The sequence below is a fragment of the Pontibacter chitinilyticus genome, from assembly GCF_039748935.1.
Taxonomy (GTDB): domain Bacteria; phylum Bacteroidota; class Bacteroidia; order Cytophagales; family Hymenobacteraceae; genus Pontibacter; species Pontibacter chitinilyticus.
In genome coordinates this window covers 57,672-115,342 of the sequence record NZ_JBDIZJ010000003.1, presented here as the reverse complement: position 1 = coordinate 115,342, position 57,671 = coordinate 57,672, and the positions used below count along the sequence as shown (strand labels likewise).

Below are 57,671 nucleotides of genomic sequence, written 5' to 3'. Positions count from 1 at the left end.
GGTACACGGTGGCCATTTCCTTCAGTGATGGGTCCTGGAACAGCACATAAGGCGGCAATGCTTTCTCTTTTGCCAGCTTTTTGCGCAGGTTCTTCAGCAGGTCAAACAGCACTTCGTCGTGCCCGGCAGCTGCCTGTGTCTCTTCCTTTTCTTCATCCTCCTTCACTTCCTGCTCGTAATTATGGTCTTTCGTTAGCTGAATCGGGTGTGGGTGCTGAATAAAGTCCAGCCCTTTCTGTGTCAGTTTTACAACGCCAAAATTCTCAATGTCCTTTTCCAGATACTCCGACAGCAGCACCTGGCGCAGCACCGAGCTCCAGAACTGAGCGTCCTGCTCTTTGCCGGCGGCAAACACCTCCAGTTTATCGTGGTCGTAGCTGGTAACATACTGGTTGCGCAAACCCGTAAGCACAGCGGTGATATGATCAATGCCGAAGCGCTCTCCTGTTTGCTGCACGGTCTTAAGGGCAAGCTGTGCTTCCTGCTGCGCTTCAAAACGCTCTTTCGGGTGCAGACAGTTGTCGCAAAAGCCACAGTCTTTCTCGTAAGCTTCGCCGAAATAGTGCAGCAACTGCTTGCGGCGGCACACAGCCGAATCTGCGTACGCGGCCATTTCCTGCAGCAACAGCTTGGAGTTATCGCGCTCGGTTACCGGTTTGTCTTTGTTAAACTTCTCCAGCTTCACGATGTCATCATAGCTGTAGAACATCAGGCAGTTACCTTCTAATCCGTCACGACCGGCGCGGCCTGTTTCCTGGTAATAGCCTTCAATAGACTTCGGCGTATCGTAGTGGATCACAAAGCGCACGTCCGGCTTATCGATGCCCATGCCAAAAGCAATGGTCGCTACAATTACGTCGCAGTCTTCGTTCAGGAAAGCATCCTGGTTGGCCATGCGCACATTGGCATCCAGTCCGGCATGATAGGGCAGCGCTTTGATATCGTTTACACGCAGCAACTCCGCAATTTCTTCTACTTTTTTGCGGCTCAGGCAATATACCACGCCACTTTTGCCCTTGTGCTTTTTGATGTACTGGATTAGCTGCTTTTTGGTGTTATGTTTAGGGCGCACCTCATAGTATAAATTGGTGCGGTTAAAAGACGATTTAAACACCGAAGCCTCGTCCATCTGCAGGTTACGCTGGATGTCGAGCTGCACCTTCGGGGTAGCGGTTGCCGTAAGGGCAATGATCGGCAGCTCACCGATCTGGTCAATAATGCCACGAATACGGCGGTACTCTGGCCTGAAGTCATGGCCCCACTCCGAGATACAGTGCGCTTCGTCAATAGCTACAAACGTAATATTGGAGGCCTTCAGAAACTCAATCGTTTCATCTTTTGTCAGCGATTCCGGTGCCACGTACAGCAGCTTTACTTCGCCGGCAAGGGTCTCTTTCTTTACCTTATTGATCTCCGACTTAGACAGAGTAGAATTCAGGAACTGGGCATTCACCCCGAAAGCATTGAGCTGGTCTACCTGGTTTTTCATCAGGGCGATCAGCGGCGATATTACAATGGCCGTACCCGGAACCGACAAGGCAGGTAGCTGGTAACACAGCGACTTGCCCGCACCGGTTGGCATAATCACGAAGGTATTCTTCCCGTTGATGATATTGTTGATGATCAACTCCTGATTACCTCTGAACTGACTATAGCCAAAGACTTCTTTTAACTTATTCTTGAGATTGACCTCTTGTTTTACTGACATGTAATCTTACAAAAAAAATATTCTTTTTCTGATGCACCTTCTGTAGAGTGCATTTAATACAAATTTAATTTGAATCTACTTAATAACATCATGCTAACTATAAAAAAGTCTTTCGTCTTATGCAAAAGCAATCGCCAAACCGCCAAACTTTATCGACGAAAGGTTAACAAACTACGCCAAAGCCATACTGCAGCCCTTGGCAAGCTTACCAGTGAGCACATGTTATAACAAAGCCTTGTAAAGCCGGATGGCAGTTCGTGCAAGTATAAGCGGGAACTGCAACCGTATACTGGCAACAGAACAAAAAGAGAAAAGTTGCTGATTAGCTTGTACTTAGGAGCCACAAAAACAACAGGCATACCTTGCCAAGTATACTTATAACAATTGCCCGGCAGCCAATGCGCCAAAGATAACTGCTGCTGCTGGTTACTTCACAGTAGCAATGGAGTGGCGGTTGTAGACTGCAACTGCCGCATGCCGGAAGCGACTTAATGCAGTAAAGAAGCTGCTTAAGCACGAAACAAACACGCTGCTTGGCGGAACCTTAGCTGCAGGATGGGGAGAGCTTTTACAGGTACTTCAGTATCTCTTCTATTGCGGTTTCGCCAATAAAGGAGTTTACCAAGCGCCCATGCTCTGAAAAAACATACATGGAAGGCGTCGGTATAGAACCTACCGTATCAAAAATATCATTTGTCGGGATATGAGCAAAGTAAAAATTGCTACTTTCGGCCAGGCCATAATCCTGGGCAAACTTACGGAGCTGCGGCAGTTCGGCATCTGACACGAAGTATACCTGATAGTCGTTAAACGCATTTATGTGCTCGCGTATCTGCACCGCTTCGCGCTGGCAATGGTCACAATCCGGCTGAAAAAACACGAATGCCACTTTCCCTTTCAGGTCTTTAGACATCAGTTTGGTCCCGTCGAGCTGTGTTAAATGCAACTGCGGAATATCATTAGTGGCGGTGGTTGCCACCGGTGCTGCTACCGTTTCCGCTTTGGGGTTCTTTTTAAGAATTAAGTAAAAAATGGCCGTCATAACCACCAGAATGGCTACCACCGATATGATTATCTTTTTCATGTGCTATACGTTACCGTTGCGGACATTTATATTCCGTACTCAAAGTTAAAAATTATATCAGGTTGAAACCAGTTTTAAATGTTTCCTTGTCCGAAAGCTTGCGCTGCTTTTATGCTTACCTGCTATTGCTAACACGAAAGATGCTGCCATGTGTAGTAAAGCTGCCTTTGTTGGCTGCTACGGCAGCCCCTACACCAGTTCTTTGCACTAGCCGCGGGTAAATTGCTGGCCTGCTTCCTTGAATACAACTAAGTATAAGTTTGGTTTTGAATGGCGTAATCAATATCTTTCTATGTACTATCACTGACTTCGCCGGCTTCTTTTTTCTTCAGAGGAATGCTGGTACTTTCACCTTAAACCACATACGAAACAATGCTAAGCAGAAGAAATTTTTTTAAGACGACAGGCGCTTTGGCGCTGGGAAGCTTGTTACTACCTGCCTGTTCGGGCAGTGCTTCTACTGTTGCTGAAGCTACGAACGAGAATGCCCCGGGCAGCAATTCGACCAAGCAGGATCTAGCCGTTGGGCTGCAGTTGTATACTGTCCGAAACCAGATGGACGAGGATGTGCGGGGCACGTTGCAGAAAATAGCAGCTATCGGTTATAAAAACCTTGAATCTGCCGCAGGAAAGACCGGCCACTACTATGGCATGAAACCAAAAGAATTTGCTTCGATGGTAGAAGATATGGGCATGAAACTGCGCAGCAGCCATGTGCTGCCGGGAACACAACTACCCGAAGAGGCGCCTCTGCCACCTGAGTTGCTGACACTGACCAACGGGCTGCAACAGCTGGTAGACATGGCTGCCGAATCAGGACAAGCTTACCTGACCTGCGCCTACATGTTCCCAAGCGAGCACAAATCGCTGGACCAGTACAAACGCATGATCGAGCTGTTTAACCGTGCGGGGGAAGCCTGCAAAAAAGCAGGTGTAGGATTCGCCTACCACAACCATGACTTTGAGTTTGAGACATTGGAAGGACAGGTACCTTATGACCTGATTCTGGCGCAAACAGACAAGGACCTGGTAGGCATGGAGCTTGACCTGTACTGGGCCACCAAGGCCGGCCATGATCCGGTAGCTTTATTTGAGCAGCACCCGGGCCGGTTCCCGATGTGGCACGTGAAAGACATGGATAACACCGAGAAGAAGTTCTTTACAGAAGTTGGCAATGGCACCATCAACTTTCAACGCATTTTCGATAAAGCCGAGCTGGCAGGTATGAAGTATTACTTTGTAGAGCAGGATCAAACCCCTGGCAACCCGCTGGACAGCATCACCACCAGCTATAAAAACCTGGCTAAAATTCTAAGCTAAGTATAAGTATAAAAAGGATGCAGCAGGCGCTGTAGTAACTAGCGCCTGCTGCATCCTTTTTATACTTATGACAAATGTTACTGACGCCTTGGTGCGTTATTTTCTTTGAAAGTGAATCTGCTAAGTAGGCATTTATTGAAAGTAGTTGTTAAGCAGACTACTTTGCGGCTACCTGCTTGGCAATGGCATCTTTCGGAGGTTGCGGCGCCGGGTTACCCGTTAGTTTAGCCCATACCCATTCGCCCACTTCCTCTCCTTGTGCGGTGCCTTGCAGAGAGCCATCAGGAAAATGGATTCCGCCGTACACTCTGCTCACAGCCGTTTCCACGTACGCCTCTTTTATAGAGTTAAAGGACCGGACGCCATGGCCAAATTCATACTCTGTCGAATCCGTGAAAGCGATGTTATCTCCTACCAAATGCAGGAGTATCTTTCCAGCGGAGGCAGATATGGCACTATGGGCGCTTACATATTCTGGAAATGACGGTGTTTCCAGAAAGGGTTCCCACGTTTCATCCATCTGCTGGTTGATCACTGTAACCGGACGAATGCGGTTGGTACGGTACTTCTCATCCCAGCTGGCAATAAAAGCATCATGCTGGGCGATGGCAACAAACGTATAGGCTTGCAGCGAATGCATCATATCCAGCTTTTTCTTGCGGGCAAGGATACTGATAATAGCTTGCCAGTGCCCCGGAGGTGACATCTTTTTATTCAGGTAAGAAAGATGCCCTTTTATGTTAGTTACAGCGGCATTATCATCCCAAAAGTAAGCAATAGCTTTCTGCTCTGCTGTCGGGTGCTGCACGTAGGCGTATACTTCCTTCACCATTTTATAGAACGGGCTACCCGGCGTTAAATCATAGGGAGCAGGAGGAGCTGGTATAAACTGCGAGCAGGAATCGAGGGTAAAAGGGCGAATGGCGTTCCACTTTGGTTCACAAGCCTCAGCATAATTAGGTGGAGTTGGCTCCCACGACCCTGCAGTATGTGTGAGCACGTGCCGGTAGCTGCGCGTATACTTGTAATTATCTGTTTGGGCATAAGCCAGCACATGCCCGGCTACCTGCTCTCCATAAGCAACAGAGCGGGTATACACATCTTCTGGTATGCCCATCTCCTTATACTTGCGGTCAAGCTCCTTTTCATAGTTATCCCACATGTTAGGAGAAATGGTCAGGCCCTTGCTCACAGCGATAAACGCTTTTATACTAGCCAGCGGGTAGCAGTACTCCTTCCCTTGTTCAGGTGCAGGCACAGGCTTAAAATCCCGGATCTTGCCTGCTAAGGTGTGGAATTCGGACGATTGCGCACGCAGCGTTTCATAAGCAGCCAGGTTAGCATAAGCATAAATGCGACTGGCAACCGGGGGCTTAAAAATGTCATGGATGATAACAGTTGTAAGCTGTTTGGATGTCTGATGCAGCAGTTCCGGGTCAGCAGCAAGCCTGTTGTATGCTTCCGGTGAAGTTCTGGCGCAACTTACTAGGCTAAAGAGCCCAAGTACAAGGCCAAGAGGAGCTAAAAAGCCTTTCATCTTCAAAGTGATGCGCATTTGTATAATTGATTTATGGGACTACGACTGACAAGGCCAAGTATAGCATTTAACCTTTTAAGTATAGAAAAAATTCCGCTTAGCCCCGTTTAACATTCCGCTCCGTTCCGGCTAATATACAACCTTTAGCTTTGATCTTTACTTCTCAGGCATTCATTTAGCAGTTCAGGCTCCCCATGCATTTCTACCTGAACGGTAACGGTTCTGCCCGATGATTCTCAATTGGAATGTAGCAGCGACGTGTTACAGTTGCACTTGCCGGATATGGCCACTAAAGTCTTTTATCTGCACGGATGCCATATCGCTTGTAAGGTTCAGCTTACGGGATGACTGGGACAGGTAAGTCTGCCCATAGTATAGTTCTTTTAGCTGCTTTTTGCCATTCTTATAGGTGATGATAGCCAGGCAGTCGAGTGGCTGCAACGCCAGCACCTTATTTTGACCAGCCTCCTGGGCTGTACTCCTGAAGATGCGCAGGCTATCGTTGTTCTGGGTAACAAGCGTTAGCTTCCGGCCTTTCGCATCAAAAACCTGGGCGATGGCCTTGGCATCTCCGTCTACAAAAAAGCCGCTATTTTTCAGCATTACAGGCGAAAACTCTCCTTTTCCATTTCCCCGCATGTAAAGCCCGGCAAAAGCATCATAGCGGCCTGTAAAAACTTCTGTTCCATAGTCATTGCCGACCAAGAGCAAATCCAGGTTGCCGTCGCCGTCTATATCTTCGGGCTGTATGCCATAAATCGGCGCCAGCTGAGCAGCCTTCGGCAGCACCTTCAATTTAAATTTCCCCTGTCCTATGTTCTCCACATAACTGCTCTGGAAGTGTGTTGCCTGCATCATCAGAGCATCCTTCCGTTCTGCCTTAGGGATCACTTCATCTATCGTAGCTTTGGCGTAAGTAATATATTGCGGAAAAAGGCCACGAGTGCGGGCCATTTGCCCGTTAAGGTCATCGCGCGTATGCATTGGAAAGGGCTTCATGGTTCCATCTTCTGCTTTTAAGTAGCAGGCCAGCACCGGGTCCAGTATTCCATTACCATCGAAGTCTTTTGCTATGATGCTTAAAGGCTGCTTGGCAGAGGCGACATACTCTGTGTTCAGACCCAGGTTACCCGCCACATAGTCTATATCGCCGTCGTTATCGAAGTCTCCAGCGGCCAGGCTGTTCCACCAGCCGGTGTACGGGGCAAGGCCTGTTGCTTTGGTTACATTTCGAAGCTTGCCATTGGTGTTTTGAAAGAAAGTTACCGGCATCCACTCTCCTGTGAGAACCAGGTCTATTTCGCCATCGCCATTAAAATCAGACCACAAGGCATCCGTGATCATGCCCGGGTTTTGTAGCTCCGGGCTAACGGCTGCCGTCACGTCTACAAAGCGGCCACCGTCGTTTCGGAGCAGACAACTTTGCGGAGCTTGCGGGTACTTTCCGGGCACCACGCGGCCTGCCACAAACAGATCCAGGTCGCCATCCTTGTCATAGTCGGCTGCTCTTACGCAGGATGCACTGGCGGTTAACGCAGGGAGTGCATCTTTGCCAAGTATAAAGTTGCCTTTCCCATCGTTCAGGTACAACTGGTCCTGCAACTGCGCTGAGCCTTCCTGAAATTCGTAACTGCCACTGGCAACGTATAGATCCTGATCGCCGTCATTATCTGCGTCAAAAAGCAGAACGCCCATATCTTCTCCTGTTTTGCCCGCCGGAATACTTCCTTTAGCTAAGCGGAAAGTGCCATCGGGCTGCTGTGTAAAAAGGCCTCCTGCTTTCCCAGCAGCTCCACCAACATAAAAGTCATCCAAGCCATCGCCGTTTACATCGCCGGCTGCAATGCCAGGGCCATACTGCGACAGTTTGTGCGGCAAGGTACGCTGCCAGTTAAAATCTATCTCGTCGTCTTCAGAGCTTTTATACCGAACTCCCAACGCTTGGGAAACCTCTGTAAATGCCTCTTTTCCGAGGTGCTCTCCCTCTTGCTTAGGTACAACTTTGTATTGGCCCTGCCGCTGTTCGAGTGTCAGCACCTGATCTGCTTTTATGTTATGGAGTACCTCGTACTTGCCCCCCGGCCACACCACTTTCAGCGAATCCACTTTCTGAATGCCTCCCAGTCCAAAATGAGCAATATTTTCGACGGAAGACAAGTATCCTTTATACACACTGTTTTCATGAAACTGCACCTGGCCCTTGCCATAGTATATGGTAGCTGTCGCTCCTAAGCCAGCCCCGTTCGGAGCATCGCCTTTAAACTTGAGGCGTAAAAAGTGATGTTTCGCCGTACTGCCAGCTTTTGCGGTATACAGGCTGTTGCGGTATACCAGGGCGCTGTCGTTAATATTGTTTACAACAAAGTCAAGGTCGCCATCATTGTCCAGGTCAGCATAAGCTGCCCCGTTCGAAAAAGAAGGACGATCGATTCCCCAGTTCTGTGTTTCGTTGCTGAATGAAAGATCACCCCTGTTTTTAAAAGCATAGTTCGATATTTTAACCACAGGTATCGAGTCGGTCAGGTACTTAAAGCCTCCTACTGAACCGGCGGGTCCGTTGCGGTATACTCTAAAGTCCAGGTCCGTAATGTCTTTCGGAAAACCATTGGTGATGATCACATCCCGCAGGCCGTCGTTATCAAAATCAGCTACCATCGGTGTCCAACTCCAGTCTGTCTGGTACAGGCCGGTTAGCTGCGATACTTCGCTGAAAACCGGGTGCCCCTGCGGCGAACTCCCCTGGTTTAGCTGCAGCGTGTTGCGGACATACTGATATTGGTAGCCGTACCTGTCGTTGTTCAGGTAGGTGGCATAGTTGTTCGCCATCAGCATCATTTTCTTACGCTTGTTGCCTTCGGGCAGCATATCCAGTGCCAGAATATCTACCAGACCATCGTTGTTGATGTCGGTCACGCTGTTACCCATTGCCGAGTAACTGGTATGCTTGATGTAATCCGTTATTTTGTCGGTGAAAGTACCATCATGATTGTTGATGTATAGCAGGTCGTTTGAAAGATAGTCATTGCTCACATAAATGTCCGGCCAGCCATCTAAGTTAATGTCGCTGATTGCTACACCCAGGCCAAAGCCTTCCACCAGAATGCCTGCCTCCCGCGATACATTGGTAAAGGTGCCATCGCCATTGTTACGGTAAAGGCGATCCGTATTCTGGGCAGTCCCGTTTGTTAACTTTTTCCGGTAAGTACTAGGCACGCCTGCATTGATAACACTGACAAGCAAGTATAAATCCAGGTCACCGTCATTATCATAATCAAAAAAGGCTGCATTGGTTGTATAGCTTGTATCGGCAATGCCATACTTAGCCGCCGCTTCGGTAAAGGTTGGCACCCCATCCTTGCCGGGGCCGTTGTTGATGTACAACAGATTGGCCCGACTAGGCGCATCCTTCTTCATGGTGGCGCTTACGTATATGTCCAGCCAGCCATCGTTGTTGATGTCCACCAACGCCACACCAGAGCACCATTTTCCAGCTCCTGTTACGTCGGCCTTTGCCGTTACATCTTCAAACTTGAAATCGCCCTTGTTCAGGTAGAGTTTATTGGATACCATGTTGCCTGTGAAGTAGATATCCGGTAATCCGTCGTTGTTGAAATCTCCTATACCTACGCCGCCGCCATTGTAGACATATTCTGTCTGGAGCACATTCATAGTATCAGATTCTTGGATGCGGTTGGAAAAAGCAACACCTGTCTCGTCTGCCGGCAGGCTTTCGAAAAGATGTGTTTCTTGCTGCTTACATGCCGGCGCTGCAAGCACTACCAGGGTGAGTAGCAAAAGACGTTTGATATTGGAAAGGCGCATAATGTAAAGGGCTAACAGACAAGATACATAGAGCAACAGCTACTGATTTACAAACCAAGTAGCTGGTTTTTAGGTTCTTTTCAACAGGCAATATGCCAAAATTAAGGCAGAAATGTGATCCTATTTTCATGCCTATAAAGAAGGATGCAAAAAGCCTCCAGAGCTGCTGCACTGGAGGCTTTTGTTCTATCCTGTTACTGTATTGCAACCGGAATATAAATTACTACCTGCTAGTATCCAGGGTTTTGCGTCAGTGTTGAAACACCGTCCACCGTTTGAAGGTCGATCTGCCGTTGCGGGATTGGGAAGTACTCGTTTTTGCCTTTAACGAAGTTACCACCTTTCACATCCGGAATTCTACTTCCTTCATAGTCAAAGAACTTGTTCAGAACCTTATCGGCTATTCCCCAGCGTACTAGGTCGAAGAAGCGGTTACCTTCCAGTGCAAGCTCCAGCTTACGTTCGAAGTAGATTGCTTCTAGTGCCTTATCCTGACCTATGCTGCTGAAATAGCCATCCGGATAAGTAGCAATTTTATAGTTAGCAGCTGGATTGTCCGTAAAGCCTTCCAGTGGCTCCTTTGGATTTACGTATGTACGAACAATATTCTCAGGTCGGGCCGCTCTGGTGCGCACCATGTTCACGTATTCTTCGGCCTGTGCCAAGTTACCTAACTGCGCTTCTGCCTCAGCCGCCATCAGCAGCACATCAGCAAAGCGGATAATCAGTACGTTGATAGCGGAGCCTGGTGCCCAGGAGTGCTGATCGGAGTAAGTATCAGCTGTGGCCTGCCAATAGACATGCTTCTCAGAAGAATATGGTCCGGCAGAAGATTGTTCCCGTATCCAGGCAGCACCCGGATGCAGTCCCCAATCCAGGAAAGGAATACCACGGCGGCCTACAGTCCAGTCCAGGCGTGGATCCACAGGACCCTGATCGGGCGTAAACGGTTTATCAGCTTCAATTCCCTGGTCAGTTTTAAGTGCATCGGAGTTGTAAGTATCCGGCTCAGGCAAGCCTGCCGCTGTAGTGCGGAAAGAGTTCGCCAGGTCTAATGTTGGCTGGTAAAAACCACAGCAACGGAAAGGGCTGTTATATGGATAGTTCAGCATCTCACCCATGTTCGCGTTAGAAATGCCGTTAGTACCATCATTAGCTACCATCTGTACAGCAAATACCGATTCTTTATTGTTCTCGGCAGCAGCTGTCCAGTTATCTTTAAACTTATCTACCAAGCCGTACTTCAGGCCGTTTGATGTTACACCCTCAGCAATTACCCGGTCAAAAATAGCTTTCGCCTCGGCGAATTTGTGCTCGAACATATAGGCTTTGCCTAAGTATGCAGCAGCAGCCCATTTGTTAGCCCGGCCAACTTCAGCCTGGATATTCGGCAGGTTATCCATTGCAAACTGGAAGTCTGCTTCAATATTCGGCCAGATATCCACGTTGTTCGGCTGATTGAAGTCTGTGGTATTTTCGTCAATCCAGGGCACCATGTTGAACATCTTCTTCAATTCGAAGTAATAATGCCCGCGAAGGAAACGTGCCTCTGCTTCAATGCGTTGTCTATCACCTTCCGAAATGTCCTCTGCCTGGTTCAGCAGGTTCAGCACAGAGTTGGCGCGGGAGATACCTTCATACATGGCTCTCCACTTCAGGTTAATAAAGCCATTACTTGGGTCAATGCTAAACGTGGCAATAGGGTTGATACCCGGCTGATCCGCTCCGTTACTGCCTTTGTGGGCATCTCCTCCGGCTACACTGCCATACACCCAGTTGGTAGGCGATACTTCCCAGTTACCAATATCAATTCCATCCAGGGCAGCATAAGCTCCGATCAATAGTTTTTCAACACCGGCCTTGTTAGCAAGCACCTGATCACTTAGCGCACCAATGGCGGGTTTGTCCAGAAACTCATCGTCGCATGAGGTAATGAGTGGTAGCGATGCCATCATGGCCGCGCAGACTATATATTTAAACCTTTTCATATGTAAAATATTAAAATACAACACCTAGAAGGAAATATTTACACCAAACAGATACTGACGCATGGTTGGATAATTTCCTTCATCTATACCAAAGCCTGTCGTCGTTGGTGAACCATTATCATTATAGTTGATAATCTCAGGATCAATTCCAGAATAGTTAGTGATCGTAAACAGGTTTGCTGCCTGCACATATACTCTAAATCGCTCTATGCCATACTTGCTGGTCAGGCTTGTTGGCAAAGTATAGCCTAGCTGTGCATTTTTAGCCCGCAGGTACGAACCGTTCTCTACATAGTAGGAGTTAGGAACGTTGGTCGTACTAAAAGAACCTACGTTCTCCTGGATTGGAGCCGTAGCATCGTGGTGCTCGGGCGTCCAGGAATCATTCACAGCTGTTTTGCTTTTTGCACCCAGGAAGTTCGGATAGAAATCTGTCCACCATTTTACCTGGTTCCAGATCTCGTTGCCTTGGCTGCCGTACAGGAACATGCTGAAATCAAAGCTCTTGTATGTTGCGGAGATGTTCAGACCATAGGTAAAGTCTGGGTTCGGGCTACCTAAGATTACTCTGTCATCCGGTGTGATAATGCCATCTCCGTTTGTGTCAGCATAACGGAAGCGACCAATACCAATACCGGATTGATATATAGCAGCCGTATCACCAGAGGCCGCTTTTGCTCCCTCATTCGCAGTATTGATTTCTGCGGCATCATCCCAGAAACCATCGATCTGGTAGCCAAAGAAGGAGCTCATTGGGTCTCCTACCCTATTGCGGATAATGTTGCTGCCGTTAAAGCGGCGTGCCTCCAAATCGAAAGCCTGGGCTCCATTCGATACCTTCAGAATTTTGTTGTTGTACGTAGTGATGGTACCTGTAATGTCCAGTCTGAGGTCAGAAGTAACGCCTATGTGGCCTGTAACAGCGGCATCAAAGCCCTTGTTACGCATCTGGGCAATGTTTACGAACGGCACCGTGGCGCTACCGGCAGTACCTGGAATTTCAGGGTTATACAGCAGGTCCTTGATCTCCTTCACATAGTAATCAGCTGTTATATCTACTGCTCCATTCAGAATTGTTGCATCAATACCAATGTTACTGTTGATATCTGATTCCCACTTGGCATCCGGGTTACCGATGCGTGTTCGTCTGAAGCCTTCTGTTACAGAATTGTTGGTACCGTTGATGTCGTAGTACGTAACGTTTCGGTTAGAACCATACGTGGTAAAAGCATTATTTGGATCTACGTTCAACTGGTTACCCATAACGCCATAGCCTCCTCTAAGCTTTAGGTCCGTGATCCAGGAGACGCCTTGCATAAAGCTTTCCTGCGAAATACGCCAGCCGGCGCTTATGGCCGGGAAAGTGCCGTATTGGTTGGTTTTAAAACGGGAAGAACCATCACGACGCACAACAAATCCCAACAGGTACTTGTCCATGAAGCTATAGTCTAACCTTCCGATAAGGGAGAATAGTGCGTCTTCACCTCTGCCGCTGTAGTTCGTTGGCGTACCAGAACCTGTGCTGAGCGTGGTAAAGTTAGGATCAAACGAGAAGTAGCCTTGCGTTGAGCCGCCGAGATTATTGTAGAAGTTGTTGTAAGCCTCGGTGCCCACCACCACACTCAGGTTGTGCACATCGTTGAAGTTCTTCTTGTAGGTCAGCGTATTGGTCCATGTCCAGTTATAGCCATTGCTAGCATCCTGGTTGAACTGGCTAAAGGTGTTGTTCTCCGCTCCTTCATACTCCGGATAAGTAAAAGAGTGGCTGTTGTTATTATACATCTCACCACCAAAGCTGGAACGAACTGTAAAATCATTAAAGAGGTCAACCTCAGCGAACAAGTTACCAAATAAGCGGTTGTTCAGCACATTGTTGTTACCAATTCTAGTCAACTGCGCTACCGGGTTACGGGCATTTCCTAATCCGCTACCGAACGAACCGGCAAAGTTGCCCATTATGTCATACACAGGAATAATGGTCTGCTCCCGGTATGCCATGTTGATAGGGTTTTCGCCGTTACCAATGCGCGGGTTATCAATGATAGAGTAGGCCAGGTTTTCTCCTACCCGGATGTTCTTCCGCACATTATAAGTACTATTCGCACGAACAGTGTAGCGCTTAAAGTACGTATTGATCAAAGTACCCTCCTGGTCAAAATAGTCTGCAGAGAAGTAATAGCTACCCTGATCGCTACCGCCGCTCACAGCTATGTTGTGGTTGGTGATAGGCGCCGCGCTGAAAATCTCATGGAACCAGTCGGTGCCTTGCTTGTTCGCTTTTACGATGCGATAGAACGAGCCAAGCTCACCGCTGCCTCCAGTATAGAAAGGATTCACATTGTAAAGTGTCGGGTCTACCCGTGGGTCGCCTTCCATCAGGCCGGTTACGTTGCCGGCTACCAGGTAATCAGGCAGCTCTGGGTTGGTGCCGGAGCCATACAGTTCTTCATTCTTGGCAACCCGCCAGTTTAACTCAGCCATTTCCTGCGGCGAAGCCAGATCCCATACATTGCCTTCGGGTGGCCGCTGCGTACCATAGTAACCGTCGTACTCTACCCTTACTTTATTTTTACCTTTTTTGGTCGTGATGATCACCACGCCATTCGCCGCTCGCGAACCATAGATAGAGGCAGAGCCCGCATCTTTCAACACCTGCATAGAGGCAATATCATTCGGGTTCAGGTCATTGATGTTTTGTGTCGGAACGCCATCCACTACAAACAGCGGACTGTTGTTACCAAAGGTGTTAAAGCCTCGGATACGTACCTGCTGGCTTGCTCCTGGCTGGCCAGAGCCAAGCACCGTTACACCGGCGGCCCTGCCCTGCAGCATGCTGGTTACCTGCCCTTCCGGCTGCTTGGTCATCTCACCTACGTCCACAATGGCTACAGATCCGGTCAGGTCTTTCTTTTGCTGGGTAGCATATCCTGTCACTACCACTTCCTGCAGCGCCTGCGCATCTGTAGAAAGCGACACATTGATCGTGGACCGGTTGTTTATCGGTACTTCCTGTGTTTTGAAACCTATAAAGGATACCACCAGGGTGCCGGTGCCGTTAGGCACATTAAGTGTAAAGTTACCATTTACATCCGTAGCTGTGCCCAAAGTCGTCCCTTTCACAACAACTGTTGCACCGGGTACTCCTTCTCCATTGTTGTCTGTCACACGTCCCTTCACCTCTGTCGTCTGCACGGCAGCACGAAGAATACCATGTGTTCTGCCTGTGCCAAAAGCCTTCGCCTGCAGCGGGCCTTGCGACAGACATGCTGCAGCTAACAAAAGCGCAAGCACCTTCTTCTGCGGCAGGGTTTTGAAATGGCTGCTCGTAAAGGGCATCCATGTAGTAGAGTACCTCTGTTTCATATGTTGCTATTGAAATTAACTAGTTAGATTTTTGGTTACAGCTCATAAACTGAAGCATCTTCACTCCAGGTACACCAGGAGAGATGCTCATACAGGTAAAATGAGAAATAGATGGGATCGTTAATGTATAGGTTTTACATAGGCAAAGTGACTACTTACTTAATATTACACTCAAATTTAAAATAAATTTTGATACTTACTACTTGTATCAATTTATTTTTAAATAGTATTAAACTCGTTAACTCACGTTTTATAAGCAAAGTCCTGGTGCTTGGCCTCAGGCAATCCACACAAAATATCGCTTGCCCCTACTACCTGCCTGCTACCATTCACGGAAAATATATCCTTTTGCCTTTCTAAGCAGCTTTGTTATTACTAACGTAACTGTTTATCAGCCACGTATGAATACTTCAGAGAAAATATTTCAGATTAAATTAGCTAGTGTTAGCAAATCAGATACGAGATCTGCAGCTGCACAGATTTAAATTTTTGAGGAATTTGAAAGAATTAAACGATATAAATAAAAGAAAGTTTAAAAAATGCAGGGTAAGTGAGTGAATACCTATTAAGCAGGTAAGTTAACAAACAATTTTTATTTCTTGTGCTTACTTTTCATACCTTAAGAAGGTTCGCACGCTTCAGTTACTGCTGCCCACCTTGCCATTTCAGGAGGTCTTATACACCTGAACCTTAATAGGTTGTTTACCTGCCTTTGTATGATACTACAGGTTGGACGCCAAGTATAAAATAAGCATTATACTTGGTACCCTCATCCAGCACGACGGACCGGGTGCTTGCTGAAAACCAAATGAATGAAGCTTTGCGTTTTGGCTTGCATCTACTGGAACCGTATAACACCAGGAGCAGACTACCAATCCGCAAGTGTTACAAACTTCGCTGGTTTTATAAGATTTGCTACCTTTACAGCACAAATCATTAAAGGGCGGAACTTAAGGACGCACAGCAGGTAAAAAAAGGAAATTTGAAGCGCTGTATAGCCCTTTCAGTACCCAGAAACTCAACTAAATTTGACTACTGTACCAACCATCTCACAAACAGCAAAGAAAGTGTTGCAACTGGAAGCCGAAGCAATTGCCCGGCTGGCAGGTTTGCTAGACGAACGTTTTGAAGCTTGTGTGGAAGCAATTCTTCAGAGCAAAGGCCGTGTGGTGGTAACAGGCATTGGCAAGAGCGCCAACATTGCCTCTAAAATTGTAGCTACCCTCAACTCTACCGGCACCCCCGCTATTTTTATGCACGCCGCCGATGCCATTCACGGCGACCTCGGCATGATCCAATCGGAAGATTTTGTGATCTGTATTTCCAAAAGCGGCAACACGCCTGAGATAAAAGTGCTGGTTCCGCTACTCAAACGCAAAGGCTCCAAGCTGGCGGCCATGGTTTCCAGCACAGATTCTTACCTGGCGCAATGTGCTGACTTTGTGCTGAACGCTAACGTGGAGCGGGAAGCCTGTCCCAACAACCTGGCGCCTACCACCAGCACAACGGCCGCTCTTGCGCTAGGCGATGCGCTGGCCGTATGCCTGCTGGAGGCGCGTGGCTTTAGCAGCACCGATTTTGCCAGCCTGCATCCTGGCGGCTCGCTCGGCAAGCAGCTATACTTAAAAGTGAGCGATGTGTACCCGCAAAACCAGGCCCCGCAAGTAACCGAGCATGCCACGCTGAAAGAGATCATCATCGAAATATCATCTAAGCGGCTGGGAGCCACCGCTGTTGTAGCGGCAGGCACCACACACCTGACGGGCATTATTACAGACGGAGACCTGCGCCGGATGCTGAACAAGTATGATTCCATAGAAGGCATCCGCGCCACTGATATCATGACACCTCTTCCGCTCACGATTGCACCTGATGCCTATGCGGCCGAAGCCCTGGCTATTATGCAGGAGAAGAGTATAACGCAGCTCATTGTTGCAGAAGCCGGTAGTTTTATGGGCTTCATACACCTGCACGATTTATTGAAAGAAGGACTTATTTAAGATATGGATAACAATACGTATGTAGTGATTATGGCCGGAGGTATCGGAAGCCGCTTTTGGCCTTTCAGCCGCACTAACAACCCCAAGCAGTTCCATGACGTGCTGGGCACCGGCGAAAGTATGCTGCAAATGACGGCGCGGCGCTTTAAGGATATCTGTCCGCCCGAGAACATGTTTGTGGTAACCAACAAAGACTATGAGGCACTTGTTAAACAGCAGCTTCCGCACCTGACAGAAAATCAGATTTTGCTGGAACCTATTGGCCGCAATACGGCGCCCTGCATCGCGTATGCTTCCTACAAAATCGGCCAGTTGAACCCAGACGCGAACCTGATTGTGACGCCCTCAGACCATGTGGTACTCAAAGAGCAGGAGTTTACGGCCGTAATTAAGGAAGCTGTGGACGCTGCCGCCAAAGAGGATGTCCTGATAACCTTAGGCATCACGCCCAGCCGCCCGGACACCGGCTACGGCTATATCCAGTACCTAAACGACGAATCGAAACGGATAAAAAAGGTAAAAACCTTTACCGAGAAGCCAAACATCGAACTGGCGCAGATGTTCCTGGAAAGCGGTGACTTTGTATGGAACTCTGGCATCTTTATCTGGAACGTGCAAAGCATCCTGCGTGCTTTTCGCCAGCATTTGTCTGAGATTTCAGAAATATTTGAAGAGGAGGCTTCTGTGTTGAACACCAACCAGGAACAGAACTTTATTTCCAGAGCCTACTCCCAGTGCCGTAATGTGTCTATTGACTATGGCATTATGGAGAAAGTAGACAATGTATACGTGCTGCTTGCCGACATCGGCTGGTCAGACCTGGGCACCTGGAATTCCCTGTATACGATTAACCCGAAGGATGACCAGGGAAATGTGGTGGATGGCGAGGTTATCTTGTATGACACCACACGCTGTATCATCAAAACGCCTAAAGAGCGATTGGTCGTAGTACAGGGGCTCGACGATTATATTGTAGCGGAGTATGCCAATGTGCTGATGATCTGCAAAAAATCGGAGGAGCAGAAGGTAAAGGAATTTATGGCTGATGCAAAATCTAAGAAAGGACCGGATTACATTTAATACGACTACATATAGATAAAGTAAAGAGAGCAGACACTATACTTGGCGTCTGCTCTCTTTTTATTTAGCTATACTGTTATACTTATACTTGCTGTTACCCTTAAACCAAAAGCGCTGCTGCCCTAAATTATGCTTTTGCTTCATTCAAACGCTGGCGCATGGCTTCATAAAGTATAATGCCTGTTGCTACCGACACATTCAGGGAGCTGATCTGGCCCATGAGTGGAATGCGGAGGCGGGCATCGGCACGTTTGAGGTACTCCGGTGAAATACCATCTTCCTCGCTTCCCATGAGGATAGCAGTAGGGCCAGTCATATCTACAGCAGCTTCCGTCAGTTGATCCTCCGTTTTCTCAGTGCAGGCAACCAGCTGCACGCCATAGTCTTTCAGGTAATCGAGGGTATTTTTCAGATTCGCTTCCCGGCACACCGGCACCAGGTGCAAAGCGCCAGCCGAAGTTTTAATTGCATCGGCATTGATCTGGGCGCCGCCGCGACTCGGAATAACAATGGCATCTACACCCATACATTCGGCATTTCGGGCAATGGAGCCGAAGTTACGTACATCCGTAATCCGGTCAAGGATAAGCAACAGCGGTACTTTGCCCTTTTCAAAAAGAGAGGTTACAATCTCGTCCAGGGGCGCATATGAGATGGCCGAGATAAAGGCTACGGCGCCCTGGTGATTCTTTCGTGTTAAGTTATTGAGCTTTTCTACCGGCACTGTGGCTACGGGCACGTCCAGCTTCTTGGCCAGCGTACTGATCTCGTCCGTAGTGCTGTTGCGGGTACCCCGCTGCAGAAAGATCTTCTCCAGGGTTTTCCCGGCCAGCATGGCTTCCAGAATGGGTCTGGAGCCGAAAATCATTTCTATTTTATCTTCTTTAGGCGATTGTGCGCCACTGTAGCGGCTGCCGCCTACATATTGTCTGTTATTCCTGCTCTCCATTTTGCGACGGTGCTGTACCAACTCTCCTCATATTCAGGTCGCCGTACCAGCTCATAATGATTTGCAGTAAAGGTATTCTCTTTTTTGGTAAAAACGAACTTCACATAAGGCGAGGTCTCTGACTGGCGATAGATCCAGGTTTCGGTATTGCCAGTATGGCTGATGTCGCTGGGCTGGCCATAAATGATGTAGATCATGCCGCGGTCGGTGGCCCAGCCTGCTTTATGCGAAGTATAGAGCTTGTTAGCCATCTCCACACGGCTATAGTAGGTGCGGATCAGGTCACGGGCAGTGTTCTTGTCGCCACCTACTTTCAGCCAGAATCTGTCTACGGCTGCTTTTGTATCTGCTTCCCGCTCCAGGGCCTGTCGCTCAGCTGAGGTTGTCAGGTAAATGAGGGGTGGCAGCAGCTCTTTGGCCATGGTTATCTGCGGAAAGTCTCCAGGCTGCACCAGCACTCCCCGCTCATACTTGCTGGCTGGCGCAAACAAGTATAAACCGGGTGTCATCATCCGGAATGTATCGCCCGTTGCAACAGACAATTTTTCAAGAGCTGTTAGCGCACGCGGCACTGCCTCCTGCCGAACCGACATAGGAGGCAAGGCAGGTGTAAAATCGGCATCGAAGCGCTGTATCTCTACCTTGTTCAACGTGTCGCCGAAGCTTTGCAGCAGCAGCGGGGTAGTTGTGGCGGCATAATCCTGAAACAGCGGCATACCTGTTGCTGCGCGTGTCAGCAGAAAATGCTTCTCCAGCATATTCGCCTGCAAAGGCAGTTTAAAGCGTGTTCCCATCCGCTCTCCAGCTGCTAAAGCCACCCACAACTGCAGGTGCAATACATTGGGCGCCTGCACCAGTTGGGCAGGAACTGCCAGGCGCACCACCAGGCCTTCGCCATCGGCACGACCACTGTGGGCCACATCCACTGAATCGGTCTGCAGCAAAGCATCCCGCTCCGATGCGCCGGCACGCACGCGGGCGTTGATCAGCTTTACTGCTTGCCTTGGATCCATCACCTGCCGCACATCTTCAAAGCGCAGCAGCAAGTATAAACTGTCGTTGCGGCTATAGTAGCGTTGCTGCATTTTGATTTCGGGTACTACCGGCCGCGCTACCACCGGTTGCAGCCGGGCAGAGGGATAGGGGCTGCCACACCCCATCAGCAACAGCAGCGAAAACAGGAATATGATTACAAGGTGCTTCATCTTTTGCGGGGTAGCATCAGTAAGGTGGCCTCAATATAAAAAGCCGGGAAGCAAATAGCAACCCGGCTTTTTATTACTGTGTTACAAGCGTTTTTGTTTAGCGGCGCATGCGCTGCAGGTATTGCATAAATTCCTGCTGTAACTGCTGTGCCTTGTCCTGCTCGCCAATATCCTGCGCCATACTAATGAGTTGCTGCAGGATCACCATATTGGTTTGTATTTCGGTATCAAACAGCGATCCTTTTGCAAAATAATAGTCCAAGCTTTGCTGCGCATCTTTTGCCATTTCATTCAGCAACGCATGGGCTTTTTCCTGCTCACCAATCTGGTTCATAATCGGGATGAACTGCGGCGTGTAGTAGTCGTACGGTACAGCATTCCCCGGCATCACCTTAAAGCAATAGTCTACCACTTCTTTGGCTTTGGCTACGTTTCCGTCTTTCAGGTACGCTTTAGCCAGCTCGGCAAACTTGTCGCGGGCATTGGCTGAGAAGCGCAGGTAGTTCTCGTCGTAAAAAATATCAGGGTTGTTGAAGTTCCGGAAGCTGAACTTTTTCATCATGTTATCATACATGAGATCTTTGTTTACATAGCCTTGGGAATCTTCTGCAGTGGTTTTTACCGGCACAATGCGGTAAGCCAAGCCATCGAGCTGGAAGTAGTTTGACAAGCCGATAAAGTCAGCACTGTTTACCGTAGTGGAGAAATAGATCGGACGCTTCCAGTTATTGGTGCTCAGCAGGTCCAGCATAATCAGGTGTTTCTTTTCCAGCAACGATTTGTTGATGGTCCATTGCATGCGGTCTGTGATCTCGTCCTGCTTTTCAGCGGGTATAAAGCCCATCTGCCGTACCTTGTTCTGATCCACATTCAGGAAGAAATTGTGCGTAGGCATCGTCAACAGCGTAGTGCCGGCGCCATACTGCACCTGCAGGGCCGGGTGATTTTCTTTCACCAGTTGGATAAACTGCTTCAGATCAATGCCGGCTTTTACTTGCGGACGCTCTACATAAGGCAGGTAATCATTGGTGCCTTGGCGGTAGTTCTCGTTCTCCAGCGTCAGCGGCCATGGGTCCGACTTGTAAGAGGGGCGCTTCATCTGGTCAATGTACCAGTCGGTGTTCAGGTAGCTCAGTACGGCTACGCGCACATCTGTACGGTAACCTTCCACCTCCTGCACATACCACAGCGGGAACGTATCGTTATCGCCGTTTGTAAAGAGGATGCCATTTGGCGCTACAGAATCCAACAGGTTTTTAGCCGAATCTACAGACTGGTAACGGTCGGAGCGGTCGTGGTCGTCCCAGCCCTGGGCACCCATCACGATAGGCACCGACAGGCAGGCTACTGTTGCCAGCGAAGCACGCGCCACTTTATTGGCAAGCACCTTTTCTATCAGTTCGGCCACGCCCAGCACACCCAGGCCGATCCAAATACTAAACGCATAGAAGGAACCGGCAAACGTATAATCGCGCTCCCGCGGCTCTACCGGCGGCTGATTTAAGTATAAAGCAATGGCAATACCGGTAAAGAAGAACAGCAAGCCAATGATAAAGGCATCGCGTTCCTTTTTGCGGAGCTGATAAATCAAACCAAGTATACCTACCAGCAGCGGCAGGAGGTAAAAGCAGTTGCGGGCTTTGCTATACAGCACCCGCTCCGGAATATTAGGCCCGCCTTTACCAAACCATAGTACACCGGCGTTCTGCACATCGCTCTCGCGGCCTGCAAAGTTCCATAAAAAGTAGCGCCAGTACATGTGGCCCAACTGGTACCGGAACATAAAGCTCAGGTTTTGGCCGAAGGTTGGCGTCTCCCCCTCCCGCAGGTCCACCCACTTTTTATACTCGTCTACATGCTGGGGCACGTCGCTGTAAATGCGGGGAAGCAGCACTTTGTCTTTACTTTCATATATCGACTCCATTTTATGGCCAGCCACGATATACTTGTCTTTGCCCCGTACGTAGCGCGGCGCTCCCTCTTCCTGATCCACCGGCTGCGCATTATACTGCGGGCCATAGATCAAAGGGCGGTCGCCATACTGCTCGCGCTTCAGGTAAGCCACCACACTCAGGATATCATCCGGGTCGTTCTCGTCGATGGTGGGATTGTAGCTGGAGCGGATCGGGATCATCATATAAGAAGAGTAGCCGATCAGCACAAATACCAGGCAAAGGAGGGCCGTATTCAGAACACGGTTCTGGTGCTGGATAGAGTAGCGAATGCCAAACGCAATGGCGGCAATCACGAATACTACAAACACAATTACGCCAGTACCAAACGGAAGACCGAGCGAATTCACGAAGAACACTTCCACATCGCCAGCCAGTGAAGGCAGGCCCGGAATAATGCCCCACAGGATGGTGAGCAGTACCACGGCGCTGATCAGGAATGCTACCACGCCGCCCCAGAAAGTAGGTTTGTAAAGACGGAAGTAGTAGATGAAAGCCAGGGCAGGAATGGCTACCAGGTTGAGCAGGTGCACGCCGATGGAGAGACCTACCAGGTAAGCTATAAGTATAAGCCACTTGTCAGAATACGCCTCGCCTGCCTTTGCCTCCCACTTAAGCATCGCCCAGAAAACGATGGCTGTAAAGAAAGACGACATAGCGTATACTTCGGCTTCTACGGCAGAGAACCAGGCAGAATCGGAAAAAGTATAGGCCAGCGCCCCTACTACTCCGCAGCCCATGACCAGGATGATATTCCCCGTTGTAGGTAATTCTCCTTCTTTGATCAGCAGGCGTTTGGCCAAGATTGTAATGGTCCAGAACAGGAACAGCACGGTAAAAGCACTGCAAAGGCCTGAGAGCAGGTTCACCCACCAGGCCACCTGGGTTACGTCGCTGGCAAAAAGAGAGAAGATGCGGCCGATCAGGAGGAAGAGCGGAGCGCCCGGCGGGTGCGGCACCAGCAATTTATACGAACTGGCAATAAACTCTCCGCAATCCCAGAAGCTGGCAGTAGGTTCCAGCGTTAATATGTAAACTGTAGCAGCGATCAGAAAAACGACCCAGCCAACGATGTTATTTATCTTCCGATAATCCGTCATAGCAATGTTTGATTCAGCCCCGAAAATACTAAATAATGTTAAGCCTCAGATTAATTTTAAAAGTTAAAAATAAAAAAGCCGGCCTCGGGGCCGGCTTCTGTTAAGAGTAGCTTCAGAAAAACATTATTTCTGAAGTATAAGTCGTTTGGTTTCCACGGTCTTGTCATTTACCAGCAGGCTATAGAAGTATACTCCGGACGGCAGACTGCTCATGTCCAGTTGCACAACTGTAGTTGCATTCACCGGCGCCACTTCAGCACTTGTCACCACCCGGCCGATGGTGTTGGATATTCTGATCTTGTAAGTATCATTGGCCGTCTGGTTCAGCGAGAACAATGTCACACCGCGCGACGGATTAGGATACGCGTTAATTGAAGGCACCTGCTTGATCAGGTCGTTACGGCCCGGCGCCAGCGCAAGCAAGCTTACAGCCGTATACATGCTCTTATCCGCTTTCAGCTCTACTGAACGAAACACCTGGCTAACAGCTGCGGCATAAATCCTGGAGTTGCCCCGCTCCTCTACTTTCATAAACAGGTGCGGTTGTGCGTTTTGTGCAGAAAGCATCAGCTTAGAATGCTGCTCTGGATTAAGTACCCATACTGTCCCGTCGCCACCTTTATAGGTTTGCCCCTCGCCAGCAGCTACCGTGCACTGGGTAAGCGTTTTGCTGTGGGCCTCTCCAATAAAGCCCAGCAGGTAAGCCCCCAGTAACGTAACAGCTAAAAATATCTTTTTAGTAAAAATCTTCATATAAAGCGCCTCCTTTTAGAGATTACTATGCTTTGACTACAGCAACCAAAGATAGTTTAAAATCTTATAAGTATAAATATAATTTTTGAAATATTGCAACAACAGCGACATACAGCTCTTTTTTAACTACAAACTGCCCCTGTCACTGCTATACTTGCAGCATCGATTTATATTATCAACAATTGGGCCAAGGCGGCCAGAAAGCATAGTTTTAGCGCTCTTTAATATTAATTCCTTAAAGCATTTACCTGCAGCCACCGGGCTTGCCAGCTGTTTTAAACAATACCTGCCGCAAAGTCCTGCACGAAGGTCGCTCTTGCAGAGGTGTTTATCAGATCACGTAAGTAATTTCCTTGAAAGCAAAGTAGCGCAGTTGGTGGTCCAGTTCCAGGGCCAGCCGGCCGTCTTCACCTACTCCCACAATCTGGCCCAGCATCTGCTGGCCATCTATTAGAAAAGGATGTGTTTGCTGATAGCGGTATAGCGCCTGCAGGTACTCATACTTCAGCTTTGCTGTTTTGCCGGTGCGCAGCTCCAGGTAGCGCTTCTCCAGCAGTTCCATCAGGCGGACCACCAGCACCTCCACCTCCAGCTCATAGCCCAGGCTAGCGGCCAGCGATGTGGCCGTTGGAAACTGAAATTGTAATTGATTTACATTTAAACCAATCCCCACTATACTGTGTTGTAAAGTGTAACTGTTTATAGTATTTTCTATCAGAATCCCGCCAATTTTCTTATCTTCAAAGTATAAATCATTCGGCCACTTGATCTGCGCCTGCGTTAACCCAAGGCCGCGCACCAGGTCGAGCACGGCCAGCGATACCGCCATGTTGAGGAAGAACTGCTGCCTGACAGCCAGAAAGGCAGGCGCGAGCACAACCGACAAGGTGATGTTTTTACCCGGTGCAGCCTCCCAAGTGTTGCCCCGCTGTCCGCGGCCCTTAGTTTGTTGGGCCGTAAGCACCAGACAGCCCTCTGTGGCTTCATTTTTGCTAAGAAGCTGTTGTGCTTCAGTGTTCGTGGATTCACATACCGGCAGAAAATATAGCTGCTGGCCCATAAACAGCGTATTAGGCAACATACATTAAAACAGAATTTAATACCTTTGTACATCAAATTTAAGTAGCACAAATGAAAGAACCCAAGGTTGAGGCTAACTCAGACATATTGGCAGAACTTGTAGTGAAAGGCATGCAGGAGAAGAAAGCCTCCGATATCGTCGTTATTAACCTTAAGTCACTTAAAAACGCTGTATCCGATTACTTCGTCATAGCATCTGCCAGTTCTGATACACAACTCGATGCCATTGCTACTTCCGTGGAGGAAGAAGTATTTAAAAAGGTGCGCCAGAACCCCTGGCAGAGCGAAGGCCGCACCAACAACGAATGGGTGCTGCTCGACTATGTGGATGTAGTAGCACACATCTTTTTAAAAGACAAACGTGAATTCTATGCCCTAGAGGAGCTTTGGGGTGATGCCAAAATAGAGCATGTCACGTCTGTCTAAAACATTTACGGCTGCGCCTGAACATTTGATGTAGCCCTGTGTTTCTCATTTATTTGTAACTAAACATTCATGGCAGAAAATAATAATAAAGGAAATAAGAAGAAGAAGCCGATCATACCCAACACGCCACCGCGCCCAACCATGCAGTTGTGGATGCTGGCTGTGCTGATCCTGATCATCTTCGGATTAACCTGGCTCAATAAAAGCAACTCTTCGGTAGAAACCACGCAAAAGGAGTTTGAAGAGATGCTGCTGAGCGGCGATGTCAAGAAATTGACCATCGTGAACGACAAACTGGTGGAAGTGTACCTGAAGAAGGAGGCGCTGAGTAACGACAAGTATAAAGCTGAGTTACAGGACCACGGCGGTTTTGCCGTAGACCAGGGGCCGCAATACCAGTTCCAGATCATCTCAGCCGAAATCTTTAAGCAGGACTTAGATAAGTTGCAGGCCGATGTGGCGCGCGACCAGCGGGTGCCATATGATGTGACCACCCGTACCGGCTTTGCCGATTTCTTCTTCCAGTGGGGCTTCCTGATCCTGTTGCTGTTTGGTTTTTGGTTCCTGATGCGCCGCGTTACAGCGGGAGGCGCAGGCGGCCAGATCTTCAACATCGGCAAATCCAAAGCAGCGCTTTTCGATGCGGAGAATAAAGTAAAGATCACGTTTAAAGACGTGGCCGGCCTGGAGGAAGCGAAAGAAGAAGTGCAGGAGATCGTGGAGTTTTTGAAGAACCCTGGCAAGTTCACCATTCTCGGCGGTAAGATACCAAAGGGAGCACTGCTGGTAGGCCCTCCGGGAACAGGTAAAACGTTGCTGGCCAAAGCCGTTGCCGGCGAGGCAGACGTGCCGTTCTTCTCGCTATCAGGTTCTGACTTTGTAGAGATGTTTGTTGGGGTAGGCGCTGCGCGTGTGCGCGACCTGTTCAAGCAGGCAAAAGCTAAAGCCCCTTGCATCATCTTTATTGACGAGATTGACGCAATTGGCCGCCACCGCAGCCGTGGTCAGGCACCGGGCGGGAACGATGAGCGCGAGAACACACTGAACTCGCTGCTGGTAGAAATGGATGGTTTCGCAACTGATTCAGGCGTAATCATACTTGCAGCCACTAACCGGCCTGATACACTCGATTCAGCACTGCTGCGCCCGGGCCGTTTCGACCGCCAGGTGAGTATCGACAAGCCGGATATTAATGGCCGTACCGAGATCTTTAACGTGCACCTGAAGCCGCTGACGCTGTCTCCTGACGTAGATGCCCGTAAACTGGCTGCCCAAACACCAGGCTTTGCCGGTGCCGAGATAGCGAACGTGTGTAACGAGGCTGCTCTGATTGCTGCCCGCCGAAATAAGAAAGCGGTAGACCAGCAGGATTTCAACGATGCCATTGACCGTGTGATTGGCGGCTTGGAGAAAAAGAACAAGATCATCTCGCCGGAGGAGAAAAAGATTGTGGCTTACCACGAGGCAGGCCACGCCATTGCTGGCTGGTTCCTGGAGCATGCCGATCCGTTGGTAAAGGTAAGTATAGTTCCGCGTGGTGTAGCCGCGCTTGGATATGCCCAGTATTTACCAAAAGAGCAGTTCCTGTATACCACCGAGCAGCTGATTGATGAGATGTGCATGGCGCTGGGAGGACGTGCCGCTGAAGAGCTGGTATTTGGCAAGATATCGACAGGCGCTTTGAGTGACCTAGAGCGTATTACCAAAATGGCCTACAGCATTGTAACCATGTATGGCATGAATGACAAGATCGGCAATGTGTCGTTCTACGATTCGAAACAAAGTTCTGATTACTCCTTTAACAAGCCATACTCTGAGGCAACGGCCGAAACCATTGACGAAGAGGTTCGCAAGATTATTGATGCCGCTTACCAGCGTACCAAGCAGTTGCTGGTATCTAAGTCGCGGGAATTAGAAATTGTATCGCAGGAGCTGTTGCAAAAAGAGATCCTATTCCAGAACGATCTGGAGCGACTTGTAGGACCACGTCCGTTTGATGCCCTTACTACGTACCAGGCCCACACAGCCGGAACGGACCGCAGCAAAACCAAAAGCGAGGTAGACCCGCAATTGCTGGAGATGCCGGATGAACACGGTCAGACACGGCACCCAGAGCAGGAGGAAGGCAGCGTACCCGGCACCCCGCTGGGTAATGGAAGCGCTCCTGCCGCACAGGACGTAAACTCGAGAACAGCTTGACCGAATAAGCAGGCATGTACGAAGCAAAAACGAAAGAAATAATATTAAGAAGAGTAAGAGAGGCGCTGGCTAAGTCGGCGCCTTTTCTGCCTCCTACCCCTGACTTCACCTCTCCCCTGCATGCGCCCGTTTCTGAAGATATGTCGGTGGAGTTTGCGCAAAATTTTATCCTCAACAGCGGCGTGTTCATTTACTGCGAGAACGAAGAGGATTTTTTCGACCAGCTATACGTTTACAAAAAAGAACAGCAGCTGCAGCATTTGTTTGTGTGGGAGCCTAATTTGCAGAACATTCTCTATCATGCCGGTATAGATTTTACTGGAGATGAGGAAGCCTTCAAAGCACAGGCAGACGCCAGCCTGACCACCTGCGAGGCGCTGATTACCCGCACCGGTAGCATCCTGGTCAGCTCGGCCAATGCCGGCGGCCGCAGGCTCAGCGTTTACCCCGAAAACCACCTGGTAGTGGCCAAAGCAAGCCAACTGGTGCCGGATATAAAAGATGGCCTGAAGTATGTCCGCAACAGGCATAAAGATAATTTCCCGTCCATGGTATCGCTGGTCAGCGGCCCGAGCCGCACGGCAGATATCGAGAAAACATTGGTAATGGGTGCGCATGGCCCCCGGCAGCTAATCCTTTTCCTGATCGATGACCTTCCGCATTAGCAAACTAGAACCGGGTAAAAAAGTATACTTTGCCTCCGATTTTCATTTAGGTGCGCCAGATGCCGCTACCAGCAAAGCCCGCGAGCAGAAAATTGTCCGCTGGCTTGAAATGGCGCAGCAGGATGCGGCAGCTGTTTTCCTGGTTGGCGATATCTTCGATTTCTGGTTTGAGTACAAGCACGCTGTGCCCAAAGGATTTATCCGGCTGCAAGGTAAACTGGCCGAGCTAACGGACGCCGGTATACCGGTGCTGTTTTTCACAGGGAATCACGACATGTGGATGTTCGACTACTTCCCCCAGGAACTAAACATACCGATTCTGCGCGAACCCATCTCCACCAGCTTTGGTGACAAGACGTTCTATATCGGCCACGGCGACGGCCTGGGTCCTGGCGACCATACGTATAAGCTTCTGAAAAAAGTGTTTAACAACAAGCTCTGCCAGTGGCTGTTTGCCCGCATCCACCCGAACTTGGGCATAGGCATTGCCAACAAGTGGTCCAGGAGCAGCCGCATCAGCAACATAAAAAAAGATGAAGCTTTTTTAGGAGAGGATGAGTGGCTGATGCAGTATTGCAAAGAGGTAGAGGCTACGCAGCACCATGACTTTTACGTGTTCGGCCACCGTCATCTACCCCTCAACTTACCCATCGGCGAGAACAGCCGCTACGTGAATTTGGGCGAATGGGTAAATTTTTGCACATATGGCGTGTATGATGGTGAAACGCTTAAACTGGAAACCTTTGAACCTTAAACCATACTTAGCGGCAATACTTTGGCTGGTGCTTGGCGCTGCTCTGCCCGGGTTTGCACAGGCACCGCAGCTGGTTTTCAGCCACAGCCTGCCCTGCAGCTCTGCTACAGCTATTTCGCAGGACCGTAGCGGCAACGTATACTTGCTCGACGCCAGGCAAAACCTGCTGCGCCTCGACTCACTTGGTCGCCCGCTGGATACCTTTTCTCCCCCCACCAGGGGCCGCATCCATAGTATAGAAGCCTGGAACCCGATGAAACTGCTGCTCTTTTACCAAGACCGCCAGCAACTGCTTCTCCTCGACAGGTTTATGCGTCCCATCAGCAGTATCAATTTAAGCGAACTAAATTACCAGGGAACTGCCAGAGCAGCTACATTGGCAGCCGGCGACGGCTTCTGGCTCTTTGATGAAACAAACTTTGCTTTACGTAAGCTGGACCTGCGCCAGCCCGGGTCGGTGATTGAAACGCCGTTGAACCTGATCCTGAACAGGAACCAATTTGATGTGCGGCAACTGCGCGAATATCAGAACATGGTGTACCTGCTGGACTTTAATGGCGGGGTATATGTGTTCGATAACTTAGGCAACTATAAAACAAAGCTGCCTTTCACGGGCGTGCGCTACATGGGTTTCCGGAAGAACGAGCTATACTTTGTTCAGGATGCCATGCTGCACTTTTTCGATCTTTATACATTGCAGGAACGCACCATCCCCTTGCCAACACAAAAGCCTTATATCTCTGCCATCGTCAACGGCAGTAGCCTGTTTCTGTTCACGTCTGCTGCCGTAGAGGTTTACACGCTATCATAACTGTTATTCCGCTTTCGCCAGAAACTTGAGGCCCAGCACGCCGGTAATGATTAGCAGAATGCATAGGATGCGCAGCAGGTCTCGCGGCTCATTCAGAAACACAATACCAAGTATAGCAGTGCCCGCAGCGCCAATGCCCGTCCAGGTAGCATAGGCAGTACCCAGCGGCAGGTGCTTCATGGCCTGCGACAGCAGCACGAAGCTCAAGATCATCACTACTACGGTTACGACGCTTACGCCCAGTTTGGTAAAGCCTTCGCTATACTTCAGGCCGAATGCCCAGCCAATTTCACAAAATCCAGCCAGAACCAGGTATACCCATGCCATGTTCATTGTTTATACTTGTTTGATGGTGGTGCAAATGTACGCAATAAGCTCCGCAACAGCAGCAGGATTACAGCGGCAGCAGCATTTCATACTGCTTAAGTATAGTGCGAAAAAGGCGGCGCTCCAGAAAAGAAATGGTGTCGTGCGCTACGGCGTCTACGTTGATCAGCAGCAGTGCGGGCGCCTCCGTACGGCTGGACATCGCCCGCAGCAAAGCTGTCCCGATGCCCAGCCGGCGGTATGCTTCCGCTACTGCTAGTTGCGCAATAGCTCCGTTCTTTGGGTAAAGCACGGCGTAGCCCACTAATTCCTGCCCAGTTGTCTGTGCCTCCAGTATGAGGGTGGTGTCTATACTTCGTTTTATAGCTTGTGGCGCATTTTGCCAGGTTGGTAGCACCTCTTGCAGCGCAGCATACGCCTGCCAGTCGGGTATAGCGGCTTCGACTATCGTGATGGCTTCAGGTGGGGGTACCTGGAACAGCAGTTCATTCTTTAACCCGCGGAAGCAGTCGAGGGAACGGGTAATGTGGAAACCGGTATGCTGGTAACTTTTCAGCGCCGGCGCATTCTCTTGGATCACCTCCAACAGGCATTGCTCCACCCCACTCTCGCGCAGTTTGGGCAATAAGAATTGGTACAGTTGCTGCGTAATATGCTGCCCCCGGAAAGCAGGTATAACACCAGTACCTGCATTATAGGCGGTGGGCTTGCCCTGCCACTCTCCCAGCCCGGTAAGGATAAACCCCACCATCTGCTCGCCCGCGAAAGCTGCCACACAGAACGAAGGCGTGATGCCCTCCCGCGTTACTTTGGCCTGAAACTGTTCCCAACTGAGCTGAATGGGCACTACATAATCAGCAAAAGCAGCTATAAAGGTCTGGTGCAACTGCGGCAGTTGCTTTTCGGAAAGGAAGGAGAAGGTAACTTCTTTCATAGTTTACATCAAGTAGTCAAGGTAAATGCGGCTAGTAGAATAAAGATAGCTATACGGTACAAGCATTAAACTACTGCTGCTTTGCCATACTTTCTGAGCGCTACTGTTATACTTTTGGATTACAAGCAAGCTATTCCAGCATACGTTTATACTTACAGGCAACCGGGTGTAACGTTTTTGCTGTTCTATCCTAAACCAAGTTTTTTCCGGTAAAGGCAGCCGGCCCCAACAGCCAGCAAACTTGCTGCAATTGTAAGCCATACTTTATATAATAACGCTGCATCAGCTAACATGTACACAGCCAGCAGCATCGTGATGGTCAGGAGCAGCCAGGCCACAGGATAGTAACGCACCTGCATCACTCGCCGGTACTCTTTGAGCAGGTAAGCGGCGTAACCCATGTACATGAGCGCGGCAAAAGTAGTAAAAGCCGCCGCCTGTATGCCATAGATCGGCACCAAAATCAAGTTAAGCACAATATTTCCGACGCCCGCTACAGTGGAGATCTTCCAGAGCACCTTTGTTTGCTCGCGGTATACCAACAGGTTGACAGCAGCCAGGTACATCGGGCGGTAATTATACCCCATCAGGATGATAATGGCCAGCGGGTATGCCTGTTGCAACTCCCTGTTGCTGATCAGCAGCAGGAAAATTTCCCGCAGCCATAGGCCAACCAGGAAGGAACCCAGTAGAAAGAGCAGCTGTAGTGCAAACGTCATCTGGCGGGCCTGCAGTGCTCCCGCTTTTGCGCGGGCCTCGGCATAGAACTGCATATAAAACGGAGAGGCAGCCTGCACCACCGCATCTGATGCGGCCGAGAAGTATAAGCCAAAGCTGGAAGCAATGTTGTAAAAGCCGATACGTGGCACTGGCACCCGCAGCACATCCATCACCAGTTTATCAGAACTATCCAGCATGAAAAAGGAGAACTGGTGCGGAATAACTGGCAGTGACACCCGCAGCGAGTGCCGGATACGCTCCCATTTAAACCGGAAAATAGGCCACATCTGCTCGTTTAAGTAAAGGGCTTTGGCATAAAGCAAAAAACCGAGCAACGCCCCGGCAAAGGAGGCCCAAAACCATCCCATATAGCCCATGTGCAGGTATACGATCGTAAAAACATTGCCCCCCACAGTTACAAGGCTTACCGCAAAGGTGCGCAAGGCTACCGGCAGCGGCCGCTGCTGCATCTGGTAGTATAAAAAAGCGGGCATCTGGGTGCTCGAGAAAAAAGCAGCCGGTATTACATGCAGCAGCACGATGGCCCAGCGGTGCTGGGCGGCTGATTCCGGGACGCTGGCATAAAGCACTGCACCCAGCAGCAGCCCATATACCAGCGCCCACAGCAAAAGGAAGCCTTGCAACTGCCGCCAGATATACTTGTAGCGCGTGGGGTAGCGGGCATAACTCCGCACCATTACTACTGACAGCCCCAGCGACTGCAGCATGCTTAGGGCGCCTACGTATGCCGTTACCACCCCGGCCACACCATAATCAGCAGCCGTAACATACCGGGTTATCAGGGGGAGTGCCAGTATGCCGGCAACCCGCGGCACCTGTGCCGCCAGGCCATAAATGGCCGCATGAGAGAGGAGTTTCCGAAGCATCAACCAAAAGTATACTTTAATTTTCAGCCTGCCGCATGCTGTAAATCAATTTCATGGATACTTCTTCGGTAGCATTTTCAGCCGTAACAGCACCAAAACGGCATATTGCATGTTGCCATACCAGTACAATTAAAGGCTTGAAAAGCAAAAGCCTAAAAAATTAGTATATTTGTTAATTAACTTAATAGAAAACAAGAATTAGCTTAGCTAATATAAGGAGATATAAAAGTGGGATGTAATTCATGTTCTAGTGGCGGATGCAGTACCGGCGTAAGCGGCTGCAAAAGCAACGGCGGGTGCAGCACAGGAGGCTGTAACCGTTTAAATGTGTTCGACTGGCTCAGCGATATGGAGCTACCAACGTCGTTTGAGGAGTTTGATATTGTTGAAGTACGGTTTAAGGGAGGACGCAAAGACTTCTTCCGCAACATAAACAGAATAGACCTGACTACTGGCGATGCTGTGGTGGTGGATGTGCCCAATGGCCACCACATCGGGTTTGTGTCGCTAAAGGGAGAGTTGGTGCGCCTGCAGATGCTCAAGAAGAAGGTAGATAATAATGAGGAGATCCGCACGATTTACCGCATTGCGACCGAGCGTGACATGGAAAAGCTGAACGAAGTCCGCGACCTGGAGGGCGGCACCATGTACCGTGGCCGGGAAATCATTCAACTGCTTGGCCTTAAGATGAAGCTGTCGGATGTAGAATACCAGGCTGATAAGTCGAAAGCTACGTTTTACTATTCTGCCGACGACCGCGTAGACTTCCGGGATCTGATCAAGAAACTGGCCGAAGAATTTAAAGTGCGCATCGAGATGCGCCAGATCAGCCTGCGCCACGAGGCCGGCCGCCTGGGCGGCATCGGCTCCTGCGGCCGCGAACTGTGCTGCTCTACCTGGCTCACCGATTTCAAGAGCGTGTCTACCACGGCCGCGCGTTATCAGAACCTGTCGCTGAACCCCAGTAAGCTGAGCGGCCAGTGCGGCCGCCTGAAATGCTGCCTCAACTATGAATTGGAGACCTACATGATGGCCCTGAAGGATATCCCAACCGTAAGCCGGCCGCTGCAGACACGTCAAGGGGATGCCATTCTTCAGAAAACAGATATTTTTAAGAAAATGATGTGGTTCGGCTACCGCGGTGACAATAACTGGTACCCGGTGCCGGTAGCGCGCGTGCAGGAGATACAGGAGGAGAACGCCAAGGGCAATGTAGTGGAAATGCTGCTGGCCGAGGCACCTGAAGAGCCGAAGCAAAACGAGTTTGTGGCACAGGTAGAAGGTAACCTGGAGCGCCTGGATGACAAGTATACTGCCAAAAAGAAGAAAAAGAAGAAAAAGAAACGTCCGGAAGGAGCCGCCGCTACCCCGCAGGACCAGCAAGCACGGCCATTGACAGCAGCAGCCCCGAGGCAGGAAAACCGCCAGGAGCCAAGCGCAGGCGATGGTGCTCAGAAACCCCGCCGGCAGAAGCCTTTTAAGAACAGAAACAAAGGGCCGCGCGAAGGAGGTGAACCGGGTGAGGCAAACATAAAAGAACGACGCGATGGCAACCGGCCGCCCCGGGAGCGCAAAGAAGGTGCTGCACCGCACCGGCAAGTACCGGCCCCTACGCCGCAGGCTGGCGCTGCACCACAGCAGGAGGCACAGGACCAATCGCAGAAAAAGCGCTCCAGAAAACCTTTCAGAGGCAGAAAACCGGATCAGAATAAACCACCGCGTACCGATGCATAAAAAGCTGGTTTTGTTTGCAGCAGCCCTTGTGCTGCTGCTCACGGGCTGTGACCCCAACAGGGTGTATGAACAGAATGTAGATTTTGCCGAAGGAAACTGGGCCATAGATAATGCGCCGGTGTTCTCTTTCGAAATAAACGATACCACGCAGGCCTACAATGTGTACTTTAATGTGCGCTATAGCCTACAGTATGAGTTTTACAACCTATACTTGCGCCACCAACTGGTAGGGCCCGACGGCGCAGTGCTGTCAGCAGACCTGCATGAGCTGCTGCTGCTGGACCCAAAAACCGGAAAGCCAAGCGGCAAAGGCTCTTCGGATGTATATGACTTGCAAACGCTAGTACTTAAAGGCGTGACCTTCCCTAAAGTAGGCACCTATAAGCTTCGGCTCACGCAATACATGCGCCGCGACCCGCTGCCCCATGTGCAGGCAATAGGCGTACGTGTTGCCAAAGTAGTGGCCCCCTGAAACTAAAGCTATCTAAAATCTATAAAGCCTCCTGCATGCGTGTTGCCGGAGGCTTTTTTTATCCTTTTCTATCGCTTACAGCCACTATCCTGCTCCTGCTGCCTGCACGGCAGCTCGCCGGAAGCAACTTAACTCGCACTCTGCAAGTATTAATAGCACTCTAGCCCAATGCACCCTACCACAATGAAAAGCTTCCTTCTAACTCTGGGAATTATACTTACTATCTGCTCCTTTCTCCCGTTGATCAAATCGCCGAAGTGGTGGATACGGATACTTGATTTTCCGCGCCTACATGTAGCTATTTTACTTACCCTTACCCTGGTTGCCTTTATGGCCATGTATGGGCTGCACGGAAAAGCAGAAATTGTTGTGGCTATACTTTGGCTGCTGGCTATACTTAACGAGGTGCGGTACACGATCCATTTTACACCACTGGTTAAAGTGCAGGCCCTTCGAACAACCCAGCAACAGCCTGCTCATGCCTTTACGCTGATGATTGCGAATGTACGCATGGTGAATACCAGGTATAAACAGTTTCTGGAGCGGGTGCAGCAGCTAGACCCTGATATGCTGCTGATGAATGAGCCCGGCCTGGATTGGTACGCAAACGTGAAGCAGGAGCTGAGCGCACGCTTTCCTTACTCCCTGCGCAAGCCGCTTAACAACACGTATGGCATGCTGTTCTGGAGTAAGTTTAAGCTGGAAGACAGCGCCATACGGTTTCTGGTAGAAGAGGATGTGCCCTCATTTTATACGACTGTCGTGCTGCCCGGCGGCAAAAAGTTTGGCTTGTATACCACACATCCTCGTCCTCCGCGCTTCCGGCAGAATACCGAAACCCGTGAGGCCGAACTGCTGCTGATTGCCAAAGAGGCAAAAAAGAACCCACTGCCCTGTGTAGTGGCCGGCGACCTGAATGATGTGGCCTGGTCCAGAACCACAGAGTTGTTCAAGGAAACCAGTATGATGCTGGACCCTCGTGTTGGACGAGGCTTTTATAACACATACAATGCTTTCATCCCGCTGTTCCGCTACCCACTGGACCATGTTTTTTATGATCCTGCTTTCCGGCTGGTTAGTCTGCGTCGTTTACCAAAGTTTGGCTCCGATCATTTTCCGATGGCAATTACACTTAACCTGGAGCCGCAGGAAGCGACCGTACAGGAGCACCCTGTAGCCGACAAAGATGACCAGGTGGAAGCAGAACAAATGATAGAGGAGGGCCTGGAAAAAGGCAGGGAGTTGAATGAAGAAAAGCAACCGGGATAACCGCAATAAAAAACCCGCCCAGAAAGCTGAGCGGGTCAAAATAGATGAATGTCGCCTTACGGCAAGTATATTCCTGTTAACTTAGATACGCTCTACGTTAATTGCATTCAATCCTTTTTTTCCATCCTTCACTTCGAAAGAAACGCGGTCATTTTCGCGGATTTCGTGGATCAGACCAGTCTGGTGCACGAAGATGTCTTGGTTAGTGTCATCAGCGACAATGAAACCGAAGCCTTTAGATACGTTGAAGAACTTTACTTTACCTGTTTTCATTATAATGAATTTTAAATAATTAAAGCAAAGTTAAACATTAACTTTGATATACATGCTACATTCTGAAAAATATTAACACTGATTCAGCCTCTCACTGGCACTATCTGCAAGGGTGTTCTGCCGCCCTATAAACGATTGTATTGCCTGCTCAGGCAACAGCCGGAACAGTGTTGATTTCCTGCCTCTAACACAGTGCTGAAGCAGGCTACCGAAATAACCCTGCCACGTATGGTTCGTATAGTTAAAACGGTCTGTTACACCAAAAAAGACAGCGCTGCCGCAAGCCGCCAGGTGTAACAGAAACGGAACAAAAAGCTCTATATGCAGCCCCTGCGGCAAAGCAAAAACGGAGCTGCACGACGAATTTAATTTTAACTATCAATCACTAAAAGAGATTACAGCTATGAAAGACGACGAAAAAAATCAGGATTCAAATCAGAATAATCAGACTCCGAACCAATCGGGTAGCTCCTCATCCAGTAGCCCGAGTTCATCCTCTGATAATGCAAGCAGCTTCGGCAGCAACAGCAACAGCAATACACTAAGCGCCAGTACCGGCTCTTCCTCTTCCAGCGATTCTGGCAGCTCCTCTAAGAGCGGCAGCAAGAACAGCGGATCAGCTTCAAGCTCCGATTCCGGCTCTAAATCATCAACTACCAAGGCTAAGTCTTCCAATTCCAAGACCCCCACAAGCAAGTCTGGCAGTTCCAGTTCTAAATCATCAGATAAGTCTTCTGATGCCACTTCCAACACCTCCAAGAACAGCAGCTCAGACTCTAATAATAAGAGCAACAGCAACCAGGATAACCAGTACAGCAGCTATGGCTCTATGAGCAGCGGCTCTGAGCAAAATTTCCAGGGTGGTTCTAACCAAGGCAACCAGGACTATAACCAGAACAGCAGCAGCAGCCAGGGCAACCAAGGTGGCTATGGCTCACAGGGAGGCTACGGTTACGGTTCGCAGAACAGCAACTACGGTGGCCAGAGCGGCTATGGTTACCAGGGCGATTATGGCTCACAGCAAGGTAACTACGGTGGCCAGGGCAGCTACGGAAGCTCCTCACAACAGGGCAACTATGGCGGCCAGAACCAAGGCTATGGTTCTTCAGGACAAAGCAGCTATGGCTCGCAGGGAAACTACGGATCAAACTCCGGTGGTTCTTCGCAAGGCGGCTACGGCAACTACAGTGGCGGCATGAGCGGCCAGGGCGGCTATGGCTCACAGGGCAGCTCCAGCGGCGGCTATAACTATGGCAACCAGGGAGGCATGGAAGGCAACCGCACCAGATACCAGGACCAGGACTACGGCGTATCGCGTGGCGGTATGCAGGGCGGCTGGCAAAACCGTGAAGGCGACATGCAGGGCGGCAACATATACGGAGGCGCTCAGGGCGGTTTCGGTACGCAGGGCGGCTCTTCGCAGGGCAACTCCCGCAACGTAGGCGGCGGCTATGGCCAGGGCGGTAACTATGGCAACTACAGTGGCGGCAATAGCAACCAGGGTGGTTATGGTTCAGGAGGCTATGGCAACTCCGGTTCCTCATCACAGGGTAACTATGGTTCTTCACAAGGAAGCTACGGATCTTCGCAAGGAGGCTATGGCTCGTCACAAGGCGGCTACGGTTCGTCTCAGGGAGGGTATGGCTCATCCCAGGGCAGCTATGGTAGCCAGCAAAGCGGTGGCGGCTATGGCGGTGGTTCCGGTTCATCCAGATCCAACTATGGTAGCCAAGGCGGCAGCAATCAAGACCGCTACGGCTCTATGGGCTATGGCTCTTCCAGAGGCATGAGCGAGTATGACAACGACAACCAGGGCTCTGCCAGAGGCTGGGATTCGCAAAGCTCTATGCAAGGCGGCTACGGCAGCCAGGGCGGTTATGGCTCCAGAGGAGGTTCTTACAACGACGAGAACCGTTCGGCGCGGTATGGCTCACAAGGCAGCGATTATGGCCAGGGAGGCTACGGCTCTTCACAAGGCGGCTATGGTGGCGCTAACTCCGGCAGAAGCCAGGGCGGCTACGGCGACAGCAATTATGGCAGCGGCATGAGCGGCGGCTACGGATATGGTTCCGGCTCCGGCAACTCAAACCAGGGCCAGCAGGACTTCTCCGGACGCTACGGCCAAAGCGGTTATAGCGAAGGCGGCTACGGCCAAGGCGGACGTGGCGGCGACCAGAGCCGCTATGGCTCTATGGACAGCGGCACATCGTATTACAGCGACAACCGTGGTTCCAGCTCCCGTGAGAACTTCCGCAACCAGGGAGGTTCCTCTTCCTCTAACAATGACTCCGGTTATGAAAGCCGTCGTAGCGACCGCTACCGTAACATGGGCAGAGACTAGTATAGACGCTACGTAAGTAGTTAAAAAGGCCACTCCTGATCGGGAGTGGCCTTTTTATGTTTTTATAGGCTGGTTTATACTACTACCACCTATACAAAGCAGTCTTTAAAATCGGTTACAAACTGCTGGAAAGTATGCGGTTGCCGTCCGGTGAGTTGCTGCACCGTGTCTGTTACCGTATTGGAGTAGCCAGCGCGTGCCACGCCGTATAACTCCAGCAACGCGTTTGCCATCCACTCCGGCACACCCTGGTTCAGCATTCCACTTCTGGCAGCCTCTTCTGGCATATCCACAAAAGTTACCGGCTTGCCTATTACTTCACTTAGCACCTGCGCAGCCTCCTGATTCGAGAGCGCCTCCGGCCCTGTCAGTTCATATACTTTCCCTTCATGGCCGGTGCCCGTCAGGGTTTCCACTGCAACAGCTGCAATATCGCGCACATCAATATAACCGATCTTACCAGTACCAGTAGGTTGGTAGAACTTCCCCTCCTGTTGTATGCTGGGAGCATTGTAGTTGATAAAATTCTGCATAAAGCTCGACGGCCTCAGAAAAGTATAGGCAATGCCGCTGTCTTCAATGTATTTCTCGATCTCGCGATGCCAGCGGCCAAGCATGATGCCGGGCTCCGATTCAGCACCCATTGCCGAGAGCTTCACAATATGTTGTATCCCTTGTTTCTTGGCCTCATCTACCAGCGTTTTGGCCATTGCCACCTGATCTTGTGCAAATGGGGTGACCAAAAACATTTTATCAGCGTGGGTAAACGCAGCGTGCAGCGACTCCCGCTGCTCAAAGTTCATCTCCACCACCTCTACATTGGGCAACCGCTTCAGGTTTTCGCCTTTGATTATAGAATGTACGCCTGCCCGAACGCGCAGGTCATCCACCATAGCAAGTTGAATAACAACTTCCTTTCCAACGGTGCCGGTGGCGCCCGTTACCAAAATCGTTTTGTGCATAGCTTTATTTATTTCGGATTATACCTTCTACTACGGCAACGGCAGGTGTTGGATGGACCGGCTGCCAAGATATATCAAAAGTGGCGGTTATGCTTCTTCCGCTGCAGCGTAACCAAATATAGGTTGCCCTTTTCATTGGTAATTAGCAGGGAGTCCGGGCTGAGGTATAAAACGGCCTCTGCCAGCCCGGTGCGGCCCAGCGGCAGGCAGTATTTGTCACCTTGTAGGCTGATGTGCTCGCCGGCAATATCAAACAAGTATAACCGGCCGTAGCCCAGCAGAGCAAACTGGCGTTGTGAAGGCGCGATGTCCGCAGCGGTTACAGGCGATTGTAGCCGAAGCGACTCCTGCGGGGCCAGCGCGTAGCTCCCTTTTTCGGCCGGAAGCGCATACCGGGTAGTGGTACGGGCACGTAACGCGCGGCTTTTGGTGAACAGGTACAGCGAGTCGTGTGCGTAGAAGGCGGCCTCCAGATCATAGCGGCGGTCTTTCAGAGGTGGTGGAAATGCGGCTTGATCGGCAAAGCGGAAACGGATGGTATCGGGTGAGGCTGCTTGCCCAGTCGGTACCCGAAAGACCTGCAGGTTTTTACGGGCATTGGCGTTGTTACCGAAATCGCCTATATATAAGTTCCCCTGCCTGTCCTGCGCCAGATCTTCCCAATCAGTATTGGGCAGCGGCAATAGCACCTGCTGCAGCAACTTGCCTTTCAGGTTAAACAAGTATAAAGCAGGCGGAGTGCCGCTGTCTCCATGCGTCCAAAAAGTGCTGTCGGAGGCGCGGGCAAGCCCCGAGCTTTCCGGTATGCGGTAATCCAAGCGGCCAATTTTCTGTACCTTCACTTTATAGTCTTTCCGAAGGCGCACAAAGTCACTGTGGCGCCTGTCAGTATGGCAGCCGCAGAAGGAGGCTTGCAGGTAAACGTATAAAGTAAAAAGTTTGATCAGCATAAAAATGGCATAGACCTCCTGTATGAAGCGCTTAAGCGCAGCTTAACATAGTTCCGGTATCGCGCTTCGTAAACTACTGGTACGCGTTTGCCGCTCCTACAGGAAGTATACTTGCTTGTGCAGAAGCATAGAAGCGATCTTGCTGAATACTTTCAGTTTAGCTCTTAAGTTCTTCCGCGCTCCATTTCCCTAACTCCTTCATGGCTGCTATAGTTTGCTCCGGCTGCTCCCAATACTGGCGGCTGTACACCCGCACGTAAGGCCAGTGGCGCTGCTGCAACAGTTGCGGCAAATCGGCGTGTGCGTGGCGCACAGAAGGGTGGCTGAAGTATAAATCGTCGTCTGTTAGCACCACGCCGGCATAGTGTTGCCCCGCCACCTGCGTAAGATCGGCAAAAGGCACTTGCTGCTGCAAGGCAGGCACCTGCTGTTGCAGCAGGTCCTTCAGCAGCGGCACCCGCACGGGCATAGGTGCGTGCCGGGGCTTGTACTGGAAATACCGGCGGCTAACCTGTTGCGCATAATGCAGGTATTCTTTCAGCAGCTTTGGCCCCGGGTGCAACGTATGCGCCACCTGCAGTTGCTCTGCGCGAATACTGCTCACCACAAACACGTGCTGTTTGGCACGCGTAATGGCCACGTTCAGGCGGTTTTCGCCGCCTGCCTGGTTCAGGCTGCCGAACTGCATGGCCATGCGCCCTTTCTCATCCGGCGCATACCCCACCGACAGGATGATCACCTCCTTCTCATCGCCCTGTATATTCTCGATGTTCTTCACCAGCACCGATGGCGGAATTATCATATCCTGTGCCCTGGCCCGCTCCTCCAGCATGTCCTGCACCAGCATTTGCTGGCTATAGTTAAAGGTAATGACGCCGATATCCTCTTTTTCCTCCTCCAGCAGTTTCAGCACCAGGTACACGACACGCTCCGCCTCCGGCACATTAACGTTATCCTGCCACAGGCCATGTACTTTCATAAACTGGATGGCCGGCCGCCGCGAGTTTGCATCCTCCAACTCCGGTATCAGCTCCAGCTTCTGGTGGTAGAAGTGGCGGTTCGAAAAGTCGATCAGTTCCGGGTAGCGGCTGCGGTAGTGTTGTGTGAGCATGGTTTGGGGCAAGTATAAACTGCACAGCTGCAGCAGCGACTCCGCCGACAGTTCCTCCACGTCCTCTTCATCGGCAGCTCCCCAGCGGGTGCGGTACAGATCCGATGGCTTCAGCTGCTGCAGGTCGCCGGCAACCACTACCTGTTTGCCGCGCAGCATGGCCGGAATGCCCGTTTCAGCAAAGCACTGCGAGGCCTCATCAAAGATCACCAGGTCAAAGCATGCCTCCAGCGGCAGCACCGCCGACACTGTTTCAGGGGAAGCCAGCCAGCAGGGCACCAGGTCCAGAATCTCGGCAGCGAATAGAGAAAACAGCTTGCGCAAGGGGTAAAGGCTGCGCTTTTTGCTGACCTGCGCCTGCAGGCGGCGGTACGTCACGGCATTACCGAGGCGATTATGCTCCAGGTGCTTGTAGGTCTGCTCCCGCAACTGCGACAGCACCATCTCCTGGCTTAATTGCTGCTTCTGATGCCATAACTGCTGTAGTTCCAACTCCACCCGCTCCAGTTCCCCATTGCTGGGCATGCGCAACTCCGGGTGCTGCGCCTCCAGTTCGTGCAACCAGGCTAAGTATAGGCTATTCAGGAACAGCTGCTCTCCCTCCTCCTCCGACCCGATCTGCTGGGCCACCAGTTGCAAAATAATTTCCCGCTCCGCCTCCAGAAAAGAAGCAAACAGCGTATCATACGCCACCAGTGCTTCGAAGTGCTGCGGCAATGTTTGGAGCAGTTTCCTGCTCCACTCCTTTTCTGATAGCAAGCGCTTTACCTGCGCCTCGGGCAGCCACAGCAACCATACTTTATACGTTTGCTGCGCCTCGCCTATGGTTTGGCTGAGCAGCCCCAGGTGTTGCGGCAGGTTTACCAGCTGCAGGAGCTTTTCATGCAGCACTTTGTCGCGGTGCAGTTGCCGAAGCAGTTTTTGCGCCGCCAGGGCATGTTCTACCGTCTCCAGTTGCTGCAGTATTTTCCCAGTTGCCTGCGACGGCTTCAGGTTATACTTGATACTGGCATTTAGGCGCTGCATCAGCTCCTCTGCCTGCTGCCGTACCTCCAGGCGCTGCAGCAGCCAGGCCACATTCGCCTCCGTCAGCTCCCAGTTATAGCGGGCCAGCGCCTGCTTCAGCACTTTCTTCTCCGGCGAAAAATGCCACGTAAGGCTCCCCAACAGCTGATCTTGCTGCGTTGCATATGCCTGGATGGCCTTTCTGACGCCTGCCAGTTCTGCCACAGGAATTGTTGTATCCGGCTCCAGGGTAGCGCTGTAGAGCGCGCATAAGCTTTTTACCTGTTGCTGTAGTTCGGGCATTTTCGCCTGTGCCTGCCGCAAGGTGTGTAGTGTGGGCAGTACCTGGGGCAGTTGCAAAAGCCGCTGCAGCTCGACCATAGCGGGCAATGCCGCCGTGTAGCGGGGTAGCTCATTCAGCGAAAAAGGATAACCGCTCAGCTCGTTGATACTTTGCTGTAGCTGCTTGTATTGCGACGGGAGTTCCTGTATCGTTTCTTCAAGCTGCTGCCGCTGTGGCCAGCCAAAGCCTTTCATGCTGCGCCGTTCGCGCCACACAAAATCATGATGCTCGAAGGTGATGGCCTGCTGCAGGTAATGGCGCAGGCGCGGCAGAAACTCGCCTACCGTATCGGCAGTAAAGTAGCGGAAGGCAGCAGAAAGGGGCAGGTGCGGTTCCTGCACCTTACTACGCAGGTATAACTCCTTCGGCGACCAGCCGCAGCGGCTGGCATCGAACAGCGCCTGCTTGAAAGCCGCAAGCCGGGCGGTGCAGCGGTTAAGGCCGCGGCCCACCTCCAGAAAAGTGCGGTCAGTGTAGATGCTGTTGAGCGCCAGGTTCTGCTTTTTATAAGTGTCGAGTTGCTCTATCTGGTGCAGCAGCTGCGCGTAAACCGGCTTTAGGTCGGCGTTGATGTCGTGCACCAGCCCGGCGAACGCGCCAAAGCCCTGCTGCGCCAGGCGCTGGTACACCACGTCTAGGGCGGCCCGCTTTTGGCTCACCACCAGCACCTTTTTGCCCCGCGCCGTAAAGTCCGACACCAGGTTGCAGATGAGCTGCGACTTGCCAGTGCCCGGCGGCCCCTGCACTACCACGGAGCGGCCCTGCTTTACGGCTTGCAGCGCCGCTTCCTGCGCCGCATCCAGGGCAAAGGCCGTGTAGGTGTGTTGCGCCTGCGTGCCCGCGTTATCGGTTATACTTGCTTCGGAAGTATAAAACAGGTCTTCCATTTCCTGCAGGTCGTCGCGCTGCAGCAGGGCATCGTAGTCGTTGAGCAGGTAAGAGGCTGCCTGCGGGAAAATGCCCAGCACCGCCTCCGGCGCCAGCTGCAGCTGCCCCGGCTTCAGGCCGGCCTCGTAATCAGCTTTTTTATAGTCACGGAAAGGCTGGAGCTTGTCGGCAAAGAATTCACGGCCAACATTTATACTTAGCTGATGCGTTTTGAGCAGTTCGTATACTTGCGTGCGAAACTCCAATGGCTGCTGAGGCAGCGTACTCAGGTCAAGTTCCGTCAGCTCCTCAGCCAGTGGTGTGCCCATGTAGTGCGCATAGGCCAGCAGAAAACTCTGGTTAAACTGCGGCGGTTGCGATGCATCCGGCACCATCTCCCACTCCTGCGCAGCATTTACCTGCAGCTGCACCGGGAAGAACAGCAGCGGACAGCGGACTGCCGTGCCATCTGAAAATTTACCCTGCACAAAGGGCCAGCCCAGATATAACTCGCGGCTGCCCCGTTCCTCCAATATTATTTCGGCCTTGCGCCGGATGTAGCGCAGCCGCTGGCTAATGGCAGCAACCGGCGTATGGCGGCTGTCGGCATACGGGCTTAGCGGCACTTTCTTTTTGCCTGACAGCAGCTGCTCGATCAGGGTAAAAGCTGGCTTGCTGTTGATAAAATCAAGCGACTCCACATCCAGGTGCATCTCCCGCGACAGGCGCAGCAAAACCAGGGCCCGGTTGCCGGAGCCAAGGTTCAGAAGTCTGCGTCGGTAGTTCTTAAGGATGTTTTTCATAGCTAACTGCCCCGTTAACGAAGAATCACGGATGAAAGTCTTTCAAAAAAGTTGCAAGTTAAGCGGAAATGGGTTGAGATGGAAGGGAAAGTACAGGGAGAGGTGGTATATTACAGGAGCAACCCCATGGGTTTACACTACCACAGCTCCCTTTTCGCAACTTTTCTGCCCAGCAGGTGCTATACCAAGTATGCAGGAGAAACACGATATGCCTTCTTCCCCGAAACCGAAACTGCCTGTTGTAGAGCAAATCTCTTCCGGGGGTGTGGCTTACCGCGTCACGGGCACTTCGGTTATGGAGGTGGCGCTCATTTCAGTAGGACCGCAGGGCCGCTGGCAGCTGCCAAAAGGGTTGGTGAATGCAGGCGAAGCGCCCGAAGTAACGGCAGTGCGTGAGGTGCGGGAAGAGGCAGGCATCAATACCCGGCTACTGCAAAAACTGGACACTATTGAGTACTGGTATGTAGGCGATAAAGGAAAGCAGCGGGTGCGGTTTCATAAGCTGGTGCATTTTTACCTGCTGGCGTACGAATCAGGCGAGGTAAGCAACCACGATTGGGAGGTAAACGAGGCCCGCTGGATACCGTTGCAGGAGGCGCTTTCGCTGCTCTCCTTTAAAAGTGAAAAGCAGGTGCTGGAGAAGGCGCAAAAACTCCTTTCTGTTTAATCTATAACCCTGGTGCCATCTCCGGCCCTGGCAGGTGCCAGAGACAAGTATGAGCGGCTTTCTTTATGATTTGGTACCTGCTTTTTTGTAACTTCATCCGGCTCCTGCTGCTCAGTAGCGACGCTCATCACATACTCCAACTATAAAATTTATGGCTACAGATTTCTCCAGCAAATCCACTGTGCACGAAATACGGGAGCGGTTTGATCAGGACGTTGAGCGATTCGCCAACCTGGAAACAGGCCAGCTGACGACGCTTGATGCGCCGCTCACGTTAGAGCTGATCACAGATGCAGCCAAGTATACGAACCCAGCTGCTACCACCTTGCTGGATATTGGCTGCGGCGCTGGTAACTATACCCTGAAAATGCTTTTTAAGCTTCCGCACCTTAGCTGCACTTTAATCGACTTGAGCCAGCCTATGCTCGACAGGGCCAGAGAACGAGTAGCAGCCGAAACGAAAGGCGAAGTGCTAACACGCCAGTCAGACATCCGCGAAATAGAACTAGGTGCTGCCCAGTATGACATCGTGCTGGCTGGGGCCGTGTTGCATCACTTGCGGGAAGAGCAGGAATGGGAACAGGTCTTCCGGAAGATCTACAAAGCGCTGAAGCCGGGCGGCAGCTTCTGGATCTCGGACCTGGTGGTGCAGGAGTTGGAGGCAGTAACCGCTTTATTCTGGAACAAGTATGGCGCGTACCTGGAGCAACTGGGCGGAGCAGCTTTTAAGGAAAAAGTGCTGGCCTACATCGATAAGGAAGACACCCCCCGGTCGGCTACCTTTCAGCTGGAGCTAATGAAAAAGGTCGGCTTCACGAAAGTAGAAGTACTGCACAAAAACCTCTGCTTCGCGGCGTTTGGCGGCGTGAAGTAAGTATAACTGAATTGTGATTGATGCTAAAACTGAATAGAAACAGCTATTTCTTCAAACTCATTATAGCTTGCCTTATTTCGGTTTGGATAGGATGGCTAATAAAAGACTTAAATTTTGTAGTGTTCTTAGCAGTTTTAGTTCTTACTGCTGTGAGTTTGGGTCTTACTATTTTATGGGGAGCTTTCGACCTTATTAATAGATCTACTGCTTTCAAATATCCAGGCGGAGTATTGCTCTCTCTATGCATTATTATTTATTCTTCCTCAGCATTTCATCAAATAGATAACAGGAAAAAACGACATGATGCAGAGCAGATAGTATTGAAGTTGAACAGGTATAAATTAAAGCATGGCCAATACCCAGCTTGCCTTGAGGCTATATCGTTAAAAACGTCCGTACCAGATATTAGCTATTGGACGGACTCAACACATCAAATTCTTGAACTCAGCTATTCCACAAGCGATTGGCATACAGTTTTCTATGACAGTAAGAATGATTGTCGGTCTAAAATGGGAAGATAAAGAATTTAAAACCACTGCTTGGCGGCGTGAAGTAGCATTCCTTACGCCTGGCTTATACTTGCTATCGTTCCTTTCTATAAAATTCCGAAAACCAAGTTGCTCTGTTTCTCCTATAAGGAAGTGTTACCTTTAGGATAGAAAACATTTTATACTTACGCAGCAAAATATGAAAGTAGGATTTATAGGATTAGGCCTGATGGGCAGCCGCATGGCCGCTAATTTACAGAAAGCCGGACACGAGTTGGTGGTGTATAACCGCACGCAGGAGAAGGCGGACGAGTTGGTTAGCAATGGCGCTACCCGCGCTGCTTCGCCGGAGGAGGTGGCGCAGCAGTGCCGCACCGTCATCACGATGCTCTCCACGCCGGAGGCGGTGGAGGACGTGGCGTTGGGCCACGACGGTTTTCTGAAGGCGCTGCCCGGCAACTCGCTGTGGGTGAACTGCAGCACCGTTAACCCTTCTTTTACCATTAAGATGGCGCAGCACGCTAAGAAGATGGGGCAGCGCTACCTCGACGCGCCTGTGTCAGGCACCCTTGGCCCGGCAGAGAAAGGCGAGCTGATTTTTCTGGTCGGAGGCGACGCCGCCGATGTGGAACAGGTGCAGGAGCTACTGGACGTGATGGGCAAGGAAACGGTACACGTGGGCGCACACGGACAGGGCGCGGGCATGAAGATGGCCAACAACATGATGCTGGCGCAGGCGATGGTTGCTTTTGGAGAAGCGCTGAAGCTGGGCACCTCACTGGGCATATCGGAGGAGATGCTGTGCAATACGCTGCTGGGTGGGCCGGCCGCCGCGCCCTACCTCAAACTCAAGCAGCCCAAAATCCTGAGCAGGGAGTTCTCGCCGCAGTTCCCGTTGGAGTGGACGCACAAGGATTTGCACCTGGCCAGCGTCACGGCGTATGAGCAGAACATCGCACTGCCTTCGTTGCAGGCCACCAAAGAGCTGTATGCGCAGGCCAAGCAGCAGGGCCTCGGCGAGCAGGATTTCACGGCCGTGTACCGCATGTATCGGCCAGACGGAGAGGAGAAACAAGTATAAACAAAGTATGGGAATTGAAGAGGCGCACAATGTGGCGTCTCTTTTTTGGTCTTCCGCTACGGCCTTTGCCGCAGATGTTCGCAGGTATAAAAAACAACTCGAGGCTTTTGGGAGCAGCGGCTACAGCGTGAGATAGGGCTTCAGCTTATCGTAGAGTTCCGGTTTTACCAGCTTGATTTTTTGCAGGTCTTCCAGCTTTTCGAACAGGCCGTGCTGTTCGCGGTACGCTACCAGGGCGCGGGCTACGTTCGAGGAAATGTAGGGATGTAGCTTTAGCTCGTCGGCAGTAGCGGTGTTTATGTTCAGCTGCGGCGGGGTATACGTATCAGGCACAAAGGTATACTTCTGCAGGCTGTCCACTATCTCAGGCGGTAAGCCATAGACTTCCTTCAGTTGGGCCATACTATAAAAGCCACCCAGCCCGGCTCTGTACTTCACGATGCGTGCCGACAGCTTGCTGCCGATGCCCCGAATCTGCTTGAGCTGTGTGGTATCGGCGGCGTTGATATTAAAAGGCGCAAGTATAAATTTCTCGCGTGGCGGGAAGAGTGTATTATTCCTGGGGTAAGGTGTTGGCTGCTTGCCGGCGTACGCTTCCCTCTTGCCATATTTGTCCGGCCGCTCTTCGGGTAACTGGATGTAGGGGTACAGGCGCCGAAAGGTGGAATCCGGAAAATCATAGATCTTTCCGAGCTCGGCCTTATAGGTAAAGTCGCCTACTTTGCGGCGGTAGTTGAGAATGCGTTGCGCCAGAAATCTGGGAATGCCAAACCCCTGCCATTCCGCTGCTGTCAGCTTGTTAGGATTAAACGGATGCAGCGCAACAGTCGGCACCTTTTTATATGTGCTGTATTTGTCCCGGTCCGGCTCCGGTTGACTTGCTTCCAGCTGCGCCACCAGGCTGTCCAGCGTCTGCTGATCAGTGGAGCTGCTAAAAGGATGTGCGGGAGTATAAAACGTGTTTAAAAGAAATGGTGCTGCCGTGAGCAGCACCATTATACCTATCAGCCACAAAAAACCGTTTACTTCGCCTTGTGAAAAGCCAAAGTAGCGGCGAATCCAGTGCCTGAGTTTTCTCATGCTGGTGCTTAGTGTTTAGGCACCTGGCGATCCGCCTCATCATCGTTATCGATGTAAGAATCAGGCTCCGGCCTGGGCGGTGTGCTCAGTACGCGCACAAAGAAATATATCATTAGCCCTGTTACAAGTGTCAGGGTGGTGAGCATCACAATAAGTGCAGATGTGTTCATACGTTCTTAAATCTTTCCTTCTCTAACTCTTTTCTTATAGGCGATATATACCAGCAGCGCAATGGCCAACCACACTGCTACCAGTAGTATGCGCGAGGCGTTGGTATAAAACAGCGTATGCTGCAACGTCTGGATCTGGGCCGGGTCAGTAGCGGCGGCTAGTTGGTCTTTCAAGCTGGTGTTCAGCAGCTTTTTAATAATAGAGCTATCGTCCAGCACCCAGTTGCCGGCAAATGCAGCACCCCAGTCGCCGCCTTTTGGTGTAATAAGCGAGCCGATAAATACCCACAGCAGCAACAGCGGCGTGATATACTTGATGATGAATTTGTAAATACCTGGTACGGTAATATCGGCACCGGAGGTAATCTCGCGCCAGCCTTTGTCCATCCCGAACACCCAGGCAAACAGGATCGATTCGAACAACGCAAACACAACCAGCGATACTGTTCCGGCCCAGTAATCATACTCATCAAATACGCCATACTTGAAGAACAGCACCGTTGGCATACCCAACACTAATACAATTAGGCCAAAAGACCAGGCAGCTGACTTACGGCGCCAGTTAAACTCGTCCTGTAAAAAGCCGATCCATGGCGTGCCCATCGCCAGCGAAGAGGTGATGCCGGCAAAGAACAGCAGGCCAAACCACATTAATCCTGCTACGGCACCCAGCAATGGCCCCCACTGGAAGAACAGGTAGGGTAGCGTTTTGAAGCCAAGCCCCAAGCCGCCAAACTGCACCAATTCCGTTACGCGGTCAATGCCCAGGTAACCGATGGAGATCGGAATCAGGATGGCGCCGCCCAGTACAACTTCCACAAACTCGTTCATCCAGCCAGCCGACATTGCATTCAGGGCAATATCATCTTTAGACCGCACATAAGACGCGTAGCAATGCACCGTGCCCATACCTACCGACAACGTGAAGAAGATCTGCCCGGCAGCGGCAAGCCATACATTAGGCGACCACAGCTGGTCGAAGTTGGGTGTCCAGAGGAAGTTAAGGCCTACGGAGCTGTCGTTGATGGCGCCGTTCTCACCGGCCGTAATCGTCAGGCCTTTGTAGGCCAGGAAAATACCGAACAGGATCAAGAGCGGCATACCTACTTTAGCTACGCGCTCCACACCGTCAGCCAGTCCCTGCGATAGGATAAACGTGTTGATGAGCAAGCAGAACACATAGAAAACGATCGGCTCCAGCGGGATACCCAGTGTTGATTTCCCCAGGCTGGTATAAGAGTTAAAGAAGTTGGCTACTGCGTCCTGGTCCAGGCCTTTGAACGTGCCGATAACAGAGTGCAGCATGTAGGAAAGTGTCCACGACTCAATGTAGCAGTAGTAAGCCGCTACGGCGATGTTGGTCCAGATGCCGAATACGCCAATATACTTCCAAAGGCGGTTGCGGTGCATAGTATCCACAATAAATGGCGTGGAGTGGTGTCCGAACTTGCCCCCGAAGCGGCCCATGGACCACTCAATCCAGAGCAGCGGAATGCCCATTACTAAAAAACAAACAAGATACGGGATGATGAAGGCGCCACCGCCATTCTGCACGGCCTGCACCGGAAATCGAAGAAAGTTTCCGAGCCCTACTGCATTGCCGGCCATGGCTAGTATGAGACCGACACGCGAGCCCCAGGATTCTTTGTTAGCACTCATAAATAAAGAGAGAAGTGTTTAGTTTAGTGGTTTGGTTTATATATGGATCGTGTTGGGCTAAGGTCGAAGATACAAGATAAGCAAAGCATCCGATAGCGCCATTAGAAATCAGATATTTTTAATATTTGGTCTGTGTTCCGGAACATGGCCTGCCGGTGTTACTTGCCACCCTGCTATGCTGTTTCTGCCTGCTCCGCGACCATGGCAATGCCCTGCATAAATGTGTGCGGGCGGTAGCCCAGCTCCTGCACGGCTTTGCTGATATCGAACCCGGTGCGCGCCGGCCGTTTGGCTGTTTGTGTAAACGTGGTGGCATTGGCTTTGTCTATCAGCGCCTTATCGAGGGCAAAGAAGTCAGCAACCTGCAGGGCCATGTCGTAGGGCGTCAGCATTTCGCTGCCCGAGATGTTGAAGATGCCTTCCGCATTATGCTCCGCGGCCAGCCAGCAGCCCATCGCCAGGTCCTCCGCCAAGGTAGGCGTCCGGAACTGGTCGGTAACCACTTTGATCACTTTACCGGCCTGCAGGCTATCGCGCACCCACAGCACAATGTTAGAGCGGCCATAGTCGTGCACTACGCCATACACCAGCACCGTGCGCAGGATGGTCCATTTGCAGGTGGCGTTCTTCACCAGTTCTTCTGCCAGCCGCTTGGTTTGGCCGTAAAAGTTTACCGGGTTAGCTTCTGCCTCCTCGGTGTAAGGGCCGTCCTCGCCGTCAAAAATAAAGTCGGTAGATACGTGGATCAGGTGCACGTGGTATCTTTCACACACCTCCACCAGGTATTGCACGGCATCACGGTTCAGCTTCAGCGCTTCGGCATGGTTTGTTTCACACTCGTCTACATTCGTCATGGCGGCTGTATGGATGATGTGTGTCGGGCGGAACTGGCTCACAACGGCTTCTACTTGTGCCGGGCTGGTTACATCCATACTTTGGAACGGGAGCGTCGGCAGCCATTCCGCCAGTTTATTTTCGCCGCGGCTGGAGGCCAGCACTTCTACGTCCTGCCTGGGCAGTAGCAGTTCTGCCAGCTTTTGACCCAGCAGCCCGTTAGAACCTGTAATCAGTATTTTTTTCATGTTTATTTCTTCTCCAGTGTCTGCGTGTTGTAATTGTAATCGTACTTTCTGGCGATCTTCTTTTTCTTTACCTTTTCCACGGTTACTTTCATCGGCACATCGCTGAGCGGGCGGTCGCGCCCATCTTTGGCGAGCTGCGCGATCTTATCCACCACATCCAGTCCATCCACTACCTGCCCATAAACGGTGTAGGCCTCGTCCAGCATGGGCGTGCCGTCGTGGTTCTGCACAATGTAAAACTGGGAGCCGCTGCTGGCCCGCTGCGGGTTGGCAAAATCGCCTTGCCGGGCGGCGGCCACAGCACCACGTACGTGCTTGTGGTTTGGCTTTATCTCGGCCGGAATAGTATAACCGGGGTTGCCGGTGCCGTCGTTGGTTGGGTCGGCATCTTTGGTGTTGGGGTCGCCGCCCTGTATCATAAAGCCGTCGATTACGCGGTGGAAGGTGGTACCATCGTAAAAACCTTCTTTTGCCAGCTTCAGAAAATTGGCTTTGTGCTGCGGCGTGTCGTCGAACAGCACCAGCTTAATATCACCTTGCGGCGTGGAAATAGTTACCAGCTGGTCTTTGCCTTTCGGCTTTTGAGCCAGCACGGCAGCTGGCAGCACAGCCACCAGCAGGGCAATCAGCACTAAGTTTTTCAGCAGTTTCATACTATACTTCTCTGTAAAGAATTTTCTGTTTTGCACCGGCCTTAAGCCAGGCTTTCAAAATTAAGGCTTTTTACCACTGTTTTTACTTTTTCGGCAATTTATCAAGTGCTGCTGCGGTATTGCCAATACCAACACACACGTAGGCGGTGGCTGTGGTGTTACGATGATAGCGGCTCCGGCTTGTACTTTATCTACCCGCAGCTGTACCCTCGGAGGCAATTGCAGGGTAAATTTCACATTCGGGGCAGAAAAGGTTATATTTAAGAAACTGGTAAATCAACATTTATTCATACATGAAGAAACACTTACTGACTGCAGGACTATGTTTGGCGACCTGCGGAAGCACTTTTGCCCAAACACAACCTATTTCTGTAGATGAACGCATTGATGCCGTCATTGGCCCTATAGCTGAGTTCATCTCCAGTATTATCTTTTATGAACTCCCGATAACCGACACGTTTTCGGTGCCGCTTATCTTAGTATGGCTGTTGCTGGGAGCACTTTTTTTTACCTTTTACCTGGGCTTTATCAACGTACGCGGTTTCGGGCATGCACTGGATATTGTGCGCGGCAAGTATAACCAGCCGGGTGCGCCTGGCGAGGTGTCGCACTTCCAAGCGCTGACGGCCGCCGTGTCGGGCACAGTTGGGTTGGGGAACATTGCCGGCGTAGCCATTGCTATTTCGCTTGGCGGACCAGGCGCAACGTTCTGGATGATCCTGGCGGGATTGCTGGGCATGTCGTCTAAGTTCGTGTCCTGCACACTGGGCGTGAAATACCGCGACGAGCATGCCAACGGCACCGTTTCCGGCGGACCGATGCACTACCTGAACAAAGGGCTGCGCGAGCGCGGCTTTGGAGGCGTGGGCAAGTTCCTGGCGGCTTTTTTTGCTATCATGTGCATCGGCGGCTCCATTGGCGCCGGTAATATGTTCCAGATAAATCAGGCAACGCAGCAGTTCATTGCTGTAACAGGCGGACAGGAAGCTTCCGCTTTCGGTGGCGGCAATGCGTGGCTCTTCGGTCTGATCATGGCTGTGCTGGTCGGTTTGGTTATACTTGGCGGCATGAAAAGCATTGCGCAGGTAACCGAGAAGATCGTTCCGCTGATGTGTGGCATCTACGTGGTGGCAGCGCTTATTGTGCTGGCCGTAAACGTCACGCACATCCCGGAGGCTTTTGCCGCTATTTTTAACGGCGCTTTCAACGGCAGCGCCATCGCGGGCGGCGTGGTAGGTACGATGATTCAGGGACTGCGGCGCGGCATGTTCTCCAACGAAGCAGGTATCGGTTCAGCCTCTATTGCGCACTCGGCTGTTAGAACCAATGTGCCGGTAACGGAGGGTTTCGTGGCATCGCTGGAGCCTTTTATCGACACCGTGATCGTCTGCACCATGACGGCGCTGGTGATTGTGGTGACAGGAACGTACAAGATGGACTCCGGCGATGGCATCGCGCTCACCTCGGCCTCTTTTGCCACCGTCATCAGTTGGTTCCCCATTGTGCTGGCCGCAGCCGTTATCCTGTTCGCCTTCTCCACCATGATTACTTGGTCATACTATGGCCTGAAATCCTGGACCTACCTGTTCGGCAACAACCGGGCTGCTGACATCAGCTTTAAAGTGCTGTTTTGCGCTTTCGTTATACTTGGCGCGCCTATTCAACTCAATAGCGTGGTCGCTTTTTCGGATGCAATGTTGTTTGCCATGAGCATTCCGAACCTCATCGGTTTATACATACTGGCTCCTACCGTTAAACGTGAGATGCAGGCGTTTCTGGCGTATGCCCGTTCCGATAAAAAGCAGCCGCTAACGGAAGAGGCAGTAGCTGCCGAAGCAATGGAAGTATAAGCGCCTTGAGCAAGTATAAATAAAAACAAAACAGGCCGCTGGTGTTTACCAGCGGCCTGTTTTGTTCAACGAAAGCAGCGTAGCTTATACTTCGCTGCGCGGTGTTCTTATACTTCGCAGAATGTCGCTTCCGCCTCTTTCCAAGGTGGTGTTGGCTAATGCTTCACCCAGTTCTTCGGCTGTTACGGTAGGGCCGGCAAGTGTTTCCTGCAACAGCGTTTCTCCGTCCAGGCTCACGATGCCGCCGGTAATGCTGACGCCGGTTCCTGTCAGTTTTGCCAGTGCGAAGGTTGGAATGCTGCAGCCACCTTCCATGGTACGCAGAAAGGCACGTTCGGCTAGCAGGCAAATGTGGGTTTCAGTATGGTTCAGCGCTTGTTTCAGCCCTTTCTTCAGGTCCGGGTTCAGGTTTTTGGCGCACTCTATGGCCACACTGCCTTGCCCGGCAGCCGGCACAAACTCGTCTTCCGGAAACGTATGCACGATCAGGTGGTCGTAGCCCATGCGCACTACGCCGGCGTAGGCCAGCATCAGCGCATCAAACTGTCCTTCCTCCAGCTTGCGCAGGCGCGTCTGCAGGTTACCCCGCGACTCAGCCGTTATAACATTTGGGTAGTGGCGCTTCAGCAGTGCTCTGCGGCGGGTGGAGGAGGTGCCGATCAGGGCGTTGCTATCGCGGGTGAGCTTGAAGTCCGGGTTAAATGATAAAAGCACGTCATTCACTTTCTCCCGCTCCATAAAAGCAATCAGCTGCAGGTCTGAGGGGATGGTTGATTGGACATCCTTGGCGCTGTGCACGGCAATATCAATCGTTTCCTCCCGTAATCCTACCTCTAATTCCTCCGTAAATACGCCTTTCGAGCCGATCTTTGCCAGCGATTTATCCAGCACCTGATCACCTTTTGTACTGATAATGACCAGCTCTGTTTTATACCCGGCCGTCTGCAGTTTGTCGGCTACGGCCTCTGCCTGCCACAAAGCCAGCTTGCTGCCACGGGTACCAATGCGGATACTTTTATCTTTTAAGCTTATGTTCTGTTGCATGAAATTTCTGTTTAACCTGTTGAATCGTTACAAGCTTAATGATTAGGAACCATCCACCGAGCAACAATCAACAATTTCAATTTGTGCCGCGCAAATAGCCGGCTATCTGTATAGAACTATCAACAAATACCATCTTCGGGTTAGCATTCCGTTCGATGTGGTAGTGCGCCTGGTTCAACTCTTCGGCCAGCTGCCCGGCATTGGCATCCGTAATCACCTTCGAGAACTTCTGCACAAAGTCCAGTTCGGCAGGCGGCAAAAACGTGATGAGTGCGGCATCGACGCCATACAGCATCACTTTGCGGAACAGGTTGAGCGCGTAAAGCAGGAAGTTTTTCTGATTCTCACGCCCCAGCGTCTGGAACTTCTCGCTCATGTCGATTACCTCACCAAACTTATAACTATAGCAGTAACGCATCCATTCCAGGAAGAACGTAAAATAATCGCTGCTGATCTCGGACGTGAGTTTGGCAGCGGCATTCAGGTTGCCCTCGGCCAGTTGCGCGATCTGGTACGCGGCGTCTTCATCGGTTTTGTAGGTTTGCTGCAAATATAACATCACCTCCTGCTCCGTAAAGCTCCGCACCTGCACGATCTGCGTGCGCGAGGTAATGGTCGCCAGCAGCTTTTCCGCCGATTGTGACACCAGCAGGAACAGCGTTTTAGCGGGCGGCTCTTCCAGCAACTTCAGCAGGGCGTTGGCGGCGGCAGGGTGCATCAGTTCAGGCAGCCACACGACTACGATCTTGTAATCGCCCTCAAAGGCCTTCAGCGACACCAGCTTCACCAGTTGACGGCTTTCTTCTTTTGAGATCATCCCCTGCTTGTTCTCTGCGCCAATGTACTGCATCCATTCGTTTAGGCCTTGGTAGGGGCTGGCAAGTATAAACTCGCGCCACTCGCCCAAAAATTTCTGGCTCAACGCCTCCTTGCTCACCGACTTGGTGGTGGTTACCGGCAGCACGAAGTTAAAATCCGGGTGCACCAACCGGTTCATTTTCACGCAGCTATTGCATGTTCCACATGAATCATCCGCTTGCTTGTCTTCGCAGTTGATGTATGTAGCATAGGCCAGCGCCAGCGCCAGGTTCGCGCTCCCATCCTGCCCCAGAAACAGCTGCGCGTGCGCCACATGGTTCTGCTGCACCGACTTTAGCAGCAGCTGTTTGGTTTCGTGGTGACCGATGATCTGAGAGAACTGCACTTGGTTGAATTAGGAATAACCGATTGTTGAATAATTGAATACTTTTTAACTATTTAAGGTCTACACCGATGCAGATTATGCCAGCAAACGCTTTACAGGGCAGCTATAGTAAAAACAGCAGCACGGAAGCGGGTTATTTTACCTACTGTCTCCATTCTTAAGCGGGTGCCGGAAAAGCACGCTGCTAAAAAGTATGGCAAACAGCGAATAGACAGCTCCTGCCACCCACAAACTTGTGAAACCGGGGTTAGCAACAGCTCCTTTTAGGAGCGCAAGTCCGCCAACAACAAAATGGGTAACGTTGGCTATGGCAACAGGCCGGCTATATATACCACCTATAAGATTTCCTTTAGCCATCCAATTGAGCATGGCAAAAGCAAAGTATAGCGCTCCTAAAACCTGAAGTATAAGCGGCAGCAAAGCTGTCGGGCTTACATCAAAATAGCCCAGTATTTCATCAGGCAGAAAAGTCAGGCCTATTCCTGTTAAGGCCATTACTCCCGCACTGGCGCTCATTAACAGTTTTGTGCGCATCTTATTTCTTTCAGCAATGTAAGCATTATGCCCTTTAATAATTAACTTTTCTCCCAGACCCTGTACTGCTGTGTCTGCTCAAATATGGTGGCCAGGATATCTTTCTCCATCGTGTTGAAAGCGATCTGGCGGCGCTCCATTACTTTTTCGGCCACCTCGTATACTTTGCGCAACTGGTACGTTTCGAAGCCTGCATTGCCGCCCCAGCTAAACGAAGGTATAAAGTTACGCGGAAATCCAGACCCGAAAATGTTGGCGCTCACGCCTACCACGGTGCCCGTATTAAACATGGTGTTGATGCCGCACTTGCTGTGGTCGCCCATGATGAGGCCGCAGAACTGGCGCCCGGTGCTTTTAAAGCCGCCTTTGGCATAGTTCCATATCTTCACCTCGGCATAGTTGTTCTTCAGGTTAGAGGTGTTGGTGTCGGCTCCTAAGTTGCACCACTCGCCCAGCACCGAGTTGCCCAGAAAACCTTCGTGCCCTTTGCC

44 protein-coding genes (2 of these 44 cut by a window edge) are annotated in these 57,671 nt (G+C 51.0%); 16 read left to right on the top strand and 28 right to left on the bottom strand.

Annotated elements, in window-relative coordinates; genetic code table 11:
• On the bottom strand, positions 1–1,708 hold the 5' portion of the coding sequence (recQ, locus tag ABDW72_RS06890; protein ID WP_347157761.1) for a DNA helicase RecQ. Its footprint begins 473 nt before the window's first position; the window shows 1,708 of its 2,181 coding nt (coding positions 1–1,708); the start codon lies at positions 1,706–1,708; its stop codon lies off the left edge, out of view.
• A gap of 568 nt (positions 1,709–2,276) precedes the next feature.
• Entirely contained in the window at positions 2,277–2,792 is a 516-nt protein-coding gene (locus ABDW72_RS06885) for a TlpA family protein disulfide reductase (protein ID WP_347157760.1), read from the bottom strand.
• A gap of 372 nt (positions 2,793–3,164) precedes the next feature.
• On the opposite strand from ABDW72_RS06885, the gene ABDW72_RS06880 reads away from it, so the two are divergent.
• The gene (locus tag ABDW72_RS06880) at positions 3,165–4,112 is read left to right on the top strand and encodes a sugar phosphate isomerase/epimerase family protein (RefSeq protein WP_347157759.1); all 948 of its coding nucleotides are present in this window, start codon (positions 3,165–3,167) and stop codon (positions 4,110–4,112) included.
• Between the two features lie 157 nt (positions 4,113–4,269).
• On the opposite strand, the gene ABDW72_RS06875 is transcribed toward ABDW72_RS06880, so the two are convergent.
• The 4 genes from ABDW72_RS06875 to ABDW72_RS06860 form a co-directional block, all read right to left on the bottom strand.
• On the bottom strand, positions 4,270–5,667 hold the full coding sequence (locus ABDW72_RS06875; protein WP_347157757.1) for a vanadium-dependent haloperoxidase: 1,398 nt from the start codon (positions 5,665–5,667) through the stop codon (positions 4,270–4,272).
• A gap of 243 nt (positions 5,668–5,910) precedes the next feature.
• Positions 5,911–9,471 carry a VCBS repeat-containing protein gene (locus ABDW72_RS06870; protein WP_347157755.1) on the bottom strand — a complete coding sequence of 1,187 codons (3,561 nt, stop codon included), beginning with the start codon at positions 9,469–9,471 and terminating at the stop codon, positions 5,911–5,913.
• A 230-nt stretch (positions 9,472–9,701) separates the two neighbouring features.
• Positions 9,702–11,459 carry a RagB/SusD family nutrient uptake outer membrane protein gene (locus ABDW72_RS06865; protein ID WP_347157754.1) on the bottom strand — a complete coding sequence of 586 codons (1,758 nt, stop codon included), beginning with the start codon at positions 11,457–11,459 and terminating at the stop codon, positions 9,702–9,704.
• Positions 11,460–11,483: 24 nt separating this feature from the next.
• Positions 11,484–14,822 (bottom strand): SusC/RagA family TonB-linked outer membrane protein, encoded by a 3,339-nt coding sequence (locus ABDW72_RS06860; RefSeq protein WP_347157752.1) that lies wholly within the window; start codon positions 14,820–14,822, stop codon positions 11,484–11,486.
• Positions 14,823–15,850: 1,028 nt separating this feature from the next.
• On the opposite strand from ABDW72_RS06860, the gene ABDW72_RS06855 reads away from it, so the two are divergent.
• Both ABDW72_RS06855 and ABDW72_RS06850 read left to right on the top strand, forming a co-directional pair.
• The gene (locus ABDW72_RS06855) at positions 15,851–16,822 is read left to right on the top strand and encodes a KpsF/GutQ family sugar-phosphate isomerase (protein WP_347157751.1); all 972 of its coding nucleotides are present in this window, start codon (positions 15,851–15,853) and stop codon (positions 16,820–16,822) included.
• A 3-nt stretch (positions 16,823–16,825) separates the two neighbouring features.
• Positions 16,826–17,902, top strand: a complete 1,077-nt coding sequence (locus ABDW72_RS06850; protein WP_347157749.1) for a mannose-1-phosphate guanylyltransferase — start codon at positions 16,826–16,828, stop codon at positions 17,900–17,902.
• 127 nt (positions 17,903–18,029) lie between these two features.
• Here the strand turns inward: ABDW72_RS06850 and rlmB are convergent, their stop codons facing one another.
• The 5 genes from rlmB to ABDW72_RS06825 form a co-directional block, all read right to left on the bottom strand.
• Positions 18,030–18,851, bottom strand: coding sequence for a 23S rRNA (guanosine(2251)-2'-O)-methyltransferase RlmB (gene rlmB / locus ABDW72_RS06845; protein ID WP_347157748.1), 822 nt, complete (start codon positions 18,849–18,851; stop codon positions 18,030–18,032).
• Positions 18,821–20,056, bottom strand: coding sequence for a GWxTD domain-containing protein (locus ABDW72_RS06840; RefSeq protein WP_347157747.1), 1,236 nt, complete (start codon positions 20,054–20,056; stop codon positions 18,821–18,823). Before ABDW72_RS06840 ends, rlmB begins: the two co-directional genes overlap by 31 nt.
• A 97-nt stretch (positions 20,057–20,153) precedes the next feature.
• Positions 20,154–23,108, bottom strand: coding sequence for a glycosyltransferase family 117 protein (locus tag ABDW72_RS06835; RefSeq protein WP_347157746.1), 2,955 nt, complete (start codon positions 23,106–23,108; stop codon positions 20,154–20,156).
• A gap of 123 nt (positions 23,109–23,231) precedes the next feature.
• Positions 23,232–23,861 carry a T9SS type A sorting domain-containing protein gene (locus ABDW72_RS06830; protein WP_347157745.1) on the bottom strand — a complete coding sequence of 210 codons (630 nt, stop codon included), beginning with the start codon at positions 23,859–23,861 and terminating at the stop codon, positions 23,232–23,234.
• A 331-nt stretch (positions 23,862–24,192) separates the two neighbouring features.
• A complete protein-coding gene (locus tag ABDW72_RS06825) occupies positions 24,193–24,942 on the bottom strand; it encodes a biotin--[acetyl-CoA-carboxylase] ligase (RefSeq protein ID WP_347157744.1) in 750 nt (249 codons plus the stop codon).
• A gap of 50 nt (positions 24,943–24,992) precedes the next feature.
• Between ABDW72_RS06825 and rsfS the strand changes: the two genes are divergently transcribed.
• The 5 genes from rsfS to ABDW72_RS06800 all read left to right on the top strand — a co-directional run bounded on the left by rsfS (position 24,993) and on the right by ABDW72_RS06800 (position 29,796).
• Positions 24,993–25,367, top strand: a complete 375-nt coding sequence (rsfS, locus tag ABDW72_RS06820; protein WP_347157743.1) for a ribosome silencing factor — start codon at positions 24,993–24,995, stop codon at positions 25,365–25,367.
• Positions 25,368–25,436: 69 nt separating this feature from the next.
• On the top strand, positions 25,437–27,566 hold the full coding sequence (ftsH, locus tag ABDW72_RS06815; protein WP_347157742.1) for an ATP-dependent zinc metalloprotease FtsH: 2,130 nt from the start codon (positions 25,437–25,439) through the stop codon (positions 27,564–27,566).
• Positions 27,567–27,580: 14 nt separating this feature from the next.
• Positions 27,581–28,231 (top strand): LutC/YkgG family protein, encoded by a 651-nt coding sequence (locus tag ABDW72_RS06810; RefSeq protein WP_347157741.1) that lies wholly within the window; start codon positions 27,581–27,583, stop codon positions 28,229–28,231.
• On the top strand, positions 28,215–28,985 hold the full coding sequence (locus ABDW72_RS06805; RefSeq protein WP_347157740.1) for a UDP-2,3-diacylglucosamine diphosphatase: 771 nt from the start codon (positions 28,215–28,217) through the stop codon (positions 28,983–28,985). The genes ABDW72_RS06810 and ABDW72_RS06805 overlap by 17 nt, the downstream gene beginning before the upstream one ends.
• Entirely contained in the window at positions 28,975–29,796 is an 822-nt protein-coding gene (locus tag ABDW72_RS06800) for a hypothetical protein (RefSeq protein ID WP_347157739.1), read from the top strand. Before ABDW72_RS06805 ends, ABDW72_RS06800 begins: the two co-directional genes overlap by 11 nt.
• A 3-nt stretch (positions 29,797–29,799) precedes the next feature.
• On the opposite strand, the gene ABDW72_RS06795 is transcribed toward ABDW72_RS06800, so the two are convergent.
• The 3 genes from ABDW72_RS06795 to ABDW72_RS06785 form a co-directional block, all read right to left on the bottom strand.
• A complete protein-coding gene (locus ABDW72_RS06795; protein ID WP_430438144.1) occupies positions 29,800–30,129 on the bottom strand; it encodes a DMT family transporter in 330 nt (109 codons plus the stop codon).
• 61 nt (positions 30,130–30,190) lie between these two features.
• Positions 30,191–31,057, bottom strand: a complete 867-nt coding sequence (locus ABDW72_RS06790; protein WP_347157738.1) for a GNAT family N-acetyltransferase — start codon at positions 31,055–31,057, stop codon at positions 30,191–30,193.
• 185 nt (positions 31,058–31,242) lie between these two features.
• Complete coding sequence (locus ABDW72_RS06785; protein ID WP_347157737.1) at positions 31,243–32,664, bottom strand: lipopolysaccharide biosynthesis protein; 1,422 nt, start codon at positions 32,662–32,664, stop codon at positions 31,243–31,245.
• A gap of 348 nt (positions 32,665–33,012) precedes the next feature.
• Between ABDW72_RS06785 and ABDW72_RS06780 the strand changes: the two genes are divergently transcribed.
• The 3 genes from ABDW72_RS06780 to ABDW72_RS06770 all read left to right on the top strand — a co-directional run bounded on the left by ABDW72_RS06780 (position 33,013) and on the right by ABDW72_RS06770 (position 36,139).
• Positions 33,013–34,398 (top strand): PSP1 domain-containing protein, encoded by a 1,386-nt coding sequence (locus ABDW72_RS06780; protein WP_347157736.1) that lies wholly within the window; start codon positions 33,013–33,015, stop codon positions 34,396–34,398.
• The gene (locus ABDW72_RS06775) at positions 34,391–34,870 is read left to right on the top strand and encodes a gliding motility lipoprotein GldH (RefSeq protein ID WP_347157735.1); all 480 of its coding nucleotides are present in this window, start codon (positions 34,391–34,393) and stop codon (positions 34,868–34,870) included. Before ABDW72_RS06780 ends, ABDW72_RS06775 begins: the two co-directional genes overlap by 8 nt.
• 183 nt (positions 34,871–35,053) lie before the next feature.
• A complete protein-coding gene (locus ABDW72_RS06770) occupies positions 35,054–36,139 on the top strand; it encodes an endonuclease/exonuclease/phosphatase family protein (RefSeq protein ID WP_347157734.1) in 1,086 nt (361 codons plus the stop codon).
• Between the two features lie 81 nt (positions 36,140–36,220).
• On the opposite strand, the gene ABDW72_RS06765 is transcribed toward ABDW72_RS06770, so the two are convergent.
• Positions 36,221–36,412 carry a cold-shock protein gene (locus tag ABDW72_RS06765; protein WP_242923300.1) on the bottom strand — a complete coding sequence of 64 codons (192 nt, stop codon included), beginning with the start codon at positions 36,410–36,412 and terminating at the stop codon, positions 36,221–36,223.
• Between the two features lie 403 nt (positions 36,413–36,815).
• Here ABDW72_RS06765 and ABDW72_RS06760 point away from each other — a divergent pair, with 403 nt between their 5' ends.
• Positions 36,816–38,753: a hypothetical protein gene (locus tag ABDW72_RS06760; RefSeq protein WP_347157733.1), complete on the top strand. Its 1,938-nt coding sequence runs from the start codon at positions 36,816–36,818 to the stop codon at positions 38,751–38,753.
• A gap of 89 nt (positions 38,754–38,842) precedes the next feature.
• Here the strand turns inward: ABDW72_RS06760 and ABDW72_RS06755 are convergent, their stop codons facing one another.
• The 3 genes from ABDW72_RS06755 to ABDW72_RS06745 all read right to left on the bottom strand — a co-directional run bounded on the left by ABDW72_RS06755 (position 38,843) and on the right by ABDW72_RS06745 (position 44,794).
• Positions 38,843–39,715 carry an SDR family oxidoreductase gene (locus tag ABDW72_RS06755; protein ID WP_347157731.1) on the bottom strand — a complete coding sequence of 291 codons (873 nt, stop codon included), beginning with the start codon at positions 39,713–39,715 and terminating at the stop codon, positions 38,843–38,845.
• Between the two features lie 74 nt (positions 39,716–39,789).
• A complete protein-coding gene (locus tag ABDW72_RS06750; RefSeq protein WP_347157730.1) occupies positions 39,790–40,665 on the bottom strand; it encodes a hypothetical protein in 876 nt (291 codons plus the stop codon).
• A 157-nt stretch (positions 40,666–40,822) separates the two neighbouring features.
• Complete coding sequence (locus ABDW72_RS06745) at positions 40,823–44,794, bottom strand: AAA domain-containing protein (RefSeq protein WP_347157729.1); 3,972 nt, start codon at positions 44,792–44,794, stop codon at positions 40,823–40,825.
• Positions 44,795–44,984: 190 nt separating this feature from the next.
• On the opposite strand from ABDW72_RS06745, the gene ABDW72_RS06740 reads away from it, so the two are divergent.
• Complete coding sequence (locus ABDW72_RS06740) at positions 44,985–45,461, top strand: NUDIX hydrolase (protein WP_347157728.1); 477 nt, start codon at positions 44,985–44,987, stop codon at positions 45,459–45,461.
• On the opposite strand, the gene ABDW72_RS06735 is transcribed toward ABDW72_RS06740, so the two are convergent.
• Positions 45,458–45,589: a hypothetical protein gene (locus tag ABDW72_RS06735; protein WP_347157726.1), complete on the bottom strand. Its 132-nt coding sequence runs from the start codon at positions 45,587–45,589 to the stop codon at positions 45,458–45,460. The two genes, ABDW72_RS06740 and ABDW72_RS06735, sit on opposite strands and share 4 nt — an antisense overlap.
• Positions 45,590–45,612: 23 nt before the next feature.
• On the opposite strand from ABDW72_RS06735, the gene ABDW72_RS06730 reads away from it, so the two are divergent.
• Positions 45,613–46,335: a class I SAM-dependent methyltransferase gene (locus tag ABDW72_RS06730; RefSeq protein ID WP_347157725.1), complete on the top strand. Its 723-nt coding sequence runs from the start codon at positions 45,613–45,615 to the stop codon at positions 46,333–46,335.
• Between the two features lie 687 nt (positions 46,336–47,022).
• Positions 47,023–47,904 (top strand): NAD(P)-dependent oxidoreductase, encoded by an 882-nt coding sequence (locus ABDW72_RS06725; RefSeq protein ID WP_347157724.1) that lies wholly within the window; start codon positions 47,023–47,025, stop codon positions 47,902–47,904.
• Between the two features lie 120 nt (positions 47,905–48,024).
• On the opposite strand, the gene ABDW72_RS06720 is transcribed toward ABDW72_RS06725, so the two are convergent.
• The 5 genes from ABDW72_RS06720 to ABDW72_RS06700 all read right to left on the bottom strand — a co-directional run bounded on the left by ABDW72_RS06720 (position 48,025) and on the right by ABDW72_RS06700 (position 52,548).
• Positions 48,025–48,984 carry a ComEA family DNA-binding protein gene (locus ABDW72_RS06720; protein ID WP_347157723.1) on the bottom strand — a complete coding sequence of 320 codons (960 nt, stop codon included), beginning with the start codon at positions 48,982–48,984 and terminating at the stop codon, positions 48,025–48,027.
• 8 nt (positions 48,985–48,992) lie between these two features.
• A complete protein-coding gene (locus ABDW72_RS06715) occupies positions 48,993–49,154 on the bottom strand; it encodes a hypothetical protein (RefSeq protein ID WP_347157722.1) in 162 nt (53 codons plus the stop codon).
• 6 nt (positions 49,155–49,160) lie between these two features.
• Complete coding sequence (locus ABDW72_RS06710) at positions 49,161–50,813, bottom strand: sodium-dependent transporter (RefSeq protein ID WP_347157721.1); 1,653 nt, start codon at positions 50,811–50,813, stop codon at positions 49,161–49,163.
• 173 nt (positions 50,814–50,986) lie between these two features.
• Complete coding sequence (locus tag ABDW72_RS06705) at positions 50,987–51,895, bottom strand: SDR family oxidoreductase (RefSeq protein ID WP_347157720.1); 909 nt, start codon at positions 51,893–51,895, stop codon at positions 50,987–50,989.
• A gap of 2 nt (positions 51,896–51,897) precedes the next feature.
• Entirely contained in the window at positions 51,898–52,548 is a 651-nt protein-coding gene (locus ABDW72_RS06700) for a peptidylprolyl isomerase (RefSeq protein ID WP_347157719.1), read from the bottom strand.
• Positions 52,549–52,841: 293 nt separating this feature from the next.
• Between ABDW72_RS06700 and ABDW72_RS06695 the strand changes: the two genes are divergently transcribed.
• Positions 52,842–54,398 (top strand): alanine/glycine:cation symporter family protein, encoded by a 1,557-nt coding sequence (locus ABDW72_RS06695; protein WP_347157717.1) that lies wholly within the window; start codon positions 52,842–52,844, stop codon positions 54,396–54,398.
• A gap of 84 nt (positions 54,399–54,482) precedes the next feature.
• Here ABDW72_RS06695 and hemC read toward each other — a convergent pair whose 3' ends face one another.
• From hemC to ABDW72_RS06675, 4 genes are all read right to left on the bottom strand, one after another.
• Positions 54,483–55,442 carry a hydroxymethylbilane synthase gene (gene hemC, locus ABDW72_RS06690; RefSeq protein WP_347157715.1) on the bottom strand — a complete coding sequence of 320 codons (960 nt, stop codon included), beginning with the start codon at positions 55,440–55,442 and terminating at the stop codon, positions 54,483–54,485.
• 76 nt (positions 55,443–55,518) lie between these two features.
• Entirely contained in the window at positions 55,519–56,646 is a 1,128-nt protein-coding gene (locus tag ABDW72_RS06685; protein ID WP_347157714.1) for a DNA polymerase III subunit, read from the bottom strand.
• A 138-nt stretch (positions 56,647–56,784) separates the two neighbouring features.
• Positions 56,785–57,180, bottom strand: a complete 396-nt coding sequence (locus tag ABDW72_RS06680) for a hypothetical protein (RefSeq protein ID WP_347157713.1) — start codon at positions 57,178–57,180, stop codon at positions 56,785–56,787.
• 41 nt (positions 57,181–57,221) lie between these two features.
• Positions 57,222–57,671, bottom strand: partial view of a GlmU family protein gene (locus tag ABDW72_RS06675; RefSeq protein ID WP_347157712.1) — the final stretch only. The gene runs 753 nt beyond the window's last position; only the last 450 of its 1,203 coding nucleotides appear in the window; its start codon lies beyond the right edge, outside the window; its stop codon occupies positions 57,222–57,224.

Excerpts from the sequence above, each read along its gene's own strand:
- ABDW72_RS06750 (WP_347157730.1), bottom strand. The coding sequence starts at position 40,665 with ATGCTGATCAAACTTTTTACTTTATACGTTTACCTGCAAGCCTCCTTC.
- ABDW72_RS06725 (WP_347157724.1), top strand. The coding sequence starts at position 47,023 with ATGAAAGTAGGATTTATAGGATTAGGCCTGATGGGCAGCCGCATGGCC.
- ABDW72_RS06835 (WP_347157746.1), bottom strand. The coding sequence starts at position 23,108 with ATGACGGATTATCGGAAGATAAATAACATCGTTGGCTGGGTCGTTTTT.
- ABDW72_RS06825 (WP_347157744.1), bottom strand. The coding sequence starts at position 24,942 with ATGTTGCCTAATACGCTGTTTATGGGCCAGCAGCTATATTTTCTGCCG.
- hemC (WP_347157715.1), bottom strand. The coding sequence starts at position 55,442 with ATGCAACAGAACATAAGCTTAAAAGATAAAAGTATCCGCATTGGTACC.
- ABDW72_RS06695 (WP_347157717.1), top strand. The coding sequence starts at position 52,842 with ATGAAGAAACACTTACTGACTGCAGGACTATGTTTGGCGACCTGCGGA.
- ABDW72_RS06740 (WP_347157728.1), top strand. The coding sequence starts at position 44,985 with ATGCAGGAGAAACACGATATGCCTTCTTCCCCGAAACCGAAACTGCCT.
- ABDW72_RS06700 (WP_347157719.1), bottom strand. The coding sequence starts at position 52,548 with ATGAAACTGCTGAAAAACTTAGTGCTGATTGCCCTGCTGGTGGCTGTG.
- ABDW72_RS06870 (WP_347157755.1), bottom strand. The coding sequence starts at position 9,471 with ATGCGCCTTTCCAATATCAAACGTCTTTTGCTACTCACCCTGGTAGTG.
- ABDW72_RS06865 (WP_347157754.1), bottom strand. The coding sequence starts at position 11,459 with ATGAAAAGGTTTAAATATATAGTCTGCGCGGCCATGATGGCATCGCTA.
- ABDW72_RS06810 (WP_347157741.1), top strand. The coding sequence starts at position 27,581 with ATGTACGAAGCAAAAACGAAAGAAATAATATTAAGAAGAGTAAGAGAG.
- ABDW72_RS06755 (WP_347157731.1), bottom strand. The coding sequence starts at position 39,715 with ATGCACAAAACGATTTTGGTAACGGGCGCCACCGGCACCGTTGGAAAG.
- ABDW72_RS06850 (WP_347157749.1), top strand. The coding sequence starts at position 16,826 with ATGGATAACAATACGTATGTAGTGATTATGGCCGGAGGTATCGGAAGC.
- ABDW72_RS06840 (WP_347157747.1), bottom strand. The coding sequence starts at position 20,056 with ATGAAGCACCTTGTAATCATATTCCTGTTTTCGCTGCTGTTGCTGATG.
- ABDW72_RS06880 (WP_347157759.1), top strand. The coding sequence starts at position 3,165 with ATGCTAAGCAGAAGAAATTTTTTTAAGACGACAGGCGCTTTGGCGCTG.
- ABDW72_RS06780 (WP_347157736.1), top strand. The coding sequence starts at position 33,013 with ATGGAGCTACCAACGTCGTTTGAGGAGTTTGATATTGTTGAAGTACGG.
- ABDW72_RS06830 (WP_347157745.1), bottom strand. The coding sequence starts at position 23,861 with ATGAAGATTTTTACTAAAAAGATATTTTTAGCTGTTACGTTACTGGGG.
- rsfS (WP_347157743.1), top strand. The coding sequence starts at position 24,993 with ATGAAAGAACCCAAGGTTGAGGCTAACTCAGACATATTGGCAGAACTT.
- ABDW72_RS06790 (WP_347157738.1), bottom strand. The coding sequence starts at position 31,057 with ATGAAAGAAGTTACCTTCTCCTTCCTTTCCGAAAAGCAACTGCCGCAG.
- ABDW72_RS06735 (WP_347157726.1), bottom strand. The coding sequence starts at position 45,589 with ATGAGCGTCGCTACTGAGCAGCAGGAGCCGGATGAAGTTACAAAAAAG.
- ABDW72_RS06710 (WP_347157721.1), bottom strand. The coding sequence starts at position 50,813 with ATGAGTGCTAACAAAGAATCCTGGGGCTCGCGTGTCGGTCTCATACTA.
- ABDW72_RS06745 (WP_347157729.1), bottom strand. The coding sequence starts at position 44,794 with ATGAAAAACATCCTTAAGAACTACCGACGCAGACTTCTGAACCTTGGC.
- ABDW72_RS06760 (WP_347157733.1), top strand. The coding sequence starts at position 36,816 with ATGAAAGACGACGAAAAAAATCAGGATTCAAATCAGAATAATCAGACT.
- ABDW72_RS06730 (WP_347157725.1), top strand. The coding sequence starts at position 45,613 with ATGGCTACAGATTTCTCCAGCAAATCCACTGTGCACGAAATACGGGAG.
- ABDW72_RS06720 (WP_347157723.1), bottom strand. The coding sequence starts at position 48,984 with ATGAGAAAACTCAGGCACTGGATTCGCCGCTACTTTGGCTTTTCACAA.
- rlmB (WP_347157748.1), bottom strand. The coding sequence starts at position 18,851 with ATGGAGAGCAGGAATAACAGACAATATGTAGGCGGCAGCCGCTACAGT.
- ABDW72_RS06885 (WP_347157760.1), bottom strand. The coding sequence starts at position 2,792 with ATGAAAAAGATAATCATATCGGTGGTAGCCATTCTGGTGGTTATGACG.
- ABDW72_RS06705 (WP_347157720.1), bottom strand. The coding sequence starts at position 51,895 with ATGAAAAAAATACTGATTACAGGTTCTAACGGGCTGCTGGGTCAAAAG.
- ABDW72_RS06860 (WP_347157752.1), bottom strand. The coding sequence starts at position 14,822 with ATGAAACAGAGGTACTCTACTACATGGATGCCCTTTACGAGCAGCCAT.
- ABDW72_RS06805 (WP_347157740.1), top strand. The coding sequence starts at position 28,215 with ATGACCTTCCGCATTAGCAAACTAGAACCGGGTAAAAAAGTATACTTT.
- ABDW72_RS06770 (WP_347157734.1), top strand. The coding sequence starts at position 35,054 with ATGAAAAGCTTCCTTCTAACTCTGGGAATTATACTTACTATCTGCTCC.
- ABDW72_RS06785 (WP_347157737.1), bottom strand. The coding sequence starts at position 32,664 with ATGCTTCGGAAACTCCTCTCTCATGCGGCCATTTATGGCCTGGCGGCA.
- ABDW72_RS06680 (WP_347157713.1), bottom strand. The coding sequence starts at position 57,180 with ATGCGCACAAAACTGTTAATGAGCGCCAGTGCGGGAGTAATGGCCTTA.
- ABDW72_RS06875 (WP_347157757.1), bottom strand. The coding sequence starts at position 5,667 with ATGCGCATCACTTTGAAGATGAAAGGCTTTTTAGCTCCTCTTGGCCTT.
- ABDW72_RS06715 (WP_347157722.1), bottom strand. The coding sequence starts at position 49,154 with ATGAACACATCTGCACTTATTGTGATGCTCACCACCCTGACACTTGTA.
- ABDW72_RS06765 (WP_242923300.1), bottom strand. The coding sequence starts at position 36,412 with ATGAAAACAGGTAAAGTAAAGTTCTTCAACGTATCTAAAGGCTTCGGT.
- ABDW72_RS06795 (WP_430438144.1), bottom strand. The coding sequence starts at position 30,129 with ATGAACATGGCATGGGTATACCTGGTTCTGGCTGGATTTTGTGAAATT.
- ABDW72_RS06775 (WP_347157735.1), top strand. The coding sequence starts at position 34,391 with ATGCATAAAAAGCTGGTTTTGTTTGCAGCAGCCCTTGTGCTGCTGCTC.
- ftsH (WP_347157742.1), top strand. The coding sequence starts at position 25,437 with ATGGCAGAAAATAATAATAAAGGAAATAAGAAGAAGAAGCCGATCATA.